This window comes from Streptomyces sp. SP18BB07, assembly GCF_036322545.1.
In the GTDB taxonomy this organism is placed as follows: domain Bacteria; phylum Actinomycetota; class Actinomycetes; order Streptomycetales; family Streptomycetaceae; genus Streptomyces; species Streptomyces deccanensis.
This window is the reverse complement of sequence record NZ_JAQYWT010000280.1, coordinates 55,362-113,032: the sequence shown is the minus strand read 5'-3', so window position 1 is coordinate 113,032 and position 57,671 is coordinate 55,362. Positions and strand designations below refer to the sequence as shown.

Below are 57,671 nucleotides of genomic sequence, written 5' to 3'. Positions count from 1 at the left end.
GAGCGCCGCCGTCGACACGGGATCGCACCAGTGCACGTCGTCCAGCACCAGGACACCACCGGCGGCCCAGCGGGCGGGCCGGCCGCGGAACTCGGCGAACGCTCTGCCCCCACCGCCCGTCGGCCTGGGGAAGCCCCGCCGAGCCTCGAAGGCGTCACGGAACACCTGGAGCGGGGTCGCGCCGCCGCGCACGGCATGGGCCCGGGCGAGCGGGAGCCGCCGGCGTGCCGCCAGGTCCACGAGGGCCGTCGCGAGACGGGTCTTGCCGATGCCCGGCTCGCCGGTGATCTCCACCACCGATCCCCGGCCGTTCCCCAACGCCTCGACGACCTGCGCGAGCCGCGCTAGTTCGGCCTCCCGCGCGACGGGGAGCCCTCCGGTCTCCGGTACGGGCACCGCGCTCATGAGTGCCGTTCCCCCTCCGCGTACGGTCCGGCATTCCCCGGCTCACTCCGGGTTCGGGGAATCCTCGGGGCAACCCTACAGAAGTAAAAGAGGGTGATCCGCTTGTGTGACCGGGGGTGGTGCGGTCAGGGCGAGGCGGGCGGATCCAGGGGACGGACGACGATCGACCACGGTCCGTCGGAGCGGGCGTAGAGGAGGCAGGGGCCGGTGAGCGGGGCTTCGCCGTGCCAGGGGCCCACATGGTTGGCCAACTCGTCGAGGAAGCCGGTGCCGTCGGGTTCGAAGGTGTCGACGAGGAAGTATCCGCCGTCGTCCGCGCGCGGATCGCCCTCGTACCGGAGCGTCGCGATCCCCGGCCCTCCGGTGTGGCGCAGCACGTCCGAGGCGGGACGCCGTGTGTGCCCCTCACAGGGCAGCGCGCTCGACAGCGGGCTCACGTCGACCGTCCAGGGTCCGTCCGCCTGGACGCGGAGCGCCCGCACCGGCCGGTCGTCGGCGTTCACCAGGGCCCGGCAGGAGAAGGGGCCGTCGGTGTAGACGAGTTGACTCTGCGAGTGCAGCCTGCCGTCCAGGGCGTCCACGACGAAGTGCCCGTTCCCCGCGTGCGTGATGTCGAGGATGACCGGCCCCGTCCCGGTGGTCAGCCGGATGACCTCGTCGCCGTCGCCACCGATCCGCTGGAGCGACGGGCCGCCCGCGGTGAGCAGCGGGGGCGCGTGCCGGGGCGGCTCGTCGCTCTTGCCGACGCCGGGGGACGGCACCGGGCCGGAGGGCGGCACCACGGGGGCCTGTCGGCGCGCACGGTCGCGTCGGAACCACTTCATGGAGCCCCCCTGGTGACGTCTGCGCACAGTATTGGGCGTCCGGGACTCCGCGTACACAACGAGGGCCGCACTTCGCCAACCGGCTTCGCGGCGTGGGGGATTGTGGTGTTCATCATTGTTTGCGGGGGAGCGCGGTCCGACCGGCATCGTCCTCGTGCCGACCGGGCATGGTGAGGAGGGCGGAACGTGCCCGGGGCAGGCAGGTGCGCGACGACGGGGTCGTGTGCGTGCCCACGGCGCCGCCCGAGCCGTCCTTGGTGAAGGTTGTCCACGCGTGATGCGCACGGGTGGTGCGTGAAGAGGGGGAGTCATGGTGCCGCCGGTCGTGCCCGAGGACATTCTGTCGCAGCCGATGCTGAGTCCGCTGACGCCCGCCGCCGTCTTCCTGGTCGTCGGCGTCGTCCCCGGCGGCGAGCCGACGGCCCGTGGGGTGCTGGCCGGACTCGCCGGTCTGGAACGGGCGGTGGGCTTCTCCAGCCCCGACGGCGCCCTGGGCTGTGTCGCCGGGATCGGCGCCGACGCCTGGGACCGGCTCTTCGGCACGCCCCGCCCGGCCGCCCTGCACCCCTTCCCGCAGCTGGACGGCCCCCGGCACCGGGCCGTGTCCACCCCGGGCGACCTGCTCTTCCACATCCGGGCGACCCGCGTGGACCTCTGTTTCGCGCTGGCCGCCGAGATCATGCGGCAACTGCGCGGCGCGGTCACCCTGGAGGACGAGGTGCAGGCCTTCGCTTACTTCGACTCCCGCAACCTCCTCGGCTTCGTCGACGGCACGGAGAACCCGGTCGGGCGCGTCGCCGCCGACGCCGCGCTGGTCGGTGACGAGGACCCCGGTTTCCGGGGTGGCAGCTATGTGCTCGTGCAGAAGTACCTGCACGACGTGGAGTCCTGGGAGAAGCTCCCCGTCGAGGCCCAGGAGAAGGTCATCGGCCGGACCAAACTGACCAACCTGGAGCTGGACGTGGAGGGTTCGCACGTCGACGTCAACACCCTCCTCGGCCCGGACGGCACGGAACAGCGCATACTGCGCGCCGCCATGCCGTTCGGCAGGCCCGGGCAGGGCGAGTTCGGCACGTACTTCATCGCCTACGCCCGCGACCCCTCGGTCCCCGAGGCGATGTTGCGGCGGATGTTCCTCGGCGAACCGCCGAACGGTCACGACCCGATCCTGGACTTCTCCCGGGCCGTGACCGGAACCATGTTCTTCGTGCCGTCGGCGGACTTCCTGCGCACCATCCCGGCCCGGCGCCCGCCGGTCTGACCTCAGTACGCGTCCTCGCCCTCGACGAACGTCCGCACCACCTCGATGTCGCCGATCCTGGACACGTCCACCCGGCGCGGGTCGTCCCCCAGCACGACGAGATCGGCCCACCTGCCGGGGGTGAGGCTGCCGGCGTCGCCGTCCCAGTGGCAGGCGCGAGCGGCCTCGACGGTGTACGCGCGCAGCGCCTCCTCGACCGTGATCGCCTCGTCCGGGCCGATGAGACGGCCGGACTCGGAGGCACGCTCCACCATGAACTGGATCGCCCGCAGCGGGGCGCCGTTCGCGACCGGGCGGTCCGAGCTGCCGGCGACCCGGACACCGTGGTCGAGGAAGCCCCTGCCCCGGTACAGCCAGCCGGCCCGCTCCTCGCCCATGATCGTGGCGTAGTCGTCGCCGTAGTAGCGCAGGAAGCTCGGCTGGACGACGACCGTGACGCCGAGCGCGGCCAGCCGGGGCAGTTGGTCGGGGCGGACCAGACCGGCGTGCTCGACCCGGTGGCGTGCCTCCGGGCGGGGGCTCAGCTTCCGGGCCTTCTCCAGCGCGTCCAGGGCGACGTCCAGGGCCCGGTCGCCGATCGCGTGCACGGCGAGCTGCCAGCCCGCGAGGTGCCCCTCGACGATCGTGCTCTCCAGGACCTCGGGCTCGTGCATGAGTTGACCCGAACCGTCGCTGCCCAGGTAGGGGCTGGTGAGGGCCGCCGTACGGGCCATCATGCCGCCGTCGGTGAAGATCTTGAGCGAGCCGAGGGACAGTGCGCCCTCGCCGAAGCCGGTGCGCAGCCCGAGGTCGATCGCCCGGCCCGTGGTGTCCTCGGCGTCCGTGCGCACCGGGCGCAGCGCGTCGGCGGCCACCATCAGCCGTACCCGCAGCGGCAGTCGGCCCGACTCATGGGCGAGCTGGTACGCGGCGCCCTCGATGGGGCTGTGCCCGAACAGCCGGGCCCCGACGCCCGCTTCGGCGCACCCGGTGATGCCCTCGGACCGGCAGACGCGGGCGGCGTGCTCGATCGCCGACGCCAGTTCGGTGAGCGAGTGGGGCGGCCGGGACTGCAGCGCGGCCCCCATGGCGCCCTCGGCGAGGAAACCGTCCGGCCGGGCCACCTCCGCCGGAAGTCCCGCGAGCACCGCCGAGTTGACGAGGCAGGCGTGCCCGGAGAGATGGCCCAGATACACCTTGCGTCCGGCGCTGACGGTGTCCAGGTCGCTCGCCGTGAGCGGGCGGTCGAGGGCGCGCTGGTCGTAGCCGCCGAAGTCCACCCAGCCGCCGGCGGGCGCCTGCGCCACCGCGTCGGCGACCACACGGAGCACGTCGTCCGCGCTGCGGCTCGGCGCCACACTGGGCGCCTTCGCCTTCAAGCCCGCCCACGCCAGGTGCACATGGGCGTCGACGAACCCCGGCAGTACGGTGGCCCCGCCCAGGTCGAGCGTCCGCCGTGCCGGAAGGCCCGCCACGTCCTCGTCCAGGCCGACGATCCGCCCGCCCCAGATGCCGAGTTCCCGGGCGGCCGGGCGGTCCGGATCCATGGTGACGATGTGGGCGTTGGTGATCCTGGTGCTGAGCACGGACAGGTCCTTCCGGTCGGGGCGGGGGCGCCCGGTGCGTTCTCGTATCGGTGAAGTCGCTTGATCCGAGCGTCAGTTGACGGTCGGTTCGGCTAATGTCCCAGCGTTCGGGGGAGGTCGCTCAGGTCTCGAAGACGTCTCAGGGCTGGTCCGGGAAGGCAAATGTAGTTAGCCTTACCTAAGTTTTCTTGTACGTATCCTGTGTTGGCGAAACCGGTCCGGAGTGTTGCGTGAGAAAAGCGGACCCACCGGGACGGAACGTCCTGTGGCGCGCGGTGGGCGGACAGCGTCGGGACGTCGTGCTCGGCGCGGTTCTGGGGATGGGACACCAGACGGGCGAGGCCCTGGTGCCGGTGCTCATCGGACTGGCCATCGAGCGCGGGGTCGTGGACGGTGACATCCCCGGACTGCTGCTGTGGCTGCTCGTCCTGGCCGCCGTGTACGTCGGGCTCTCCTTCAGCTTCCGGTTCAGCGCGCGGGCGGGGGAACGCGCCGCCGTGACCGCCGCGCACCACCTCAGGACCGCGCTCGTCGGCCGTGTCCTCGCACCCGAGGGCGGCGCCGAAGAGGGCAGGCTGCCGGGCGAGTTGACGAACATCGCCACCGAGGACGCCAAGCGGGTCGGCGCCGTCGCCATGGCCCTCATCGTCGCCTTCGCGGCCACCGCCGGGCTCGTCGTCAGCGCGGTCGCCCTGCTGCGGGTCTCGCTCGTCCTCGGCCTGCTCGTCCTCCTGGGCACCCCCCTGCTGCTGTGGCTGGGACACCTGCTGAGCAAGCCCCTGGAACGGCGCAGCGAGACCGAACAGGACCGCGCCGCACAGGCCTCCGGCGTCGCCGCCGACCTGGTGGCCGGGCTGCGCGTCCTCAAGGGCATCGGAGCCGAGCACGCGGCCGTCGCCCGCTACCGCCGCGTCAGCCAGGACTCCCTCGCCGCCACATTGCGCGCCGCCCGCGCCGAAGCCTGGCAGAACGGCGTCGTCACCATCCTCACCGGTGCCTTCATCGCCCTGGTCGCCCTCGTCGGCGGACGCCTCGCCGCCCGGGGCGACATCGGCCTCGGTGAACTCGTCTCTTCCGTGGGGCTCGCCCTGTTCATCGTCGGCCCGCTGTCCGAGTTCGCCTGGATCAACGCCGAACTCGCCCAGGGCCGCGCCTCCGCCGCCCGGATCGCCGAGGTGCTGGACGCCCCCGGCGCCGTGCCCGCGAAGGGTTCCGCCGCAGCCGTCCCGCCCACCGGCGTCCAGGGCCGGCTGACGCTGCGCGCCCTCACCCACGGTCCCCTGCGCGGGGTCGACCTCGACATCGCCCCCGGCGAGACCGTCGGCGTGGCCACCACCGACCCCGCCGACGCCACCGCGCTGCTGCGCTGCCTGGGCCGCCACACCGACCCCGACGACGGCACCGTGGAACTCGACGGCACCGACCTGACCACGCTCGGCCCGGACGACGTCCGCGCGGCGCTGCTCGTCGCCGAGCACGACGCCGACCTCTTCGAGGGCACGGTCCTGGACAACGTCACGGCGGCGATCGGCACGACCGCGATCGGTACGACCGCGCCCACGGGAGCGACATCGGCCGCCGCCGACACGGGGACGGAGGGCACGGCCGTACCGGCGCACGTCACCGCCGCGATGGTCGCCTCCGGAACCGACGAGGTCGCCCGCGCGCTGCCCGACGGCGTCCACACCGCCGTCACCGCCCGCGGCCGTTCGCTCTCCGGCGGCCAACGCCAGCGCGTGGCCCTGGCCCGCGCCCTGGCCGCCGACGCGCCGGTTCTCGTCGTGCACGAACCGGCCACCGCCGTCGACGCCGTCACCGAGACCCGCATCGCCGCCGGCATCCGGGACGTCCGCGGTGGACGCACCACCCTCCTGGTCACCAACAGCCCCGCCCTGCTCGCCGTCACCGACCGCGTCGTCCTCCTGCACGAAGGCCGGATCACCGCGACCGGCGACCACGAACACCTCGTCCACGAACGCGCCGACTACCGGACGGCGGTCCTGACATGACCGAGCACACCGACCCCGGGGTCACCGGGGGAGCCGGAGCCGTCGGGGCCGAGCCCCCGCGCGGCGGTCGCGTCACGCCCGTACTGCTGCCCGTCGCCAGTGCCGCCCGTACGCGGGCCGCGGTCGTCGAACTCCTGCGGCCGCAGCGGCGGTTGGCGGTGTCCGCGTTCGCCGTCATGGTCGGGTCCACCGCCGTCGGGCTGCTCGTGCAGCCCCTGCTCGGCCGGATCGTCGACCTGGCCGCCGGCCGGGGGTCCGCCGACGCCATCACCGCCACCGCGGCGCTCCTGGTGGTCGTCGCCGTCGCGCAGGGCGTCACCGCCGGGTTCGGGCTGTCGCAGATCGCCCGGCTCGGCGAGACCACCCTGGCCCGGCTGCGCGAACGCTTCGTCGAGCGCGCCCTCGCCCTCCCTCTGGACCGCGTGGAGAAGGCCGGCGCCGGCGACCTGACCGCCCGGGTCACCGCCGACGTCTCCCTCATCGCCGACGCCGTACGCAACGCGCTGCCCGCCCTCGGACGGTCGGTGCTCACCATCGTCCTCACCTTCGGCGCCCTCGCCCTCCTCGACTGGCGGTTCCTGCTGGCCGCGCTGCTCGCGGTCCCCGTGCAGGCGGCCACCGCCCGCTGGTACGTCGCCCGCGCCATTCCGCTCTACGCCGAGCAGCGCGTGGCCGCCGGCGCCCAGCAGCAGCAGATGCTCGACACCATCGGCGGCAGCTCCACCGTGCGGGCGTTCCGGCTGGGCCGCGAGCACACCGAGCGGGTCACCGAGCGGTCGTGGTCCGTGGTGGCGCTGACCATGCGGGGCGTTCGACTCGTCCTCGGCTTCTACAGCCGACTGCACATCGCCGAGTACATCGGGCTCGCCGCCGTCCTCGTCACCGGCTACTGGCTGGTCCGCGACGGCTCCGCCAGCATCGGTACGGCGACCGCCGCCGCCCTGTACTTCCACAGCCTGTTCGGCCCCGTCAACGCGGCCCTCGCCCTCCTCGACGACGCCCAGTCCGCCACGGCGGGCCTCGCCCGGCTGGTCGGCGTCACCGACGAACCCGTGGCCCCGCCGCCGACGCGCACCGTCGGCGCCGGCGGTGTCGACGTCACCGTGCGCGGGCTCGGCCACGCCTACCGGCCGGGCCACCCCGTCCTGCACGACATCGACCTGACGATCCGCCACGGCGAACGCGTGGCCCTCGTCGGCGCCAGCGGAGCAGGCAAGACCACCCTGGCCCGACTCGTCGCGGGCATCCAGCCGCCCACCACCGGCGACGTCCTGGTGGGCGGGATCCCGCCCACCGAACTCGGCGCCGCCGCCTCCCGCACGATCGCCCTGATCACCCAGGAGACCCATGTCTTCGCGGGCCCCCTCGCCGACGACCTGCGGCTCGCCAAACCCGACGCCACCGACGACGAACTGCGCGCCGCCCTCGACCGCGTCGACGCCCTCGCCTGGGCCGAGGCCCTGCCCGACGGGCTCGCCACGGTCGTCGGCGACGGCGGCCACCGGCTCAGCGGCGAGCGCACCCAGGCCCTCGCACTGGCCCGGCTGATCCTCGCCGACCCGCCCCTGGTGATCCTCGACGAGGCCACCGCGGAGGCGGGCAGCGCCGGCGCCCGCACCCTGGAGAAGGCGGTCGCCCGCGCCGTCGACGGCCGGACCGCGCTGATCGTCGCCCACCGCCTCAGCCAGGCGGCGACCGCCGACCGCGTCGTCGTCATGGAGGCCGGTCGCGTCGTCGAGAGCGGCACCCACGACGAACTCCACGCCGCGCGAGGCCCCTACGCCGCCCTCTGGTCGGCCTGGTCGGACGCCCGCGACACAGGCCCCCGCGACACAGGCCCCCGCGACACCGGCCCCCGGCCGGCCCTCGAGACCCCCACACGCACCGCTCCGCAGAAACCCGAACCGAAGGACCGCTGATGTTCCGCTCCCGCAGAGCGCCACGGCTCGCCGTCGTGCTCGCCTCCGCCACCCTGCTCCTCGCCACCGCGTGCGGCGGCGGCTCCGACTCCGACGACGCGTCGGGCGCCGGCGCGGAGGCGAGCACCTCCGGTGACTCCGCCTTCCCGGTCTCCGTCGACCACAAGTACGGCAGCACCACGATCAAGGCCGAACCCAAGCGGATCGTCACCGTCGGCCTGACCGACCAGGACTCGGTCCTCGCCCTCGGCAAGGTCCCCGTCGGCACCACCGAGTGGCTCGGCGGCTACAAGGGCGCCATCGGTCCCTGGGCCGCGGACAAGCTCGGCTCCGCCGAGGCGCCGACCGTCCTCAAGGACACCGGCACCGGCCCGCAGGTGGAGAAGATCGCCGCCCTCAAGCCCGACCTGATCCTCGCGGTGTACGGCGGACTCACCAAGGAGCAGTACGAGTCGCTGTCCAAGTTCGCGCCCGTGGTCGCCCAGCCGAAGGCGTACAACGACTACGGCGTCCCGTGGCAGGAGCAGACCGAGACGATCGGCAAGGCGCTCGGCAAGTCCGACGAGGCCGCGAAGGCGGTCGCCGACACCGAGGCGAAGATCAAGGCCGCCGCCGACGACAACCCCGGCTTCAAGGGCGCCACGGCCGTCATGGCGACGCCGTACGAGGGCATGTTCGTCTTCGGCAGCCAGGACCCGCGCTCGCGCCTGCTGACCGGCCTGGGCTTCACCCTGCCCAAGGACCTCGACAAGGTCATCGGCGACCAGTTCGGTGCGAACATCAGCAAGGAGCGCACCGACCTGCTCGACCAGAGCGCCCTCGTCTGGCAGGTTGGCGATGTCACGAAGGACGCCGCCAAGCTGCACAAGGACGCCTCCTACAAGGACCTGAAGGTCGTGAAGGAGGGCCGCGAGGTCTACGTCAACGAGACCAGCGACTACGGCAACGCCCTGTCCATGGGCACCGTCCTCAGCCTGCCGTACGTGATCGAGCGCCTGGCCCCCCAGCTGGCGGCGGCCGTCGACGGCAAGACGGACACCAAGGTGGAGCAGCCCGCGTCCTGACGCGATCAGGGGCGATTCGCCGGGACGACGAGGGGGGCCGGTCACCGACCGGCCCCCCTCGCGTGTCTCTCCCGTGTCAGCCGTCCATCGACTCGGCCAGACTGCGCGGCCGCATGTCTGTCCAGTTGGTCTCGACGTGCTCCAGGCAGGACTGCCGGGAGTCGGGTCCGTGGACCACCCGCCAGCCGGCCGGCACATCCACGAAGTCCGGCCACAGGCTGTGCTGGTTCTCGTCGTTGACCAGCACCAGGTAGGTGCCCTCGGGGTCCTCGAACGGGTTGCTCATGCCACTCCTCTTTCCGACTTCACTCACTGCTTCGGTCACTTGGGGTTCCGCTCGGCCCACGCGACGAGCCCCTTGAGGGCCCCGAACCAGGTCTCGGCGAGATCCTGGACCGTGTCGCGCGGCAGCAGTCCTTCCAGATACGACCAGTGCGCGGCCAGCACCGGCCCGTCCGCCCGGTCCTCGGTCACCACGTTGATCTCCAGCGCGTGGCCCTCCCGCATCGAGTCCTCCGCCCCGATGTCCGCGGCGTCCTCCTCCGGCGCGTACGACCAGTCCGTCTCCTCCGGGATGCCGAACCGGCCCAGGTAGTTGAACTCGACACGCGGCGGCTCGTAGGCCGCCAGCACCTCGCGGGTCCGGGGGTTGAGGTGCCGCAGCATCCCGTATCCGACGCCGTTCGCGGGCAGCGCCGCGAGGTGCTCCCGCACCCGGCGCACGGCCTCGGCCGCCGCCGGGCCCCCGGCGAAGGCCTCCTCGGGGTCGGCCGCACCCACGTCGAGCCGGACCGGGTAGACGCTGGTGAACCAGCCGACCGTACGCGACAGATCGACCCCGTCACCGCCCAACTCCTCCTCGCGGCCGTGGCCTTCGAGGTCGACGAGGACGGAGGTGTCCGCACCGCCGTCCCGTCGCCGCCGGTCCGCGAAGGCGAGCGCGAGCCCGGCCAGCAGGACGTCGTTGACGGCGCCGCCGAACGCGGCCGGCACCGCCGACAGCAGCGGGCCGGTGTGCTCGGCGGGCAGCCGGAGCACGACCTCGCGCCGGGTGGCGCTGGTGTCACGGTCGGGATCCCGGTCCCGCGCGAGCGGCACGGAGGCCGCGCCGCCGGCGAGAATCGCCTCCCACACGGGGAGTTCGGCCTCCCGCTCCGGCCGCTGGGCCAGCTCCGTGAGCAGCCGTGACCAGCGGGCGAACGACGTCTCGACGGGCAGCAGCCCGACAGGCCGCCCGGCGGACACGTCCTGCCACGCCGCCGCGAGGTCCGGCAGCAGCACCCGCCACGACACACCGTCCACGACGAGGTGGTGGCCCATCAGCAGCAGCCGCCCGGGGGCGTCGCCCGCGTCGAACCACACGGCCCTCACCATGACTCCGGCGTCCGGGTCGAGCAACGCCCTTGCCGCGACCGTGCGTTCCCGCACGACCTCGCCCAGCGCGGTCGTGTCCAGGCCGGATATGTCGACCCGCTCGATCCAGCCGGCCGGGTCCACCGTGCCGACGGGCGGCACGTGCAGCGACCACTGTTCGGTGTCCTCGTCGGAGGGCCGGACCAGGGCGGCGCGCAGCAGGTCGTGACGGTCGACGAGCGCCCGCAGCACGGCGGTCAGACCGGGCAGGTCGAGCGCCGCCGGAGTGCGGACCAGCGCCGCCTGGTGGTAGGAGGCGAAGGGGCCGCCCAGTTCGCGCAGCCAGTGCATGACCGGGGTGAGCGGCACCGTGCCGGTGCCGTCGTCCGCCGGGCGCGCCGCCGAGACGTCGGCCGTCTCGGCCACCGTGGCCAGCGCGGCGACCGTACGGTGCCGGAACACCAGCCTCGGGCTGATCCGCAGGCCCGCCGCACGGGCCCGCCCCACGAGCTGCATGGCGACGATGCTGTCACCGCCGAGGGCGAAGAAGTCGTCGTCCACACCGACCCGTTCGAGGCCCAGCACCTCCGCGACGACCGTGCACAGCAGCTCCTCCACGGGAGTCGCCGGTGCCCGTCCCGAGGACAGGGCGGAGAAGTCGGGCGCGGGCAGGGCCGAGCGGTCCAGCTTGCCGTTGGCCAGCTGCGGGAACCGCGCCAGCGCGACCACGGCCGCCGGGACCATGTGGTCGGGGAGCCGGCCGGCGACATGGGCGCGCAGCGCCGCCGGATCGGGCGTGGTGCCGGGGACCGGCACCACGTACGCCACGAGCAGCTTGCGCGGACTGTCCTGATGGACCGTCACCAGCGCCTGGCCGACTCCCGGGTGGGCGGTGAGCGCGGCCTCGATCTCGGCGGGCTCGATGCGGAAACCGCGGATCTTGACCTGGTCGTCGGCGCGGCCGAGGTAGTCGATCCGCCCGTCGGTGGTCCAGCGGGCCAGGTCGCCCGTGCGGTACAGCCGCGATCCGGCCGGACCGAACGGGTCGGCCACGAACCGCTCGGCCGTCAGACCGGGGCTGCCCAGATAGCCGCGGGCGAGACCGCCGCCCGCGAGGTACAGCTCACCGGGGACACCGGGCGGCACCGGCCGCAGCCGGTCGTCGAGGACGTACGCCCGGGTGCCGGCCACCGGCCGCCCCACGAGCGGCCGTTCGCTGTCGCGGACGCGTCCCACGAGGGCGTCGACGGTCGACTCGGTCGGCCCGTACAGGTTGAACGCCTCGGTGCCGGGCAGTTCGGACAGCCGCTTCCACAGGGCGACGGGGACGGCCTCGCCGCCGACGCCGACGACCGCGAGCGGGCAGTCGCCGTCGCGCAGCAGCCCACTGTCGGCCATCTGCGCGAAGAACGACGGCGTGACCTCCAGGAAGTCGAACCGGTGCCGCAGCACGGCGTCGGTCACCAGCTCCGGGTCGCGCCGGACCTCCTCCGACAGCACATGGACGCAGTGTCCGTCCAGCAGCCACAGCTGCGGCTGCCAGGACGCGTCGAAGAAGAACGACCAGGCGTGACCGACCCGCAGATGCCGCCGACCGGCCGCCTCGATCGCCGGTTCGTACAGCGTCTCGCGGTGGCTGTGGAAGAGGTTGCCGAGCGTCTCGTGCGTGATGACCACGCCCTTGGGGCGACCGGTGGAGCCCGAGGTGTAGATGACGTACGCCGGGTGGCGGGGCGTCAGCGGGGCGAGGCGGTCGGCGTCGGTGAGGTCGGCCGGGTCCTGCGCCGCGATCCGGTCCCGGGTGCCCGGGTCGTCCAGTGGCAGGGAGGCGATGCCCGACGGCAGCGTCGCGGCGTACTCCCGGGTGGTCAGGGTGAGGACCGGTCCGGCGTCGGCGAGGACGTCGGCGGTGCGCTCCGCCGGGGCGTCCGGGTCGAGCGGCAGATATGCGGCGCCCGCCTTGTGCACCGCGAGGACGGCCGTGAGGAAGTGCGCGGTGCGCGGCAGCGCGAGCGCGACGTACCTCTCGGGCCCGGCACCGGCCTCCACGAGGAGCCGGGCCAACCGGTTGGCGTCCGCGTTGAGTTCGGCGAAGGTCAGCTCGACCCCGTCGGAGGCTGCGGCGGGCAGCTCGCCGTGCCGGTGCGCCCGCTCCTCGAACAGCGCGGGCACCGTGGTGGGACCACCGGCGACCGGACGGCTGTGCCAGCCGTCGAGCAGCCGGGCCCGCTCGTCCGGGGCGAGGATCTCGACGAGACCGAGCCGGGTGTCCGGATCGGCGGTCACCGCGCGCAGGACGCGCCGCAGTCGGTCCGCGAAGGACTGGGCGGTCGCCGGGTCGAACAGGTCGGCGCTGTACTCCAGGACGCCGTCCACGCCGGTGCCGTCGCCGCGCTCGACGAAGTCGAAGGACAGGTCGAACTTGGCGGTCGTCTGCGCCACCTCGTCCCGCCGGGCGGCCAGACCGGGCAGCCCGGCGTCCTCGCCGTCGGCCGCGAGGTACACCACCATCACCTGGAACAGCGGGTGACGGGCGAGGGAGCGGGCCGGGTTGAGCACCTCCACCAGCCGCTCGAAGGGCACGTCCTGGTGGTCGAACGCGGCGAGGTCGGTCTCCCGGACACGGCCGAGCAGCTCCCGGAACGTGGGGTCCCCGGAGGTGTCGGTGCGCAGCACCAGTGTGTTGAGGAAGAACCCCACCAGGTCGTCCAGCCCGGCGTCGGTGCGCCCGGAGATCGGGCTGCCGATGGGGATGTCGTCGCCCGCGCCGAGCCGGAAGAGGAGTGTGGCCACGGCCGCCTGGAGCACCATGAACACACTGACCCCGTTGTCCCGGGCCAACGTGTCGAGCGCGGCGGCGAGTTCGGCGTCCAGGGAGAGATCGGCGGAGCCGCCCCGGTAGGTGGACTCCAGCGGGCGGGCCCGGTCCACGGGCAGCGCCAGCTCCTCCGGCAGCCCGGCCAGCGCCTGCTTCCAGTACGCGACCTGACGTGCCGCGAGACTGGTCTCGTCCTTCTCGTCGCCGAGGACATCCCGCTGCCACAGCGTGTAGTCGGCGTACTGAACCGGCAGCGGCTCCCACGCGGGCGCGCGTCCGGCCGCACGGGCGGCGTAGGCGAGCGCGAGGTCCCGGTTCAGCGGACCCTGCGACCACTCGTCCCCGGCGATGTGGTGCAGGAGCAGCAGAACCGTCCACTCCTCCTCACCCGTGCGGAACACATGGACCCGCAGCGGGAGTTCACGGTCCAGCGCGAAGCCGTACGCGCCCGCCTCCGCCAACAGCTCGGGCAGCAGTTCGTCGTCCGTGTCGACGACCTCGAACGGGACCCGGACCTCGTCGTGCGCCAGGACCAGCTGATGGGCCCGGCCCTCGTCGTCCGGGAAGACCGTGCGCAGCGTCTCGTGCCGGACGACCAGGTCGTGCACGGCCGCCCGCAGCGCCTCGACATCAAGGGCACCCGTCAGCCGCCAGGCCGACGGGATGTTGTACGTCGCGCTGGGGCCCTCCACCTGGTACAGCACCCACAGGCGCTGCTGCGCGGAGGACAGCGGCAGCCGCTCCGGACGCTCCCTGACCGTCAGGGCCGGGCGGGGCGTGGCCCCCGCGTCCGCGTTGTCGGCCAGCCGTCGCGCGAGCCGGGCCACCGTCGGCGCGTCGAACACCGTGCGCAGCGACACCTCCGACCCGAACGCCGCCCGGACCCCGGCGACCAGCCGCATGGCCAGCAGCGAGTGGCCGCCCAGGGCGAAGAAGTCGTCGTCGACGCCGACCCGGTCCACCCCCAGCACCTCGGCGAACAGACCACGGAGGATCTCCTCGCGCGGACCCGCCGCCCGGCCGCCCGCGCCGCTGCCCACCGTGAAGTCGGGCGCGGGCAGCGCCCGGCGGTCCAGCTTGCCGTTGGACGTCAGCGGCAGCGCGTCGATGGCGACGACGGCCGCGGGCACCATGTGGTCCGGCAGGGCGGCGGCGGTGTGGGCCCGCAAGGCCGCCGGGTCGACGGCACCTCCGGTGGCGGGTACGACGTACGCCACAAGCCGCTGGTCGTGGGCGACGACCACCGTGTGCGCGACGGACTCGTGCCGGGCGAGCACCGCCTCGATCTCGCCGGGCTCGACGCGCACGCCACGGATCTTGACCTGGTGGTCGGTGCGGCCGAGGAAGTCGAGCGTGCCGTCCGGCCGCCAGCGGGCCAGGTCGCCCGTGCGGTACATCCGCGCGCCCGGCCCGCCGTACGGGTCCGCGACGAACCGCTCGGCCGTGAGGCCGGGGCGGTCGAGATAGCCGCGGGCGAGCTGGACGCCCGCCAGGTAGAGCTCTCCGGCCACACCGGGCGGCACCGGCCGCAGCGCCGCGTCGAGGACGTAGGTCCGGGTGTTCCACACGGGACGCCCGATCACCACCCGGTCGGCGCCCGGCGGCACCGGGCCGGCCGTGACGTCGACCGAGGCCTCCGTCGGCCCGTACAGGTTGTGCAGCTCCGCCGGCAGCACCTCGTGGAAGCGTGCCGCCACCGACGACGGCAGCGCCTCACCACTGCACATCACCCGGCGCAGACCCGTGCACCGCGCGGCGGCCGGCTCCTCCAGGAACACCTGGAGCATCGACGGCACGAAGTGCGTGGTCGTGACGGCCTGTTCACGGATCACGCGCGCGAGATACGCCGGGTCGCGGTGACCCTCCGGCCGGGCGACCACCAGCGCGGCGCCGGTGATCAGCGGCCAGAAGAACTCCCACACCGACACGTCGAAGCCGGCCGGGGTCTTCTGCAGCACCCGGTCGTCGGGGCCGAGCCCGTACGCGTCCTGCATCCACAGCAACCGGTTGACGATGCCCTCGTGCGGCACGACGACGCCCTTGGGGCGGCCGGTCGACCCGGACGTGTAGATCACGTAGGCGGGGCTCGCCGGGTCGTACGCGGCGGGCAGCTCCCCTTCCGGTCCCTCCGGCAGGGCGCCCTCGACGACGCACACCGGCCGGGCCTCCTCCAGCATGAGCGCCCGCCGTTCCTGTGGCTGGTCGGCCTCCAACGGCAGATAGGCGCCGCCGGCCCGGTGCACCGCCAGCAGGGCGACCACCAGGTCCACCGAACGCGGCAGCGCCACCGCCACCGTGCGCTCAGGGCCCACGCCCATCCCGGCCAGGACCCGCGCGGTCCGCTCGACCCGTGCGTTCAACTCGGCGTACGTCAGGCGCTGTTCGTCATGGACGAGGGCGAGCGCGTCCGGGGTCCGCGCCACCTGGGTGCGGAACAGTTCCGGCAGAGTGGTCGCGGGCACGTCCTGTGCGGTGTCATTCCACCGGTCGAGCACCGACTCCCGTTCGGCCTCCTCCAGGACGGCCAGTTCCCGCACGGGCGTCTCCGGCGCGTCGGCGACCTGTTCCAGCAGCCGGGCCAGGCGTCCGGCCGTGCGCCGGGCCGTCTCGTCGTCGTACAGGTCGAGCGCGTACTCCAGCAGCAGCGTGAGCCGGTCCTGACCCACCTCGTCCACGAAGGTGAAGTGCAGGTCGAACTTGGCCATGCCGGTGTCCATGTCGAACCACTCGGTCGGCATGCCCAGCACGTCCGGGTCGCCGTCGGGCCGGTAGTGGTAGCCCAGCATGACCTGGAAGAGGGGGTTGCGACCGGCGACCCGGGGCGGGTTCACGGCCTCCACGACCTGGTCGAACGGCAGGTCCTGGTGCTCGAAGGCCTGGAGGGCCGACTCCCGCACCCGTCCCAGCAGTTGGGCGAACGTCAGGTCCGACGGACCGCTCTGCGGGCCCGACAGATCGGTGCGCAGCACCAGCGTGTTCACGAAGAAACCGACCAGGTCGTCGAGCGCGTCGTCCGTGCGCCCCGCGATGGGCGCCCCGAGCGGGATGTCGTCACCGGCGCCCAGCCGGTGCAGCAACGCCGCCGTAGCCGCCTGGAACAGCATGAACATACTGGTGTTCGTGGCGGCGGACAGCTCGCGCAGCGCCCGGCCGGTGGCGGGGGACAGCTCCAGACGCACCTTGCCGCCCCGCCCGGTGGGCGCGTCCGGCCGCGGCCGGTCCTGGGGCAGGGAAAGCTCCTCGGGCAGGTCCCGCAACGCCTTGGTCCAGTGGGCGAGTTGGTCCGCACCGACCTGCCCGAGCAGCGCGTCCTGCCAGAGCGTGTAGTCGGCGTACTGCACCGGCAGCGGTGCCCACGTCGGCGCACGGTCCTCGATCCGGGCCCGGTAGGCGGTGGTGAGATCGGTGAGGAACGGGCGGTCCGACCACTCGTCGGTGGTGATGTGGTGCAGCACCAGCGCCACCACGTGCTCGGTGGTGCCGAGGCGCAACACCTCGGCGCGGACCGGCAGTTCGGTGCTCAGGTCGAAGGGCCGGCGTTGCGCCGCCTCGATCCGTGAGGCCAGGTCGTCCTCGGTGACCTCGACGACCCGGAACGCGGGCTCGGCCTCGCCCGGCGGCACGATCCACTGGTAGGGCTCGCCGTCCTCTTCCAGGAAGCGGGTCCGCAAGGCTTCATGACGGGCCGTCACGTCCAGCAGCGCGGCCCGCAGCGCGTCGAGGTCCAGCTCGCCGCGCAGGCGGAAGACGAGAGGGAAGTTGTAGGCCACCCCGCCGCCGGTGAGCCGCTCCACCAGCCACAGCCGCCGCTGCGCCGCCGACAGCGGGACCCGCGCGGGCCGCTCGGGGACCGTCCGCAGAGCCGGCCGCGTGGGACGCCCGGTGCCCGCCCGCAGCGCCAGCGCCTCGGGAGTGGGCGCCTCGAAGAGGTCACGGATGGCCAGCTCGGCGCCCAGCTCGGTGCGTGCGCGGCTGATCAGCCGGGTCGCGAGCAGCGAATGGCCGCCCAGGTCGAAGAAGTTGTCCTCGGCGCCGGTGCGGGGCAGCCCCAGCACCTCGGCGAAGAGCCGGCACAGCACTTCCTCGACGGGGGTGCGCGGGCCGCGCCCGGCCGACAGGGCGACCGCGGGCTCGGCGTCCGGGAGGGCGCGCACGTCCAGCTTGCCGTTGTCGTTCATCGGCAGCCCGGGCAGCACCACGAACGCGGCGGGCACCATGTAGCCGGGCAGCCGCTGTCCGAGGTCGTCGCGCAGCCGTCGCACGAGCGCGGTGTGGCCGCGGCCGGCCGCCGGGGTGTTGGCGAAGGGGGCGGTGGCGTCGCGGTCGGCGCGCGGCCGGTACAGACCGGTCGTGCGGGAGGTGTCGGTGCCCGGCACGAACACGGCCTCGTAGGCGCCGGGTTCGGCGGACCAGGTGGTGAGCAGCCGGTAGCCGCGTGCCTCGGCGGTCTCCCGCAGGTCCTCCGGTTCCACGCCCGTCGCGGCGACGGGCGAGGGGCGGCCGGTGTCCAGGGCGCGCAGTCCGGCGAGGTCACCGGCCGTGCGGGCGTCCGGGACGCCCCGCACGCGGAGCGGTCCGGTGCCGTCGAGCCGGGCGAGGAGCGCGTCCCGTCCGGTCCAGTCGACGGCCGGGACGCCGTCCAGGGCGAGGCCGGCGTCCCCCTTGTGGAGCACCACGTCGTACCGGTAGCGGGTCAGCTCGTTGTGGTGGCGGCCCGCCTTGGTGCGCAGGTCGACGCCGACGCCGAGGGTCGTGAACCAGTCCGGGTCGACGAGGAGTTCCTTCTCCAGGGCGAGGCCCCGCTCCACGGCCCGGCGCAGGGCCTCGGGCTCGGTGTCGGCGTCGGCGCGAGCGGCCTGGATGCCGGCCTGGAACACCCGGGCCTGACGCAGGTCGCGGACATCGCCGAGGAACAGGGCACCGCCGGGCGCCAGCAGGCCCAGCGCGCCCCGGATCACCTGGTGCAGGTGGTCCAGGCTCGGGAAGTACTGCACGACGGAGTTGATGACGACCGTGTCGAAGAACCCGGTGGGCAGGCCGTCGGTCACCTCGGCCGCCTGGCAGCGGAGTTCGACCTTGTCGGCCAGCGCCGGGTCGCTCCGCACGCCTTCGGTGAGCTTGCGGATCACGGGGGCGGCGAAGTCGGTCGCCCAGTACGCCTCCGCGTCCGGGGCGAGCTTCGACAGCAGCAGACCCGAGCCGACGCCGATCTCCAGGATCCGGCGGGGCCGCAGCTCACGGATGCGCTCCACGGTGGCCTCGCGCCACTCCCGCATGTGTTCCACGGGGATCGGCGTGCCGTCGTAGGAGCTGTCCCAGCCCGCGAAGTCCTCGGTGAACAGGGCGGTGCCGATCTCGGTGTACTCGGCGGAGTAGATCTCCCGCCACTCACCGATCTGCTCCCGCTCGGCCGACTCCCGCGCGTCCTCGTCGAGTTCGGCGGGCACCACATAGCCCACGAGGCGCTTCGTGCCCGGCGCCGAGGTGTCGTCGCGAGCGATCACGGCGGCCTGCGACACCTCCGGGTGCTGGGCGAGCGCGGTCTCGATCTCACCCAGCTCCACCCGGTAGCCCCGGATCTTGACCTGGTCGTCGGTACGGCCGAGGAAGTCCAGGTTGCCGTCGGCACGCCGTCGTACCAGGTCGCCGGTGCGGTACATGCGCTCGCCCGGCTGCCCGAACGGGTCCGCCACGAACCGTTCGGCGGTCAGGCCCGGCCGGTCGAGATAGCCGCGCGCCAGCCCGACGCCGGCGATGTACAGCTCGCCCGCCACGCCGTCCGGCACCGGACGCATCCAGGTGTCGAGGACGCGGGCCCGGGTGGCGCGGATCGGCCTGCCCACGGTCGGGGTCGCGCTGTCCTCCGTGCCGCCGCCGAGCGTGTTGATCGTGTACTCGGTCGGGCCGTACAGGTTGTAGCCGTACGTGCCCTCGGTGTCCCGCAGGGTGTTCCACACCGTCTCGGTGACGGCCTCGCCGCCGAGCAGCACCAGCGGCGGCCGGTGCCCCTCCAACAGGCCCTCCTCGATGAGGAGATGGGCGTAGGTCGGGGTCACGTTGACGACGTCGACACGGTGCTCCTCGCAGTACGCGACCAGCGCGGTCGCGTCCCGCCTGAGCTCCTCGTCGCAGATGTGCACCTCATGCCCCTCGACGAGCCACAGCAGCTCCTCCCAGGACATGTCGAACGCGAACGACACGGTGTGCGCGATCCGCAGCCGCCGCCCGCCCGCCGACGCGATCGCCGGGGCGAAGATCTCCTTCTGGTGGTTGAGCTGCATGTTCGTCAGACCGACGTACGGGGTGACGACGCCCTTGGGGCGGCCTGTGGAGCCCGAGGTGTAGATGACGTAGGCCGGGTGGTCCAGGCTGAAGGTCACCGACACCGGGCCGGCCGGGAAGGCCGCCAGCTCGGCCGTCACCGCCGGGTCGTCGAGCAGGACCCGCGGCGTGTCGCCCGTCAGCGTCCGCGACACGGCCTCCGTCGACAGCAGGAGCAGCGGGCAGGCGTCCGCCAGCATCAGCGAGAGCCGGTCGGCGGGGTGGTCCAGCTCCAGCGGCAGATACGCCGACCCCGTGCGCAGCACCGCGAACAGCGCCACCACCATGTCGATCGAGCGCGGCAGCCCGAGCGCGATCACCTTCTCCGGTCCGGCACCCCGCGCGATCAGCAGCCGGGCCATCCGGTCGCAGCGCGCGTCGAGTTCGGCGTACGTCAGGGTCTGCGCGCCGAAGACCAAGGCGGTCGCGTCCGGGGTGCGGGCGGCCTGCGCGGCCAGCATGTCCGCGACCGTCTCGTGCGGCACGGGCTGCCGCTGCTCGGCCTCCTCGCGGACGAGCGCGGCGGCCTCGGCCGGCAACAGGGAGTCCAGCGAGCCGACGGGCGCGTGCGGGTCGGCCACCAGCCGGTCGACCAGCAGCACGAAACGGTCCAACAGGCTCTGCGCGTGGGCGACTTCCAGCAGGTCGGGGCGGTAGGCCAGAGTCACCCGCACCCGCTCGCCGGGTGTCACCACCAGGTTCGCCGGATAGTGCGTGGCGTCCACGTTGGCCACGGCCGTCGCGCCGTGCCGTTCGCGCAGCTCGACGAGCCGCTCGTCCGTGTCGGCGTTGCGCAGCACGAACAGCGTGTCGAACAGCCGCCGGTGACCCGTATCGGCCTGGAGGACACCGAGGCCCAGGTACTCGTACGGCATGACCTCAAGACGCTCGCTCTGGACGCGGCGCAGCAGGTCCAGGACCGGTTCGCGCGGGTCGAAGGCGATGCGCGCGGGCACCGTGTTGAGGAACATGCCGATGACGTTCTCGACGTCCGGCACCTCACTCGGCCGCCCGGCGACCGTCGTGCCGAAGGCGATGTCCGTGCGGCCGGTCGCGCCGGCCAGGACCAGACCCCAAGCCGCGTTGAGCACGGTGTTGAGGGTCAGACCGTGGGCACGGGCGGTGTCACGCAGGCGCTCGGCGACCGCCGCGTCGAGCACGGCCTTCAGATGTTCCGGGATCACCGGCTCCTGGCCCCGGTCGGAGGCGGCGGGCACCAGCAGCGTCGGCTCCTCGAAACCGGACAGGGCCGCCCGCCACGCGCGGGTCGCCTCGGTGTCGTCCTGCCGCTCCAGCCAGGTCAGATAGTCGCGGTACGAGCCGGGGCGGTCCAGGCCCGCCGGGTCGCCCCCGCTCTCGTACAGCGCGAACAGCTGGTCCAGGAACAGCCAGGCCGACCAGCCGTCCCAGAGGATCAGATGACGGCCGACGATCAGCCGATCGCCGCGCTCCTCGCCGAGCCGCACCAGCAGCATCCGGAACAGCAGCGGGCGGGTGAGGTCGAACCGCTGCGCCCTCGACTCCTCCAGCAACTCCCGCATCCGGACGTCCTGTTCGGCCGCCGGGAGCCCCGCCAGATCCACTTCCCGCAGCGGGACGTCGGCGTCGCGGACGATGAACTGCACCGGCTGGCGCAGCCCCTCACTGGTGAAACCGGCACGCAGGCTGGGGTTGCGGCCCAGCAGCGTCCGCACGGCGTCCGACAGCCGCTCGGCGTCGACGCGTTCGGCGAAGTCGAACGACTCGTGAACCGTGTAGACGTCCAGGGAGCTGTCGTCGAAGTTCGAGTGGAAGAACAGGCCCTCCTGGAGCGGAGCGAGGGGCCACACGTCCTCGATCCGGCCCGGCGCGAGCCCTTCGACCCGCTCCCGCTCCTCCTCGGTCAGCGTGAACGCGGAGGCGACAGGGCTGTCCCCGGCGGTCGGCTCGTCGAGGACCGCCGTCGCCGCGAGCGCCGCCGGGGTGCGGTGCTCGAACACCTCGCGCGGGCCGATCACCAGACCCGCGCGGCGGGCCCGGCTGGAGACGGCGATGGAGGAGATGCTGTCGCCGCCGAGCAGGAAGAAGTCGTCGTCGACGCCGACCTCGTCGAGCCTCAGCACGGCCGCGAAGATCTCGACGAGCACCTGCTCCCGGGGACTGTTCGGGGCCCGGGTGACGGTCGCGCGCACGGCCCGCGGGGCGGGCAGCGCGGCCCGGTCCAGCTTGCCGCTCGGGGTGAGCGGCAGCGCGTCCAGGACGACCCAGGCGCTCGGGACCATGGGGGAGGGGAGGGACCCGGTCAGGGCCTCGCGCAGGTCGCCCACCTCGGTGGCGCCTCCGACGGGCACGACGTACGCGACCAGCGCGTCGTCCCGTACCGTCACGGCGGCCTGGGCGACCTCCGGCAGCCGCGCCAGCGCGGCCTCGATCTCGCCGAGCTCGATCCGGTTGCCGCGCAGCTTGACCTGCCGGTCCGTGCGGCCCAGGTACTCGATCACGCCGTCCGCGCGCCGCCGGACCAGGTCACCGGTGCGGTACATCCGGCTGCCGGGCGGCCCGAACGGGTCGGCGGTGAACCGCTCGGCGGTGAGGCCCGGCCGGGCGTGGTAGCCGCGGGCGAGCTGGACACCGGTCAGGTACAGCTCGCCGGGGACACCGTCCGGGACGGGCCGCAGACAGGTGTCCAGCACACGCAGGCCCGTGTTCCACACCGGGCGCCCGATCGGCACCGACGCGCCGGCCTGCTCCTCCTCGGGGGCGTACGGGTGGTACGTGACGTCGACGGCCGCCTCGGTGGGGCCGTACAGGTTGTGCAGCGGCACGCCCGTCAGCGCGTGCCAGCGGCTCGCGGCGGTGACCGGGAGCGCCTCGCCGCTGCTGAGGACGCGGCGCAACGAAGCCGACCAGGACGGGTCGCCGGTGACGTCCTCGTGCTGGAGGAAGGCCTCCAGCATCGACGGCACGAAGTGCATGGTCGTGACGGCCCGCTCCCGCACGAGTTCCGCCAGGTAGGCGGGGTCACGGTGGCCGTCCGGGCGGGCTAGCACCACGGTCGCGCCTTCGAGGAGCGGCCAGAAGAACTCCCAGACGGACACGTCGAAGCTGGACGGCGTCTTCTGCAGCACCCGGTCGTCGGGGCCGAGTCCGTACTCGCCCTGGGTCCACGCCAGCCTGTTCACGATGGCCCGGTGGGTCACGACGACGCCCTTGGGCAGACCGGTCGAGCCGGAGGTGTAGATCAGGTAGGCGGGATCGTCGGGGCGTGCGGGTGTGGCTGCGGGGCCGGTGGCGGCCTCGGCGGGCAGGGCGTCGGCGGCGTCCAGCAGCAGTACGGAGGGTGCGTTCTCCCCGGCGGACGGGCTCGGCGCGGGCAGTCGGTCGGCCGTCGCGGCGACGGTGACCACGGTCGTGGCGCCCGAGTCGGCCAGCATGTGGGCCACCCGGTCGGCCGGGTAGTCGAGGTCCACCGGCAGATAGGCGGCGCCCGACTTCAGGACGCCGAGCAGCGCCACCATCAGCTCTGCCGAGCGCGGCACGGCGACCGCCACGAACACCCCGGGGCCCGCGCCCCGGCCGCGCAGCCGTACGGCCAACTCCTCGGCGCGGGTGTCCAGTTCGGCATAGGTCAGCCGCTCGTCCTCGAAGACGACGGCCGTCGCGTCGGGCGTCCGGGCGACCTGCGCGGCGAACCCCTCCGCCAGGGTGCTCTCCGGTACGGCGCGCTCCTCGCCGACGGGGCGGGCACGCAGGGCCTCGTCGGGGGAGAGCAGTTCGACGGAGGCGGCCGCACGGTCCGGTGCTTCGGCGACGGCCTCCAGGACGCGGACCAGCCGGTCGCCGAGGGCGCGGACGGTGTCGCCGTCGAGGCGCTCCGCGTGGTGCTTGAGCCGCAGGTCGAGCCGCCGGCCGGGCTTGACGACGAGGGCGAGGGGATAGTGCACGGCGTCGTGGAAGGCGTCGCCGGTGATGCGTACGGTGCCCGAGGCGTCCCGGAGGTCCGACTCGGCGGGGTAGTTCTCGAACACCACGAGAGTGTCGAAGAGTTCGCCGGAGCCCGCGTGCCCGGTGAGCCGCTGGATCTCCGCCAGGCCCAGGTGCTGGTGGTCGAGCAGCCGGGCCTGTTCCTCCTGGAGGCGGACGAGCAGCGCCCCGAGTGACTCGCGCGGTGCCCAACGGAAGCGCGTCGGGAGGGTGTTGATGAACAGGCCCACCATGGACGCGATGCCGTCGACCTCGCCGTCGCGCCCGGAGACCGTGGTGCCGAACACCACGTCGTCCCGGCCGGTCAGCCGGCCCAGCAGCAAACCCCAGGCGCCCTGAACCACGGTGCCGAGGGTGACACCGAGCTCACGGGCCCGCTCGGCGAGCCGCGCGGTGGTGCGCTCGGACAGCTCCACGCGGACGTGCTCGGGCCGTACGGGCGCCCCGTCGGCCGGGGCGCCGACCAGCCGCGTCGGCTCGTCCAGCCCGGCGAGCGCCTCGCGCCAGACTCCGCGTGCCGTGTCCCGGTCCTGCTCGGCGAGGCGGCGCAGGAAGCCGCGGTAGGGGGCGACCTCGGGCAGCGCGGGCGCGTCCGTGCCGTAGTACGCCATCAGTTCGCGGTGCAGCACCGGCAACGACCAGCCGTCGGCGACGATGTGATGGAACGTCAGCACGAGGCGGCTGCGCTCCTCGCCGAGCCGGACCAGGGCGCAGCGCAGCAGCGGGGGCGCGGCCAGGTCGAAGCCCCGGGCCCGCTCGTCCGCGGCCACGGCGTCGCCCAGCGTCTCGCGGACCTCGCCGTCCTGCGACGACAGGTCGACCTCCCGCCAGGGCAGTTCGGCGTCCCGCGTGATGATCTGCACCGGGGTGCCGTCAGGGCGTTGGCGGAACGCGGCCCGCAGCGGCGCGTGCCGGTCCAGCAGGCACTGTGCGGCCCGGCGCAGCAGTGCGGCGTCGACCGGTCCGGCGAGGTCCAGGACCTGCTGGACGACATAGGTGTCCCCGTCGGCGCCGCCGGTGAGGGAGTGGAAGAAGAAGCCCTGCTGGAGCGGGGTGAGCGGCAGCAGTTCGGCGACCGGCAGCGGGTGCGTGCCCTGGATCTCGGCGAGTTCGGCCGGGTCGACCTCGATGAGGGGCTCGTCGGCGGTGTGTTCGGCGACCCGCTCGACGGCCGCCTGGGCCAGTGCCTCGACCGTGCGGTGCCGGAAGACGTCGCGGGTGGTCAGCTTCAGGCCCGACTCCCGGGCCCGGATGAGGAGTTGGATGGCGCTGATGCTGTCGCCGCCGAGCGCGAGGAAGTCGTCCTCGGCCGTCACCGCGTCCAGGCCGAGCACCTCGGCGTACAGCGCGCACAGAAGGTTCTCGCGCGGGGTGCGCGGGGCCCTGCCGGAGCTCATGGTGGCGTAGTCCGGCGCCGGCAGCGCTCTGCCGTCGATCTTGCCGCTGGGAGTGACCGGCAGGGCGTGCAGCGGGACGAACGCCGAGGGGACCATGTGGTCGGGCAGCCACTCGGCGGCGTGCCCGCGCAGGGTCCGCATCAGCGCGCTCACGTCACGGAAGGGAGCGGGCCGGTTGGCGCGCGGATGGACCCCCGTCGTCCGGTACAGCGGGCCGAAGGGTCCGTCGAGGACGAGCACGGCGTCGAACGCGCCGTCGTCGGCGTTCCCGTTCCAGGTGAGCGCCGCCCGGTAGCCGTGCTCGGCCGCCAGCGCGTGCAGGTCCTCGGGGTCGGTCCCGTCGGCCGCCTGCCGGCTGCTGCCGTCCAGCCGCCGGAGATCCGCCAGGTCGTCCGCGAGGCGCGCGTTGGGCACACCGGTGACGCGGAGTCCGTCCGGGCGCCCGGCCAGCAGCTCCGCCAGACCGCCGAGACCACCGACCGCCGACCAGTCGGCCTCCGGCAGTTCCCGGGCGGTCACCGGGGCCCCCGGGCGTAGCACGACGTCGTACCGGTACCGGCTCAGTTCGTTGTGGTGCGCGGCCCGCTTGAGGCGGATCTCCGCGTCGAATCCGTCGAGGGCGGCGAAGAAGTCCGGGTCGAGGAGGAGTTCGCCCTCCCAGCGCACGGACCGCTCGACGGCCGCCCGCAGCGCGCTCTTGTCGTCCTCGTCGCCACCGGCCGCCCGACGGGTCTCCACGGCCGCGCGCAGCGTCCGCAGCAGGCGCAGATTGCGGACGTCGCCGACGAAGATCCGGCCACCGGGGGCGAGCAGTCCCGCCGCCTGGCGCAGCACGTCGGCGAGGTACTCCCCACTGGGGAAGTACTGCGCGACGGAGTTGATGACGACGGTGTCGAAGTACCCCTCGGGCAGGCCCTCGGTGTCGTGGGCGGGCATCGCCCGCAGCTCGACCTTCGCGGCCAGCTCCGGATCGCTGTCGACCTGTGCGCGCAGTGCCGTGACGGCCTGGGCCGACAGGTCGGTGCCCCAGTAGGCCTCGCAGTGGGGCGCGATCTCGGACAGGATCAGACCGCTGCCCACGCCGATCTCCAGCACCCGCCCGGCGGGGCCGAGTTCACGGATCCGGTCGACGGTCGCCGTCCGCCACTCGCGCATCTCCTCGACGGGGATCGGCGTGCCGTCGTACATGCTGTTCCAGCCGGCGAAGTTCTCGCGGAGGCCGGAGCCGTCGGTGTCCGCCGCGCGGGAGTCCTCGGAACCGGCAGCCCCGTAGAGGAGTTCGTGCAGTTCCTTCCACTCCTCGACCCGCGCGTCCGCGTCCGCCTCACGCGGCGCGTCGAGGGCCGGGACGACGTAGGCGGCGAGGCGGCGGTCGCCCGGCCGGTCCTCGCGGACGACGACGGTGACCTGGTCGACGGCCGGATGGCCGCGCAGCACCGACTCGATCTCGCCCGGCTCGATACGGAAGCCGCGGATCTTGACCTGGGCGTCGGCGCGCCCCAGGAACTCCAGTCGCCCGTCCGCCCGCCAGCGCACCAGGTCGCCGGTGCGGTAGAGCCGCTCGCCGGGTTCCCCGAACGGGTCGGCGACGAACCGCTCGGCGGTCAGGTCCGGCCGCCCGAGATAGCCCCGCGCGAGGCCCGCGCCGCCGAGGTACAGCTCGCCGGTGACTCCGGCGGGCACCGGCCGCAGGAACGCGTCCAGGACGTACGCCCGGGTCCCGGGGTCGGGCACACCGATCGGCACGATCGCCCCGGCCGGGATGTCCGGATCGCACAGTCCGAGCGTGGAGTTGGTGGTGGCCTCGGTCGGGCCGTACGCGTTGAACATCATCCGACCGCGCGCGTACCGCCCCACCAGCTCCGGCGAGACCCGCTCGGTGCCCGCCAACAGCGTTGCGCCCGGCGGCAGTTCGACGTCGTCGGGCATGGCCGCCAGCAGCGCGGGCGGCAGGATCATGAAGGTGATGCCGTGCGCGTTCGCGTAGTCGGCGAGCGGCGCCCCGGGCACCCGGCGCTCGGCGGGGACGACGACGAGCCGGCCGCCGGACAGCAGCCCGAGGCACAGGTCCCAGAAGGCGACGTCGAAGCTCGGCGAGGCGAACTGCAGCACCCGGCTGTGCGGGCCGATGCCGAACCGCTCGCTCTGCGTGGCCACCAGCTTCGCCACGCCGCCGTGGGCGAGGACGACGCCCTTGGGACGGCCGGTCGAACCGGAGGTGTAGATGACATAGGCGGCGTTGAGGACGGTGAGGGGCGCCCCGCGGTCCGCCTCGGTGGGGTCGTGGACCGGCCGCCCCGCCAACTCGGCGGTCGTGGCGGGCGAGTCCAGCTCCAGGAGGGTCATGCCCTCGGCCGGGTCGGGGAGGTCGCGCGCGGTCTCGCCGGTGGTCACCATGCAGACGGGCCGAGCGTCGCCGAGCATGTACGCGATGCGGTCCGCCGGGTAGTCGTGGTCGATCGGCAGATAGGCGGCGCCCGACTTCAGGACGGCCACCTCGGCCACGATCAGCTCGGCGGACCGCGGCAGCGCCAGGGCGACGATCCGCTCGGGTCCGGCACCCCGCGCGATCAGCGCGTGCGCCAGGCGGTTGGCGCGTTCGTCCAGCTCGGCGTAGGTGAGTTCCTCGTCCTCGAAGACCAGTGCCACGGCCTCGGGCCGCTGTCGCACCTGCTCGGCGAACATCGCCGGCCAGGTGTCCGACGGCACCGTGTGCGCGGTGTCGTTCCAGTCGAGGACGACCTGCCCGTACTCCTCCCGGGACATCAGGTCCAGCCGGGCCACCGGCGTCCCGGGCCGGGCCACGGCGTCGGCGAGCAGCGTGCGGTAGTGACCGAGCAGCCGCTCGATGGTCGTGCCGTCGAACAGGGCGGGGGAGTACGACGCCCGCGCCGAGTCCCCGTCCACCTCCAGCGACACGTCGACCGGGGCCGGGAGTTCACCGACCGGACGGGCGGCCGTGTCGAACGCCGTGTTGAAGAACAGTCCGCCGCCGCGCGTCGGCCGGGGCCGCAGCTCCTCGACCAGGAGGCCGACGGGCACCCGGTGGGTCTGCGCCTCCTCCCACGCCTGCGTCACCCGTCGTACCAACTCGGCGAATGTCGGCTCGTGTTCGACGGACACCCGCAGCGGGAGCCCGTCATGGCCCACGGTCAGGTCCGTCGCGCCGGTGTAGCGGTGCAACAGGGCGACGAACGCCGCGAGTCGGACGGCGTCGGGCGCGTCCGGGACGTCCGACAGCACCCGCCAGTCCCGCTCGGGCAGCGGCCGTGGCGGATGCGGCCGGTCGGCGGGCAGCGCGATCTCGAGCGGGAGCGGTGTCAGCAACCGCCGCCAATGGGACAGAACTTCCTCGGAACCGCACACAGCCGCGAGCCTCCCCAGCGGGTCGGGGTCCCGGACCTGGGGCCGGGGTCGCCGACATACTAAGGTAAGGGTTACCTAATTCACAGGGTCCGCAAAGAGAGGTACCCGCCGGGACGGGACGGCATTCGACGGAGGACCTACAGTTCACCCCGTGCTCGCCCTACAGTTAAGGCAAGCCTCATCAAAGAAAGTTGAAGACGTGGGGACCTCGACGGTCCGGGCGGCGAAAGGCCCCCGCGCGGTATTGCTGCTGGCGCTCTCGGGCGTCCTCCTGCTCACGCTGTGCGCCCTGTCGATGGCGTTCGGCGCCCTGGGCGTCCCCCTCGACCAGGTGTGGCACACCCTGCTCGGCGACGCCCCCAGCACCCGCATCGACAACGTCATCTGGTCCGTGCGCCTGCCGCGCACCGCCCTCGCTCTCGCCACCGGCGCCGCCCTCGGCCTGTCGGGCTCGCTGATGCAGGCGCTGACGCGCAATCCGCTGGCCGACCCCGGCATCCTCGGGGTGAGCGCCGGCGCGGCCTTCGCCGTGGTCCTGTCGGTCGGGGTGCTGGGCATCGGATCGGTGTACGGGTACATCTGGTTCGCCTTCGGCGGCGCGTTCGCCGCCAGCGTCCTGGTGTACCTCCTCGGCGGACTGGGCCGGTCCGGCTCCACACCGGTCAAACTCGCGCTGGCCGGTGTGGCGGTGACCTCCCTGCTGTTCTCGCTCACCAGCGCCATCGCCCTGACCGACCCGGACGCGCTCAACCGCTACCGCTTCTGGAGCGCCGGCTCCCTCGCCAATCAGGACGAGGCCGTCCTCGTGCGGGTCCTGCCGTTCCTGGCCGTCGGCGCGATCCTCGCCCTCGCCTGCGCCCCCGCCCTCAACAGCCTCGCCCTCGGCGACGACGTCGCGAAGTCGCTCGGGCTCAAGCTCGGCCTGGTCCGCGTCCAGGGCGTCGTCGCCGTCACCCTGCTCACCGGGGGAGCCGTCGCCGTCATCGGACCCGTGGTCTTCGTCGGCCTGGTCGTCCCGCACATCGCCCGCGTCCTCGCCCAACTGGCCGGAATCGGCCCGGACCACCGCTGGCTGCTCCCGCTGTCGGCCGTCCTCGCCCCCTGCCTCCTGCTGACCGCCGACATCGCCGGCCGTCTGCTCGCCCGCCCGACGGAGATCCAGGCCGGCGTCCTCGTCGCCTTCGTCGGCGGCCCCTTCTTCATCGCGCTGGTCCGCCGCCGACGTCTCGCGGAGCTGTGAACCATGACCTCACGACCGGGCGTACGCGGGCCCGTGCGAACCGAATCCGTGGAGCTGTGAGCCGATGACCACCGAACTCGCGCCCGTGCCGCCCCCGAAGGGCGCCGGGGACCCCACGCCGAAGCGGCGCACGGCCGACCGCGTCGCCTTCCGGCTGCCCGCCCCGCCCGTCTCCGGTGTCGTACGGCCCCGGCTGCTGGTGGTGTGTCTGCTCCTCGCGGCCGCCGCGTTCCTGGCGTTCGCGGTGGTGACCTCCGTCGGGGACATCGCCCTCCCGCTCACCGACGTGATGAAGGCTCTGGTGGGCACGGGCGACCCCGGCACCGAGCTGATCGTCCACGAACTGCGGCTGCCGCGGGCGCTCGCCGGGCTGCTCGTCGGCATCGCCTTCGGCGTCTCGGGAGCCCTCCTTCAGACAGTGACGCTGAACCCGCTGGCCAGCCCCGACATGATCGGCATCACCCAGGGCGCCGGCACCGCGGTCGTCGCCGGGATCGTCCTCGGCTGGGACGCGGGTCTGGGCACCCAGGCCCTGGGCCTGCTCGGCGCGACGGTCACCGGCCTGCTGGTCTACGCGCTGGCCTGGAAACGCGGCACCACCGGCTACCGCATCGTCCTCGTCGGCATCGGCGTGGCCTGGATCTGCACCAGCCTCACCGACTACCTCATGGCGCGCGGCCAGCGCTTCCAGGCGCAGGCCGCCCTCGGCTGGCTCGTCGGCAACCTCAACGGCCGGACCTGGGACCAGATCGGCCCGCTCGCCGTCACCATGGCCGTGCTCGTGCCACCGGCGATCCTGCTCGGCCGGCAGATCCGCGTCATGCAACTCGGGGACGACGTCGCGAAGGGCCTCGGCACCCGGGTGCAGCTCGTCCGGGTGGCCGTCCTGCTCATCGCCGTCGGCCTCGTGGCCTTCGGCACGGCCACCGCCGGACCCATCGCCTTCGTGGCGCTCGCCGCGCCCCAGGTCGCCCAGCGCCTGGCCGGCACCCCGTTCCCACCACCCGTCGCCGCCGGGCTCACCGGCGCCGTGATGGTCCTCGTGTCGGACCTCGCCGCCCGCAAGCTCGTCCCGGACACGGAGCTTCCGGTCGGGGTCGTCACCGGGGTGCTCGGCGCCCCCGTACTGCTGTGGCTGCTCATCCGCGCCAACCGCGCCGGTTCAGGAGGCTGAAGACGTGTCATCGAAGGACGAGCCGACGACGAGGCGCGACGCCCGCGCCGACGCCCGCGCCCACGGCCTCGCGGACTCTCGCGACGGCGGTCCCGCCGACGGCCCCGAACTGCGGGCCGAGGGCCTGCGCCTGGCCTACGACGACCGGATCGTCGTCGAGGACCTCGACCTGGTGATCCCGACGGGCCGGGTCACCGCCATCGTCGGCGCCAACGCCTGTGGCAAGTCGACCCTGTTGCGCGCCCTGGCCCGCCTGCTGACTCCCAAGGCGGGCGCCGTCCACCTCGACGGCCGCTCGGTGCACTCCATCCCGACCCGGGTCCTCGCCCAGCGGCTCGGCATCCTCCCGCAGACGCCCGTCGCGCCCGAGGGCCTGACCGTCATCGACCTGGTGGGGCGCGGCCGTTCCCCGCACCAGACCTGGTGGCGGCAGTGGTCCCGCAGCGACGAGGAGGCCGTGCACGAGGCGCTCAGGGCCACCGCCATGACCGACCTCGCCCACCGTCCCGTCGACGAACTCTCCGGCGGACAGCGGCAACGCGCCTGGATCGCCATGGCCGTCGCCCAGGGCACCCCCGTGATGCTGCTGGACGAGCCGACGACCTACCTGGACCTCGCCCACCAGATCGACGTCCTGGACCTGGTCACCGATCTCAACCGGCACCAGGGCCGCACCGTCGTGATGGTCCTGCATGACCTCAACCAGGCATGCCGGTACGCCGACCACATCATCGCCATGAAGGGCGGACGCATCGCCGCCGAGGGCGCCCCGGCCGACGTCATCACCGCCAGGACGGTCGAGGACGTCTTCGGGCTGCGCTGCGTGGTCGGGGAGGACCCCGTCAGCCGTACGCCCCTGGTGATTCCGATGGGCCGTCACCACGATGGCGAGGGCGCGGACGCCGACGCCGACGCGGTGCCCGTGGCGGGCACCGCCGGCTGACGTACGGCCGGCGGTGCCCCGCTGACACGGGGCCCGGGAGAGTCACGGACGGTCCGTCAGATAACCGCCCATCGTGCGGAAGTAGTCCGTCGCCGCGAGTTCCGTGCCGTCCTCCGTCCGCACCCGCTTGACCACCAGCCCCGGCAGCCGCCCGGAGCGCGCCTGCGCACCGGCGACGATCACGACACCGTCCCCCTCCCGGATGAAGATCCGGCCCGGAGTGCCCCCGTAGCGGCCCTCGGAGACGGCGGCGGAGACGATCCGGAGGCGCTGGCCTCGGTGGTGGGTGAAGGCGTTGGGATACGGGTCGGACTGGGCCCGGACGAACCGCTCCAGGTCCTCGGCGGGCCAGGTCCAGTCGATCCGGCTGTCCTCCGGGGACCGCTTGTGGAAGAAGCTCGACCGGGAGCGGTCCTGGGGTGTCCACACGGCCTCGCCGGAGGCGATGAGGTCGAGCGACTCGGTGACGAGCGGGCCGATCAGATCGACCGTGCGGTGGAACAGGTCCGTCGCCGTGTCCTGCGGTCCGACCGGCACGGAACGCTGCAACAGCACGTCGCCCATGTCGAGTTCGGCGTCCATGCGGTGGGCCGTGACACCGACCTCCGGCTCGCCGTTGATGAGCGCCCAGATGAGCGGGGAGAAACCCGCGTAGGTCGGGAGCAGGGAGTCATGGATGTTCAGGGTGCCGTGCGGCGGCAGATCGAAGATCTCCGGCGGCAGCCAGGTGCGCCAGTTGTTCGCCACGATGAGATCGGGCTCGGCCTCCTTGAGCGCCCGCAGCAACTCGTCGTCGTCCGGCCGGTTGCGCAACAGCACCGGTACGTCGTGCTGTTCGGCCAGGTCGGCGACCGAGTCGCTCCAGATCTTCTCGTACGCGTGGTCGCTCTTCGGATGGGTGACCGCCAGCACCACCTCGTGTTCGGAATTCAGCAGTGCCTGCAGCGTCCGGTGTCCCCAGGTCTGGTACCCGAACATGACGACCCGCATATGAGCCCTCCTCAGCCGTTGCTAGGTAAGGCTTACCTTATCTAACATGGCTCTGCTGGGGGAGGCTGTGTTCCGGCTTGGGAAACTCTGTGACCCCTTCTATGAAAGGCAGATGACGCGGTGACGACGCTGCACACCGGGGCGGATTCCATCTACGACGTACTGGGGATCGGCTTCGGCCCATCCAATCTCGCGCTCGCCATCGCACTGCACGAACACTCCGCGGCCTCCGGCACCGAGGACGGACTCCGGGTCGGATTCCTGGAGAGACAACCCCGGTTCGGATGGCACCGGGGCATGCTCATCGACGACGCCACCATGCAAGTGTCCTTCCTGAAGGACCTGGTGACGATGCGTGACCCCACCAGCGACTTCAGCTTCCTGTGCTACCTGCGCGATCGCGGCCGACTCGTCGACTTCCTCAACCTGAAGACCCTCTTCCCGCTGCGCATCGAGTTCCACGACTATTTCGAGTGGGCGGCCGCCCGTGTCGAGCACCTCGTCGAGTACTCCGCCGAAGTCGTCTCCGTACGCCCCGTCACCCGGGACGGCGAGATCCGCTACTTCGACGTCACCAGCCGCACTCCCGGCGACCCGGACAGCCTGACCGTCCGCCGGACCCGCAGCATCTGCGTGGCCACCGGCCTGGAACCCCACCTCCCGCCCGGCGCCGCCCTCTCCGAACGGGTGTGGCACAACAGTCAGTTGCTGCCCCGCGTCGACCAGGTCGTGCGCTCCGGACAGCCGGTGCGCCGCGCGGTCGTCCTCGGCGCGGGCCAGAGCGCGGCGGAGGCCGTGGACTACCTCCACCGCAGCTTCCCCGAGGCCGAGATCTGCTCGGTCTTCGCCAAGTACGGCTACACGCCCGCCGACGACAGCCCCTTCGCCAACAAGATCTTCGACCCCGAGGCCGTCGACCTGTACTACGGCGCGCCCCGCGAGGTGAAGCAGTCGCTGTTCGACTACCACCGCAGCACCAACTACTCCGTCGTGGACATGGACCTGATCGAGTCCCTGTCCCGGGCCATGTACCAGGAGAAGGTCCAGGGCCGGGAGCGGCTGCGGATGATGAACGTCTCCCGGCTGCGCGAGGTCGAGGCCGGCACCGAGGACGTCAAGGTGACCGTGGAGTTCCTGCCGACGGGGGAGCGCGAGATCCTCTCCGCCGACCTCCTCGTCTACGCCACCGGCTACCGGCCCCAGGGCGTCGGCGACAACCTGGGCGAGATCGGCAAACTCTGCCTGCGCGACGACGAGGACGCCCTCATGGTCGGCCGCGACCACCGGGTCACCACCAACCCCAACGTCACCGCCGACATCTATCTGCAGGGCGGCACCGAACACACCCACGGCCTCACCTCGACCCTCCTGTCCACCACCGCCGTACGCGCCGGGGAGATCTGCGCTTCCCTCCTTGCCCGCCGCGCGACAGCCCCGGCAGCGCCGCAGGGCTGACCGACCGGCCGGGGTTCGCCCGCCGGGCCGGGCGTTGCGCATGCAGGGAGACCGTTCGCCGCCGTGTGTGTGGGGGCGGGCGGTCCGGACCCCCGCTACCGGTGGTCGGCGTGCGGGTCGACCGCGCCCCGCCGTCGTACGCCCTTCGCCAGTACCCCGCCCAGGAACCCGGTCACGAGCCCCCACAGCACGGCGAGCCCGAGCGCGGACCACAGATGGGGCCGCAGGTACAGCTCCCCGCCCAGGTCGCCGCCGAGGTCGCCGATGCCGAGGACCGACAGTCCGTAGTGCGCGGAGATCCGGCCCACCAGGCAGATCATCAGGACGGTGAGGGCGAGTGCGGCCGCCATGTGCACACCGTGCTGCCACAGCCGTACCCGGGCGGGGGAACGGGCCGCCATGACGAACGCGGCGACCGTCAGCAGCACGGCGTTCACGACCAGCAGCCACCACACCCGGCCGTCGTACTCGGCGAGGGAGCCCAGGTTCAGCGTCGACACGTCGGGGCCGCGCACGACCTCGTCCAGGACCTTCGGCATCGGCAGCCCGAAGGGCCCCTCGACCTGGCTGTCCCAGGTGACGCCCAGCCCGATCGTGAGGACCAGCCACAGCACGTTCGGCAGCCCCAGCAGGATCACCGCGGCCGTCTCGGCGGCGTGCCCACGGGTCAGCGCCACCACCACCGCGATCACCAGCCCGATACCGACGTACGCCAGCAGCAGGCCCACCATCGCGTACGCGGCGGGCCGCACCGACTCCTGGAACCGCAGCAGCCGCGCCGGGAGCGGCGCGCCGCGCGACACCAGCAGCGCCAGGACGAGCACACCGGCGAGCCACAGCAGCCCGAAGAACACGGTCGGTGCCATGGCCGTCTCGAACCCCACGTCGGCGGAGGCGCCGAAGAAGTCGCCCACGTCGCCGAGCGGGATGTCGAAGCTCTGGCGGGCCGCGAGCGCGAGACCGATCAGCGCCGCGAGCCACAGGACGGCGATCCGGGCGGCCCAGCCCGCGAGTTCGCCCGCTCCCGCTACCGCCCGGTGCCGCAGCGGCCGCAGGAAGCCGGCCGCCGTCACCAGTGCGCCGACGAGGGTCACCGACAGCGGGATCACGGTCAGCCCCGCCTGCGTCTCGGCGAGGGGCCCGGCGTCGCCGGAGAGCTCGATGGTGCCGCCGACCGCCGTCACCACGGTGGCCGCGACGACCCGGGGGAACGCGCCGTCCGGGAGGTCCGTCGCGCCCGCCGCCCAGAGTCCGAGCGAGGCCGTCACGATCATCGCGATCAGCCCGGCCAGCACGGTCGCGAGGGCGTGGAGCCAGCCGTGGCGGGCGGGCGCCCGCCCGGGTGACGTCGTCCGCCGTGGACGCAGGGTCTGGGGACTCACTCTTGCCACGCTAAGCACGGCCGGAGCACTCCGCGCGGCGAGCCCGCGGCCCCGGGGCCGCGGCCTTCGGCTTGCGGGCGGCACGGGACCAGAGCACACAATGGGCCTGTTGTGGAGCAAAACGCCGTCATCGGCGTGAATCGCCGCAGAACCCCTACGGCGGGAGAAGCCCCGTGAGCGCCGACCAACCGTCCTCCGGCCGCCCGACCGGCCCGCCCTCCGGCCCTCTGTCCGGACCGTCGCAGCCCGGCCCCGCACCGCACGACCCGACCCGGCCGAGCGTCGAGCGTCCGCCGGAACCGCCCAGCGGCGCCCCGGGCCAGGGCGGAACAGGCGACTCCGGCAGCGGACCCGGCGGACCCGGTGGGCCTGGCGGACCCGGCGGCCCTGAGGGACCGGGAGGCCCCAGCGGTCCCGAGGGGCCCGGTGGGCCGGGCGGGACCTCGGGCGGCTCGGGGGCGGGTCCCGCGGGCCCCGGTCGTCCGTGGTGGCGGTCCGCTCCGCGCATCGCCCTCATGGTCCTCGCGGCCGTCGTCGCCGTGGTCCTGGTCGTCGTCCTCACCCGCTCCGACGACTCGGGCGGCTCGGCGGACGGCGAGGTCTTCCTCCAGGCCGCGGGCAAGTCGGGCCCCGACCCGTTCACCGAGTCGACCGCGACGGACAGCTCCACCCCGCCCGAGACCCCCACGGCGACACCGACCCGATCGGACCCCGCCAACGTGACCCGCGCCGTGGACGGCGCGGCTGCCGGCCTCTACGGCGGCACCCGCAACGTCGCCAGTTGCGACGTCGAGAAGCAGGTCGAGGTGCTCCGGGCGAACCCCGCCAAGAACGAGGCGTTCGCCGCCGTCGCCGGCGTCGAGCCCTCCGGCGTACCCGCCTATCTGCGCGAGCTCACCCCGGTGCAGCTGCGGATGGACACCCGCGTCACCAACCACGGCTACCGCGACGGCGCCGCCACCAGCTACCAGGCCGTCCTGCAGTCCGGCACCGCCGTCCTCGTAGACGACCGCGGGGTGCCCCGGGTGCGGTGCGCCTGCGGCAACCCGCTGAAGCCGCCGGTCGCCCTGAAGACCACACCGGAGCCGAAGGGCGACTCCTGGCCGTCGTACCGGCCGCAGAACGTGGTGGTGGTCGAGCCGTCGACGGTGATCATCAACGTGTTCGTCCTCTACGACCCTGAGCGCGACGACTGGTTCACCCGCCCCTCCGGCGACACCGGGGGCAAGGACAAGAAGACCACCCCGCCCGTCGACCAGCCCTCCCCGTCGGCGTCCACGTCGTTCTCGGAGGAACCGCCCACCGAGTCGCCCGAACCGTGTCCCTCGACCCCGGCCGGAGCCGCGGACGACGAGACCGCCAGTCCGTGCCCCTCGTCGTCCTCGGTGACGCCCTCCACCTCCGCACCGACGGAGACCCTGACCCCCGCGCCGGAGCCGGAGAGCCCCGAGACCGCCGACTCGCCGCCGGACGACACGACGACGAGCGGGTCGGCGTCCCTCCACGACATCCCGGAGCCGGCCGACCCGAACTCGTGACCGGCCCGCCGGGCGGCCCAGGGGGCTGCCGACCCGTGCCGTCCGGCAGCCCCCGGGCCGTCCGTCTCACTCGTCGATGGCCGACCCGAACAGCGCGTCCACGGAGGGCGCACCGAGCGAGGCGGCGTTGTACGTCCATGACCCCGACGCCGTGATCCCGCCCGCGCCCGCCGAGAGCACCCAGACGTGCCCGTCGACGGTGTTCTCACCCGGCGCGGCGGCCAGCAGCCCGAAGCGGCCGTCGCCGTTCGGGTCGGTCAGCCGGACCTGTGCGCCCCACTTGTCGCCCTTCTCGGCCGCGCCCGGCACGTTCGCCGAGTTCTGGTCCCACGACCTGGCGCCGGCCGAGGTCAGCCCGGAGGCGGAGCCGCGCAGCACCCACACCGCGCCGGCGTCCCGCACCGCGCCGATGTCCTCGCCCGCGGCGCCGATCGCCACGTCCGCGAACCCGTCCCCGTCGGTGTCCGCGACCGACAGGTCCGACCCCCAGCCGTCACCGGCCTCGGCGACACCGGGCACGCCGTCGGAGTCCTGCACCCACCAGTCGGGCTCGGCCGCCGGCCCGTCGGGACCGCCGAGCCGTACGCCGACCAGGCCACCCGTCATGGTCTCGCCGGGCTGGTCGTCCGGGGAGTTGGGCTCACCCGTCACCAGGTCGTCGTACCCGTCACCGTTGATGTCGCCGGACGCCGCCACCGGACCGCCCCGCAGATCACGCTCGTACTTCAGCCCGTCGGCGTTCCCCGACAGATAGGTCGACCAGCCGTGACCGGGTTCGTCCCCGACGCTGAGCCCCGAGACGACGAGGTCGGCGAAGCCGTTCCTGTCGTAGTCGCCGGTGGTCAGGGACTTGGCGGCGATCTGGCGGGCCTCGGCGGACTTCGGGTCGACCCGCCGGGTGGCCTCGTGGCGCATCGAGGCGCGGGCCGCCTCGTCGTACGCGAACAGCTCCACGTCGTACCCGTCGAGGACGGCGAGGAGGTCGCCCTCCGTCTCGGCGGTGAAGCGCGCGGCGGCGAGGCCGAGGCCGAACCGCTCCCCGGCGGCGGGCTCCTGGGTCTCCAGCCAGTCGCTCGCGGAGCCCTTCAGCCCGGCCTTCGAACCCCACAGGATGGCCACGCCGCCCGCGTCCTTCACGGTGCCGAGGTCCTCGCCGGGGATGCCGACCACCGCGTCGTCGAACCCGTCGCCGTCCAGGTCACCGGTCGCCACCGCCCGGCCGAAGCCGTCGCCGGCCTCGGCCGCGCCCGCGACCCCCGACGTCGACTGGCTGAACCGGGCCACGTCGCTCGTGCCGATGCCTCTGGCCGAGCCGTACTGCACGGTCACCAGCCCCGCGCCGCTCTTGCCGCTGACCGTGGCGCCGGGCGCGCCGATCAGCACGTCCTCGTAGCCGTCGCCGTTGAAGTCGGCGTTGCGGTCACTGGCCTGGGTACTGCCGGGCACCCCCGCGTACGCGGACGGCGCGGCGACGACCGCCGCACCCGAGACGAGAAGAAAGGTGGCCGCCGCGAGGGCAGCCGAACGGTTCTTGCGCATGTACGGCTCCAAAGAGTAGGAACGGCCGGGCAGCGCGGGGGTGTCCGGAAAGGGCCCGTTCCTTGTCCGGCGTCCTGTTCGACCGTGGAGAACGGGGAAGGGTTGCACGGCCTGGAGCGACAGCAAGGACCGGCCGGGGGAAAAGAGGTGGCGCTCCCACCCGGTGAGCGCCGATGCTCCTGCGCATGACCGACCTACGCGACACGCGGCCCGACGCACAGCCCCAGCACGAACAGCCCCTGCCCGAGCGGCAGCCCGGGTGGGGTGACCGGTTCGTCGGCCCCGAAGGGGACCCGCGTGCCGAGGGCGGCTTCGAAGGGGAACGGGCCACGCTCGTCGGATACCTCCGCAACCAGCGGCTCACCCTGGAGCTGAAGTGCGCGGGCCTCGACGCCGAGGCGCTGGCCCGCCGCTCGGTGCCGCCGTCGAACATGTCGCTGCTCGGACTCGTGCGCCACCTGGCCGGCGTGGAACAGTACTGGTTCCGCGAGGCGTTGGCGGGCCGGCCGGAGCCTCGCCACTACCGCGCCGGCGAGGACCCCGACGGGGACTTCAACGAGGCCGTGGCCGACCCCGAGGCCGTCGCCGACGCCTGGCGGACCTGGCGCGCCGAGGTCGACTTCGCCGAGCGCTTCGTGGCCGCCGCCCCCGACCTGGCCGTCACCGGACACCACGACGGCGAACCCATCGCCCTGCGCGAGGTGCTGGTCCACCTGATCGAGGAGTACGCCCGCCACAACGGCCACGCCGACTTCCTGCGCGAACGCATCGACGGCCGCATCGGCCAGTGACACCCGGCGCGGACCGGGATTTTTCTCAGGGCGGAACGCCACCCCCTTCCCGTGGCGCGCCGACTTCCTAGGCTGAGGGGGTGAGCCAACACGCCTCGAACGAAGCCCGAGTCATCCCCCTGCGCCCGGCCGCGGCCCCGCCGACCGGCCCACCCGCCAAGGAACCGCTGTGGCGCGACCTCGTCGGCGACGTGCTCCGCCGTGAGCGCCTGGCCCAGGAGCGCACGCTGAAGGACGTCGCCGACGCGGCCCGCATCTCGATGCCGTACCTCTCCGAGGTGGAACGCGGCCGCAAGGAGGCCTCGTCGGAGGTCCTCGCGGCAGCCGCCCAGGCCCTGGGCCTCGGCCTGGGGGACCTGCTCTCCCTGGCCCAGGGCGAACTGACCCGCAGTACGCCCAAGGCCTCCTACAACGGCCTGTGCCTGGCGGCCTGACCGGGATCGGGTGCGGGCCTCACACCCCCACGGGCCGTCGGCTCAACACCTCGTCGGCCAGCCCGTACCCGACCGCCTCCTCCGCCGTGAACACCTTGTCCCGGTCCATGTCGGCGCGCAGTTCGGCCACTTCGCGCCCCGTGTGCCGGGCGAGCACCTTCTCGACCTGTGCCCGGATCCGCACCATCTCCTTGGCCTGCAGGGCGAGATCGGAGACCGTGCCCTGGCGGCCGCCGCTCGCCGGCTGCCCCAGCAGCACCCGCGCGTGCTCCAGCACGAAGCGCCGCCCGGGATCCCCGCCCGCCAGCAGCACCGCCGCCGTCGAGGCCGCCTGCCCCACACAGAGGGTCGAGATCGGCGCGCGGACGTACGACATCGTGTCGTAGATCGCCATCAGCGAAGTGAACGAACCCCCGGGCGAGTTGATGTAGACGGAGATCTCGCGGTCCGGCATCGCCGCCTCCAGATGGAGGAGTTGGGCGATGACGACGTTCGCCACCCCGTCGTCGATCTCCGTGCCGAGGAAGACGATCCGCTCGGACAGCAGCCGGCTGAACACGTCGTAGGAGCGCTCGCCCTGCGCGGTCCGCTCGACCACGTTCGGAATCGTGTACGTCCCCATCACTGCAGTCCCATCCGTCGACGCGAGGAGGACGGGCGGACGTCGTCGAGCGACGCGACGACCCGGTCTACCATCCCGTACTCCCTGGCCTGTTCGGCCGTGAACCAGCGGTCGCGGTCGCCGTCCCGGGAGACCGTCTCCTTGGTCTGCCCGGTGTGCTCCGCCGTGATCCGCTCGATGGCCCGCTTGGTGAACTCCAGGTTCTCCGCCTGGATCTCGATGTCCGCGGTGGTGCCGCCGATGCCCGCCGACGGCTGGTGCATCATGATGCGCGCGTTGGGCAGCGCGAACCGCTTGCCGCGGGCGCCGACGGTCAGCAGGAACTGGCCCATGCTCGCCGCGAAGCCCATCGCCAGCGTGGACACGTCGTTGGGGATCAGCCGCATCGTGTCGTAGATGGCGAGACCGGCCGTCACCGAACCACCGGGGCTGTTGATGTAGAGGCTGATGTCGGTGCGCGAGTCCTCCGCCGACAGCAGCAGCAACTGGGCACAGACCCGGTTCGCGGACACCTCGTCGACCTGGGTGCCGAGGAAGACGATCCGCTGGGCGAGGAGCTGCGCGGCGAGATGGTCGTCGAAGCGCGACGGCGGGGTCTCGCCGTCCTCCGCGCGCGGGGCGAGCAGCGGGGCCCGGCCGGTGATCAGTGGAGCCACGGTTCCTCCCTTTGGGTGAACGCGACCACGGTGGCCGCTGTCTCCACCCTCCCCAAGAACCGGCCCTCACCTGGCCTTTCTCTGCCCACGGCAGATTCGCCGACAGCAGAGCGGCACTGGCCCGCCCCCGCCCGGCGCATCCCGTGCCCGCGCCACCGATGAGTTTCCGGACCAGCATCGGTCGACACAGGAGACGACACACCCCGCCGGAGGAGGCGCACATGTCCAGCGAAGGTTTCACCACCTGCCTGTGGTTCGACGGCCAGGCCGAGGAGGCGGCCGCCCACTACGTCTCGGTCTTCAAGAACTCCCGGCTCGGCCGGGTCACGCACTACGGCGAGGGTGCCCGGCAGCCGGCCGGCTCCGTGCTCACCGTGGAGTTCGTGGCCAACGGCCAGCAGTTCGTGGCGTTGAACGGAGGCCCGGAGTTCAAGTTCACCGAGGCCATCTCCTTCCAGATCCTCTGTGCCGACCAGGACGAGATCGACTACTACTGGAACAGCCTCACGGAGGGCGGCGAGCCCGGCCCCTGCGGCTGGCTGAAGGACCGGTTCGGGGTCTCCTGGCAGGTCGTGCCCGCCGAACTCGTCGACATGATCAGCGACTCCGATCCGCAGAAGGTGGCCCGGGCGACCGCGGCGTTCATGGCGATGGGGAAGTTCGACCTCGCTGCCCTGCGCAAGGCGTACGCGGGCGAGTAGCCGTCCTCGCACCCCCTCCCGCCCTGGTGGGAGGCCTCCGCAATGGGGCCCCACCAGGGCGCACACGAGGATTTCGGCGATTCTTTACCTCGGCCGGGTAGCGGACGCAAAGGACTGCGGTGAGGCTTTCCTGTGCACCAGCTGTTACCCGGAGGAACCTTGAACGTCACCCTGACCACCTGGCTGTTCACCGTCGTCGCCCTGTGCGTGCTGGTGGGGGTCGACTTCTTCATCGGCCGCAAACCCCACGATGTGTCGATCAAGGAGGCCGGCATCTGGTCGGCCGTCTGGATCGCTCTGGCCATCGCGTTCGGCCTGGGCGTGCTCGCCGTCGGCGGGGGCAAACCCGCGGGAGAGTTCTTCGCGGGCTTCATCACCGAGAAGTCGCTGAGCGTCGACAACCTCTTCGTCTTCGTCCTGATCATGGCGAAGTTCGCGGTGCCGTCGCAGTACCAGCAGCGGGTGCTGATGGTCGGCGTCCTCATGGCCCTGGTGCTCCGCGCGATCTTCATCGCTGCGGGCGCGGCGATCATCTCCAGCTTCTCCTGGGTCTTCTACATCTTCGGCGCGTTCCTGATCTACACGGCCTGGAAGCTGGTCGAGGACGCCCGCAAGGGGAGCCACGAGGAGGAGTACGAGGAGAACAAGCTCCTCAAGGCGGTGGAGAAACGATTCGGGGTGGCCGACCGGTACCACGGGACCAAGCTGTGGATCGAGGAGAACGGCAAGCGCGTCATGACGCCGATGCTCGTCGTGATGCTCGCCATCGGCTCCACGGACGTCCTCTTCGCCCTCGACTCCATCCCAGCGATCTACGGCCTCACCCAGGACCCGTACATCGTCTTCACCGCCAACGCGTTCGCCCTGATGGGCCTGCGCCAGCTGTACTTCCTCATCGGCGGCCTGCTGAAGAAGCTCGTCCACCTCTCCTACGGCCTGTCGATCATCCTCGGCTTCATCGGCGTCAAACTCGTCCTGCACGCGCTGCACGAGTCCGGGGTCCACGTCCCGGAGATCTCCATCCCCTTCTCCCTCGGCTTCATCGTCCTGGTCCTCGCGGTGACGACGGTGACGAGCCTGTGGGCCTCGAAGAAGCAGCAGGAGGCGGAGGCTGCCGCCACGCCGGCGGCGGATGCGGCGAACGGCGAGGGCACGGGCGACGACGAGCCCACGTCCCAGCGGGTCTGAGCGGCCGCCCGGAGCGAAATCCCTAGGACCGGTCGGTACGCGCGTCGGCGATGGTCCGGGTGATCTCCCGGGCCATCCGCGTGATCCCCGGGGACCGGACCGGGCACGGCCTGGGCTTGGACGTCGTCGGAGCCAGACAGAAGTGCAGGTAGTCCTTGTCGTGGTGGAGCGCGGTGCGGTCCCGGCCGGGCTGGGTGCAGTAGCCGTCGTGCTCGCGTTCGTAGGCCGTGCACGGCAGGTACTGGGTCCAGGTGTAGCGGTCGGCGGCCGGGCTGACGGCCTTCCCGGCGTCCGCGACCAGATCACCGGAGGCCTCGGCCTGCCGCGCGTACAGGGCGTTCACCCGGCGGACCCGGTCCGGGGTCATCGGGTCCGGCCCCTGGAGCACCCACACGATCGTCGGCCGGTGCTCACCACCCGCGTTCGCGATCTGGTCGGTGAGCTGCTCGGCGGCGGCCGTGTAGCGCCGGAAGTACTCGGCGCGGGCCTCGCCGTAGGTGACGCCGTCCATGCAGGGCGTGTAGTCCCAGGCGTTCCCCCAGAACTGCAGGACCACGTAGTCCGGCCGCAGTCGTCGCACCAGCGCGGCCGCCTTGTCCCGTGGCGGGACGAGCGACCGGTCGGCGGTGCCCTCCAGGTAGTCGCACAGGGTGGTGCCCGAGTAGGGGGCGCTGGTGTAGCGGGCGTCGAGGCCGTCCTTCAACAGGTCGCCGAGCACGTCCTGGTTCTCCATGGCGAGGGAGTCCCCGAGGTAGAGCACCCGGGGCGCGGGCTTCGCCGTGCCGGTACCGGCACCGGTGCCAGTGCCGTCCGTGCCGTCGGCGTCGCCGGGGGGTGCCGTGGCGGCGCGCCGGTGCGTGGTCGACGACGGGTCCGGTGCGGCGACCGACGGCGGCCCCTCGTCCGGTGCGGACTCCGGATCCCCGCACGCGCCGAGCAGCAGCCCGGCGAGCACGGCCCCCGCCACTCCCACGATCCACGGCTTGCGCATACGGCGACTCCCGCCCCGTCCACCGAAACGGCTCCCCAGGCAAGCACACCCCGCCCCGGGGCGGAAGACCCGTGTCGGCCACGAGGGCGTCCCATCCGGCCGGACGCCCTCACTCCGTCAGCTCACGGGGTCATGCCACCCGTGCACGCGGCCCCCGGCTCCGGTGTCTGCTCGCCCTGCACGTACTTGTCGAGGAACTTCCGCACCCGCGGGTCGGACGCCTTGTCCACCTTCAGCTGGTGCTCCCAGGCGCTCAACACGATCGGCGACGACTGGTCCTCGTACGGGCTCATGAAGGTGTACGTCGTCTTCTTCACGAGCTCGGTCAGCGACTCGACGTCCGCCTTGGCCGCCTTGTCGTTGTACGTCACCCAGACGGCGCCGTGCTCCAGCCCGTGCACCGCGTTCTCGTTGGGGACGGCCTTGGTGTACACCTGCTTGTCGCAGTTGACCCACACCTGGTTGTGGTCGCCGCCCACGGGCGGGCTCATCTTGTAGTCGACCTTCTCGGCGACGTGGTTCTGCGTGAGCTTCGACCAGCTCTTCACGCCCTCGACCGGAGCGGCCTTCGCCTCCTCCTTCTCCTGCGCGGCGTCGATCAGGTACCAGCCGCCGCCGACCAGCCCGGCGAGGATCACACCGGTCACACCGAGGGTGAGCAGCCGCATGCGCCGCTCACGGGCCTGCTCCGCCTTGCGTATCTCCTCCACGCGGGCACGCCGCGCCGCCTCTCGGGCCTTCGGGCTGTTGTTCTTGCCCTTCGGTGTGTTGTTCTTGGCCTTGGACTTGGATGAAGCCATGGGGTGTCCTTCTCCCGGCCCTGCCCGCACGGGGCACGGCGGTCCTGCGAGTCGTCTGAGGTGGTGTCTTCACGGCCGGTGGTCGGCCTAGACGCGGAGCAACTGCAGTTGGTGGAGGTCGGGAGGGCGGGCCCGCCCCGGCTCCCGAGCGCCATGCGGCGCCAGCGCGGCCGGAGCCGGCGCGGGCTGCCAGGGCGCGGCGGTGTGGTCGGCGCCCGGCAACGGCATCTGGCCCAGCACCGCGGCGGGGTCGGGGGAGTGGCAGTCGTGCTCACCGGGACTGTGACCGCAGGGGTCGCGCTCCACATGACCCGTCGGCGCGGTGACCGAGCGGCCCGCCGCCGACCGCCCCTCCGGCCGTTCCTGCCCCGGGCCCGCCGAGACCGCCTGCGGGTGCCGCTCGGGCGCCTCACCCGGAGGCGAGCCCGCGCAGAACAACAGGAAGGTGGTCAGGGCCAGCGCGGCCACGAGCAGCAGGCGTGCCGTCCGGCTCCGGGCGCACGGCAGCGCCGTACGTCGGAACGGTCGGCCGGACATGGCGGCACCTCACGAGTCGAGGCGAACGAGAGTGCGAGCGCCGCTGAAATTATCAGACGGCGCACAGCCGCGGCCCCGCCCCACGGAACTCATGCCGGTTTCACGCGGTCCGTCCTGTTCGGCGCGCGACCGGGACCCGTCCTGACTAGCGTGAGACCGGGGAAACCACCTGTCGAACCGAGGAGAGTGCCAGTCATGGCCGCACACCCCGAGGGAGCGCCCTGTTGGGTCGACGCGATGTTCAGCGACGTCGAGGGCGCCAAGAGTTTCTACGGCGAGGTCCTGGGCTGGACCTTCGGCGAGTCGTCCTCCGAGTACGGCAACTACACCCAGGCGTATGCGGACGGCAAGGCGGTGGCCGCGGTCGTCCCGCCGATGCCCGGCCAGGAGGGCCAGTCCGCCTGGTGCCTGTACTTCGCCACGTCCGACGTGAACGCCACCGCCGCGAAGGTCCGAGACAACGGCGGCGACGTGCTGATGGAGCCGATGCGGGTCGGCGAGTTCGGCTCCATGCTGCTGGCCCGCTCCCCGGACGGCGTCGTCTTCGGCGGCTGGCAGGCCGGCGTCCACCAGGGCTTCGAGGCGATGGGCGTGCCCGGCGCCTACGTGTGGGCCGAGATCTTCACCCGGGAGCCGGAGAAGTCCGACGCGTTCTTCCCGGCGGTCTTCTCCTACCGGTCCAAGCAGATGGACGACCCCGACAGCCCGCACATGGACTTCCGCGTCTTCGACCTGGGTCAGAGCCCGCTCCTCGGCCGGATGAAGATGACGCCGGAGGACTTTCCGCCCGAGGTGCCCTCGTACATCAACGTGTACTTCACCGTCCCCGACTGCGACGACGCGGTCGCCAAGGCCACCAAGCTGGGCGGTGTCCTGCGCTTCGGCCCTATGGACACCCCCTTCGGCCGCTTCGCCGCGCTCAGCGACCCGCAGGGCGCGTCGTTCTCGGTCATCGACGTCACCCGCACACACGGCGAGATGCCGGAACTCAAGGACGTCGACTGAGCGGACACAGGAACCGACGGGCACGCGCGGCATGGCATGATCGAGCGCATGTCGGAACGTGTTGTGGCCGCCTGCGACGGAGCCTGCAAGGGAAACCCCGGCCCTGCGGGCTGGGCCTGGGTGGTGGCCGAGGACGATGAGATCCCTGCGCGCTGGGAGGCCGGGCCCTTGGGCAGGGCCACCAACAACGTCGCCGAACTCACCGCGCTGGAGCGGCTGTTGGCGGCCACCGACCCGGCCGTCCCGATCGAGATCCGGATGGACTCGCAGTACGCGATGAAGGCGGTCACCACCTGGCTGCCCGGCTGGAAGCGCAACGGCTGGCGCACGGCCGCCGGCAAGCCGGTCGCCAACCGGGAACTCGTGGTCCGTATCGACGAGTTGCTCGCCGGACGCTCCGTGGAGTTCCGCTACGTCCCCGCCCACCAGGTCGACGGTGACCGCCTCAACGACTTCGCCGACCGCGCGGCGAGCCAGGCGGCCACCGTCCAGGCACCCGCCGGCACCGAGCTGGGCTCGCCGGAGCCGCCGGCCGCACCCGACACGGTCCCGGTCCGCCGCGCACCGGCGAAGAAGTCCGGGAAGCCGGGCAGGACCGGCGGCCGTACCGGCTCGTCCGCGTCCTCGTCCCGCACCATCAAGGCGAAGTTCCCCGGCCGCTGCCTGTGCGGCCGCCCGTACGCCGCGGGTGAGCCCATCGCCAAGAACGACCAGGGCTGGGGCCACCCGGAGTGCCGCACGGCGGCCACGGCCGGGGCCGAGTAGCCCGCCGGGCGGGACGCCACGGGAGGGCGTGCGCGTCGCGTCACACGACGGCGCCGCGCCACTCCCCGGTCTCCCGGCCGCGCTCCTCGATGAACTTCTTGAAGCGCTCCAGGTCGCCCTTGGTCTGCCGCTTCACCACGCCCAGCTTGTCGGCGACCTTCTCGGCGGTGCCCTCCGGCTGGAACTCCATCTGCAGCATCACCTTGGTGCGCCCCTCGGCGAGGTGGTGGAAGGTGACGACGCCGGCCTGCCGGGCCTCACCGGAGACGGTCGTCCACGCGACCCGCTCGTCCGGGATCTGCTCGGTGATCTCCGCGTCGAACTCCCGGTGCACACCGTCCACCTTGGTCACCCAGTGCGTGAGCGTGTCCGACCGCTGCTCGATCCGCTCGACCCCGCTCATGAACTTGGGGAACGTCTCGAACTGCGTCCACTGGTTGTAGGCGGTCCGTACGGGGACCTGGACCTCGACGGACTCCTCGATCTGGGTCATCGGGTGTCTCCCTCACATCGGTTCTCGTTGCGGTCGCGTCCGGGTCGCCCCGGGCGCGTCCGGCGCGAGTACCCAGGTCCCCGGGGGATAACGTCCTCAGGCCGCGTCGAACGTGTAGTGCGGGGTGTGGTCCAGCAGCGCCGCCGGGGTCGTGTCGTCCCACGGCTTCATGGTCTCGTTGAGGTCGACCACGTTCGGCGTCCCGGCGGCCGGCAGATACGCCGAGTTGGGGTGCAGCCGCTGCCAGTCGGCCCACAGTTTGTCGATGAACGCGTGGTGCAGCCAGAACACCGGGTCGTTGGGGGAGACCCCGGTGCCCATCTGGCCCCCCACCCAGACATGCACCCGGTTGTGGAGGTTGACGCCCCGCCACCCCTCCAGGTGATTGCGGAAACCGTCCGAGGCGCTGTTCCAGGGCGCCATGTCGTACGTGGACATGGCGAGCACGGAGTCCACCTCGGCCCGGGTCGGCAACTGCCGCACCGCGCTCCCGAGGGCGCGTCGCAGATAGGTGCGGCCGTCGATGCGCACGTTGATCGGCCAGTTCCCGGTGGACGCCGCGAACGGCCCGTCCATCACCCGCCCGTCGCGGCTGCGCCCGGTGCCGCCCAGGAAGTCCGGCGCCCAGAGGGAGGAGCGGACCGTGCGGTCGGCCGTCCAGTCCCAGTAGGGCAGGGCGACCGTGGAGTCCACGGACTGCAGGGCCCGTTCGAACTCCAGCAGGAATCTGCGGTGCCAGGGCAGGAAGGACGGCGAACGGTGGCCGGTGCGCTCGCCGTTGTCCGTGTCGCCGAGGATGAAGGCGTTGTGCGTCGTGACGAACTCGTCGTAGCGGCCGGAGCGCTTCAGCGCGAGCAGCGCGTCGACGAAGCGCCGCTTCTCCTCGGCGGTCAGGGTCGCCTGGTTCTTGCGTATGGTCATGGGTCTGCGGCTCCTTGCGGTGTTCCGGTGGTGCGTGGTGCGTACTGCGCGCTGTGTGACGTGGGCGCGGGTCAGTTGAAGGGGACGAGTCGGGCGCCCTGGAGCTCGTCGACCGCCGCGCGGGCGGCCGCGCGCGGGGTCGGTACGGGGGAGTAGTGGCTGACGACGCTGATCCAGCTGCCGTCGGCGTTCCGCATCACGTGCAGCTCCGCCCCGTCGACGAACACCGCGTATCCGGCGCCGTGGTGGTGGCCGCCGCCCTCGGTCGCGTGCCCCTGTATCCGGCGGCCCCGGTAGACCTCGTCGAAGGGCTGGAGGCCCTGGTGACTGTCATGGCCGCCGTGGTCCTGGTGGCTGTCGTGGTCGTCCGCGGCCGCCGCGGTGAGCGGCGCTCCGACGGTCGCGGCGAGCGCCGCCGCGGCCCCGAGAGCGTGGCGTCGGGTGATGTCGGGCATGCGAAAACCTCCTGGGAAAAGGGTGATTGATGACCCGTCATACCTATCGACCCGCTGTGGGGCAGGAGAAATCCCAGGAAACCGGTTGGCCGCGATCAGGACAATCACGCACATGTCGTGCAAGGTTGAACAAAGATGATCTTGCTGTGACGGTCTCGCGGGCGAGGGTGGAGGGAGATATTCCGCCCGGTGGCGCGGGCGACGCCGATGATCTTGCGGTACCGGGGTGGGGCGCGTGGTCGGCGTCACGCGCGCAAAGTGGCGTGAATCCGGAGTGCACGCACACTGCTACTCTTCGTGGTCAATTGATCGCTTTGCGCAGCGAAATGGGAGTGTGCGTGAAGATCGCGTGCGTCGGCGGCGGACCCGCAAGCCTGTACTTCTCGATCCTGATGAAGCGGCAGGACCCGTCCCACGACATCACCGTCCATGAACGGAACCCGGCCGGCTCGACCTACGGCTGGGGCGTCACCTACTGGTCCGGACTGCTGGACGTGCTCCGCGCGAAGGACCCCGAGACGGCCCTCGCCATCAGCGAGAACTCCGTCACCTGGAACAGCGGCGTGGCGCACGTCCGCGACCGCAGGACCGTCCAACCCGGCGACGACGGCTTCGGCATCGGTAGACGCCGCCTGCTCGAACTGCTCGCCGACCGGGCCCGCGCCCTCGGTGTCCGGGTGGAGTACGAGAACGAGATCGCGGCCGACGCCCTGCCGGACGCCGACCTGGTGGTCGCCGGCGACGGAGTCAACAGCGCGGTGCGCGAGCGGTACGCCGACCGCTTCGGCAGCGACATCACCCTCGGCCGCAACGCCTACATCTGGCTCGGCACGACCAAGGTCCACGACGCCTTCACGTTCTCCTTCCAGGAGACCGACCACGGCTGGATCTGGGCCTACGCCTATCCGTTCAGCGACGAGCAGAGCACCTGTGTCATCGAGTGCTCACCGAAGACCCTGAGCGGCCTGGGCCTGGACCGCCTGGGCGAGGCCGACGGCCTCGCGCTGCTGGAGAAGCTCTTCGCCGACATCCTGGACGGCCACCCTTTGCTGGGCCGGGACCAGGACGACGGTACCGCCCGATGGCTCACCTTCCGCACCCTGACCAACCGCTCCTGGCACCACGGCAACCTGGTCCTGCTCGGCGACGCCGCCCACACCACGCACTACTCCATCGGCGCGGGCACCACCCTCGCCCTGGAGGACGCCATCTGCCTGGCCGAGGCCCTCGACGCCCACCCGGACTCGGAGGCCGCGCTCACCGCGTACGAGCGTCGGCGCAAGTCCGACCTCCTGCGGCTGCAGAGCGCCGCCCGGTACAGCGCCCAGTGGTACGAGAACATCCAGCGGTACATCGACCTGCCGCCGGAGCAGATGTTCGCGCTCCTCGGCCAGCGGCACTCCCCGCTGCTGCCGTACGTGCCGCCGCAGCTCTACTACCGCCTCGACCGCGCGGCCGGCCGGCTGGAGGCCCTGCGCCGTCTCAAGCGCTGGCTGGGCCCGAAGCTCGCCCGGTCGTCGCAGTCGCGGGCCCTCGCCGGACGGAAGTAGCCGACGGCGGCCGACCCCGGGGCCGGCCGCTAGCGGACGCCGTGCGGCCGGAACTGGATGCTGATGCGCGGCCCCACCGCCCGCGTCGACTTGGGCACCGCGTGGTCCCAGGTGCGCTGGCAGGAGCCGCCCATCACGATCAGATCGCCGTGGCCCTGCGGGAAGCGCAGGGTCTGCCCGCCGCCGTGCGGGCGCAGGGCGAGGTCACGGGGGTCGCCCACGGACAGGATGGCCACCATCGTGTCCTCCCGGGCGCCCCGCCCGATCCGGTCGCCGTGCCAGGCCACACTGTCCCGGCCGTCGCGGTAGAAGCAGAGCCCCGCCGTGGCGAACGGCTCGCCCAGCTCGGCGCCGTAGTGCGCGGACAGCGCGTCCCGGGCCTCGTCCAGGACGGGGTGCGGGAGGGTGTCCTCGGGGCCGTAGTAGGCGAGCAGGCGGGGTACGTCCACGACCTGCTCGTACATCTGCCGTCGCTCCGCCTTCCACGGCACGTCCTCGGCGAGCCGGGTGAACAGCGCGTCGGCGCCCCCGAGCCACCCGGGCAGCACGTCGACCCACGCCCCGGCGCCCAGCTCACGACGGCGGAGCCCGTCGAGGGGGCCGAGGCGGACGTCGTCGGACTGGTCGAAGAGGGAGCCCTGGAGATGCGCGGCCATAGTAGCTCCACCGTACCTCCAGATTCGAAAACCTGTTCGCTCGGGCCGTGCGGGGCGGGAGACCGCGTCGGCACCCCAGGCACCCCGGGCGCCCCGGCTCCCTCTCCTCGTCCGTCGGCTCAGTGCTGCTGGGCCTGCGGAGTCACCTCGCTCGGCCGTACGACCACGAAGCCCTCGCCCTCCAGCTTCAGCTGCACGGCCTCCCCGGAGCCGCCGCGGATCATCGAGCCGAAGGACTGCGAGCGGTGCAGCGAGGTGGAGAGGTGGGCCGTCCAGCCCACCACCGCGTCCGTGTCGACGAACACGGGCAGCTGCGGCGAGACCGGGATGACCAGCGGATTGCCGTCGCAGACGAGACCCAGCTTCCCCTGCCCCGTGAAGACGCTGTTGAACAGACCGCCACCGGTCATGCCGGCGCCCTTCACCGTCTTGATCTCGTACGACAGCGTCGAGTCGAAACAGAGCACGTTGCGGCCGTTGACGGTGAACACGTCGCCCGGCTCGATGTCGACGATGAAACAGTTCTGTGCCTCGTGCGCGAACCAGGCCTCGCCCTGCCCGCGCACCGCCATCAGCGCCAGCCCCTCCCCGGTGACCGCGCGCTTGAGCATGCCGCCCACGCCCTGGCCCTTGCGTTCGAACTGCAGATTGCCCCGGAACGCGATCATCGCGCCCTGCCGGGCGAGCATCTCGCCGTTGACCGCGTACTTGATCGACTTGGCGTTCTGGACGCTCATCCCCGGCGCGTACGCCGGCTGGACCATGTTCTCGTTGGAGAAAAGATCGCTCTTCATACGGGCATGCTGTCCCGGACTGCCCGATTCCGCCAAGCGACGCGCGCGGCAAGCGAATTGAGGAGCCTGACAACATCTCGACCGGAATGGTAGAAGCGGACCCATGACCAACAAGACCGTCGGTGTAGACCTCCCGGACCGCCGGGGCCGCACCGGGCTCGACCGCACCGGCCGCGACCTGACAGGCAACCCGCGCGTCAAGGTGCGGGACGTCCGTCTGCTGTCCAGCCACTGGTACGTGGAGCGCACGACGACCTTCGACTTCCAGCACGCCGACGGCACCTGGAGCACGCAGGAGCGCGAGACGCACGACCGCGGCAACGGCGCCACCGTCCTGCTCTACGACACCGAACGCGAAACCGTGCTGCTCACCCGGCAGTTCCGCTACCCGGTGTACGTCAACGGCCACCCCGACGGCATGCTCGTCGAGACACCGGGCGGCCTGCTCGACGACGAGGACGAACACCCGGAGGTCGCCGTGCGGCGCGAGGTCGTCGAGGAGACCGGCCACACCATCGGCGAGATCCAGCACGTCTTCGACATCTACATGAGCCCCGGCTCGGTCACCGAACGCGTCAGCTTCTACGCCGCCCCGTACGGCCCGTCGACCCGGACCCACGAGGGCGGTGGTCTGGAGGAGGAGGGCGAGGACATCGAACTCGTCGAACTGCCCTTCCGCCGGGCCCTGGAGATGATCCGCAGCGGCGAGATCGCCGACGCCAAGACCATCATGCTGCTCCAGTGGGCGGCGCTGGACGGCCCGTTCGGCGCCGGTCGCGACGACGCCTGAGGACGGCGACCGAGGCGGCGTCCAAGGACGGCGCTCAGGGGTCGAGCGTCTCGGCGGCCTCGGCGGCGACCGCCTCCGCCACCGCCGTCAGCGCGGGGGAGTCGAGCTTCCACTGCTGCCAGAACAACTGGGCGTCCACGAACCCCTCAGGCGCCAGATCGACGAGCCGGCCGCTGTCGAGGAGCCGCCCGGCCTGGGCTGCCGGCACCATGCCCCAGCCCATACCGGCGGCCACGGCGTCGACGAACCCCTCCGAGGTCGGTACGTAGTGCCGGCGGGCACTGGCGGGGCGGCCCCGTGTCAGCCGTCGGACGAAGACGTCCTGGAACTCGTCCCGCCGGTCGAAGAAGACCACCGGCGCGTCGGCGATCAGGTCCTTCAGCGGCGTGCCCGATCCGAAGCCGAGCCACCGCTCGGCGAAGGCGGGCGTGGCACAGGGCCGGTACCTCATCCGGCCGAGCGGCCGGACCGAGCAGCCGGCCACGGCGTCCGGTGCCGAGGTGACCGCCGCCATCACGAGCCCCTCGCGCAGCAGCCGGGCCGTGTGCTGCTCGTCCTCCCGGAGCAGTTCGTAGCAGGGGCGCACCTCCTCCGGCACCCGGGTCAGGGCGGGCAGGAACCAGGTGGCCAGCGAGTCGGCGTTCACCGCGATCGACACCCGCGTGGCCTCCCCGGCGCCCGTCATCCCGAGCGCGGTATGCGCGTCGTGTTCGAGGCGGGCCAGCTGGCGCGCGAACCGGACGATCACCTCGCCGGACTCCGTCGGCCGCACCGGCTTCTCCCTGATCAGCAGGACCCGGCCGACCCGCTGCTCCAGCGCCTTGACCCGCTGGCTGACCGCCGACGGCGTCACATGCAGGGCACCGGCCGCCGCGTCGAACGTGCCCTCGTCCACCACGGCGAGAAGGGTGCGCACCAGATCGAGCGGCAGCTGAGACATCACGATCGCTAATGATACGTAAGAATCTTTAGCTGTACGCATGGCTGTGCGTTTCCTAGCGTCGTGAGTGTGTTCAGCGAAATGACAGCCCTCGCGGCCGGCTTCGGCACCGGCCTCTCCCTCATCGTCGCCATCGGAGCCCAGAACGCCTTCGTCCTCCGCCAAGGCCTGCACCGCGACGCCGTGCTCCCGGTCGTCGCCATCTGCGCCCTCTCCGACGCGGTGCTGATCGCCCTCGGCGTCGCCGGCGTCGGCGCGGTGGTCGTCGCCTGGCCCGGCGCGCTGACGGCGGTCGCCCTGGTCGGCGGCGGCTTCCTCCTGGTCTACGGCGCCCTGGCCGCCCGCCGTGCCCTGCGGCCGGGCGACGACGCGCTGCGCGCGGAGAGCGGGTCGGCCGGCTCACGACGCCGGGCCGTCCTCACCTGTCTGGCGCTGACCTGGCTCAACCCGCACGTCTATCTGGACACCGTGTTCCTGCTCGGCTCCATCGCCTCCGACCGCGGCGCCCTGCGCTGGACCTTCGGCCTCGGCGCCGGCCTCGCCAGCCTCTGCTGGTTCGCCGCCCTCGGCTTCGGCGCCCGGCTGCTCAGCCGCTTCCTGGCCCGCCCGTCGGCCTGGCGGGTCCTCGACGGCCTGGTCGCGGTGACCATGCTCGTCCTCGGCGGGATGCTGATCGCCGGAGCCTGAGCCGCGGCGGACGCGGGCGGCCCACAAGCGTGTGCGGGCGGCCCGAGAGCGTGCGCGGGCCCCGGCGACAGCATGTGAGACGGCGGCGAAATCGCCTGTCCCGGCGGTGGTGATCTCCGCGATAGTGGTGCCCGTATCGAAAGATGTATCGAGCATCAGGATGCCCGTGGACACCACCCAGAGCAGCGCCGGCGACGACACCGCACCGGACGACCCGGTGGCGCCACCCCGCGAGGGCTGGCGCCGCTGGGCGATGGACACCCGCCCGCTGCGCCGCCCGGCCTACCGGCGCCTGTGGACCTCGACCATCGTCACCGCCGTCGGCAGCCAGCTCACCGCCGTCGCCGTCCCCAAACAGATCTACGACATCACCGGCTCCTCCGCCTGGGTCGGCTACGCGAGCCTCGCCGGCCTGCTGCCCCTGGTCGTCTTCGCGCTCTGGGGCGGCGCGGTCGCCGACACCGTCGACCGCCGCACGCTGCTGCTCGTCACCAACACCGGCATCGCCGTCACCTCGGTGCTGTTCTGGGTGCAGGCCGTCACCGGCCTCGAATCCGTGGGGACGCTGATGGCCCTGCTCGCCCTCCAACAGGCGTTCTTCGGCCTCAACTCACCGGCCCGCAACGCCTCCGTGGCCCGGCTCGTCCCCGCCGAGGAACTGCCGGCGGCCGCCGCGCTCGGCTCGACCGTGATGCAACTCGGCCTGGTGGCCGGACCGTTGCTCGCCGGTGCGCTCATCCCGGTGATCGGCCTGGCCGAGCTGTATCTCATCGACGCGCTGGCCCTCTGCGTCACCCTCTGGGCCGTGCACCGGCTGCCCTCCCTGCCGCCCCTGGACGACACCACGAAGGGGCGGGCCGGCCTGCGGGAGGTGCTCGCGGGCTTCCGCTACATCGCCCTGCACAAGGTGCTGCTGCTGTCCTTCCTCGCCGACATCATCGCCATGGTCCTGGGCATGCCCCGCGCCCTCTTCCCCCAGCTGGCCGCCACCACGTACGCGCCGTACGGCGAAGGTCTCGCCCTCGGCCTGCTGTTCGCGGCGATTCCCATCGGGGCCGTCGTCGGCGGCCTGTTGTCGGGCACCTTCTCCCGCTCCCACCGGCACGGACTGATGGTCATCGCGGCCGTCATGGCCTGGGGCGCGGCCATCACGGGCTTCGGGCTGAGCACCAGCCTGTGGTTCGCCGTGGTGTTCCTCGTCGCCGCCGGAGTCGCCGACATGGTCTCGATGGTCTTCCGCGGCGCCATCCTGCTCTCCGCCGCGACCGACGAGATGCGCGGCCGGATGCAGGGCGTGTTCACCGTGGTCGTCGCCGGCGGCCCCCGCCTCGCCGACGTCCTGCACGGCACGGCCGGCGCCGCCTTCGGCACCCGTACGGCCGTCGCCGGCGGCGGTCTGCTGGTCATGGCCGCCGTGCTGCTCCTGGCGACGGTCACACCGGCACTGCGCCGGTACCGAATCTGACCGATCGGCACATCCGTTCTTTCGTACGCTTGTCAGCCCACCCCTCACAGGCAGGAGTTGCAACGATGCAGTACGTGAAGCTCGGCTCGACGGGTCTGGACGTGTCCCGGATCTGTGTGGGATGCATGAGTTTCGGCCTCCCCGACCGAGGCACGCACGAATGGACCCTGGACGAGGAGACGTCACGCCCGCTGATCCGGCAGGCGCTGGACGCGGGGATCAACTTCTTCGACACCGCGAACATCTACTCCGACGGCACCAGCGAGGAGATCGTCGGCCGCGCGCTCGCGGAGTTCGCGCGGCGCGAGGAGGTCGTCGTCGCGACCAAGGTGAACGGCGCCATGCACCAGGGCCCCAACGCCTGGGGCCTCTCCCGCAAGGCGATCATGACGGAGATCGACAACAGCCTGCGGCGCCTCGGCACCGACTACGTGGACCTCTACCAGATCCACCGCTTCGACCCCCACACCCCGGTCGAGGAGACGATGGAGGCCCTGCACGACGTGGTGAAGGCGGGCAAGGCCCGTTATCTCGGGGCGAGTTCGATGTACGCCTGGCAGTTCGCGAAGATGCAGCACACCGCCCGGCTGCACGGCTGGACACGCTTCGTGTCCATGCAGAACCACTACAACCTCCTCTACCGCGAGGAGGAGCGCGAGATGCTCCCGCTGTGCGAGGACCAGAGCGTGGCGACGCTGCCCTGGAGCCCGCTGGCGCGCGGGCGCCTCACCCGGGACTGGGGCTCCGTCACCGCGCGCACCGAGACGGACGACTTCGGCAGGACCCTCTACCAGGAGGGCGACCGGGAGATCGTCGACGCCGTCACCCGGATCGCCGGTGAGCGCGGGGTGCCCCGGGCGCAGGTCGCCCTGGCCTGGCTGCTGAGCCGGCCCACGGTCACCGCCCCCATCGTCGGCGCCACCAAGCCCCACCACCTCGCCGACGCCGTGGCCTCCCTCGACGTCACCCTGACCGAGAAGGAGACCGAGGAACTGGAGCGGCCCTACACCCCCCGCGCGATCAGCGGCCACTGAGCCCGCGCGATCAGCGGCCACTGAGCCCGCGCGCTCAGCGGCCACTGAGCGGCTGTGGGGCTCACAGGCGGGAGTACTCCAGCCGCACCGTGGTGGCGAGACGGGCCAGGGCCTCCTCGGCGCCCTCGCGGTCCGTCTTGTCGAGGAGCGCGAGGGCGTCCGCGGCGGCCAGGCGCACCCGCTGGGGCACCTCGTCGAGGGCGGCCATGCGGTAGGCGATGGTGCGGCGGGCCTCGCGCTCCTCGGCGCTGACGCCGTGTGGCCCGGTGCGGGGGAAGACGGCGGCCTCGTAGGCGGTCACATGGATGAGCACGCCGTGCGCGATGCCCTCCGCGTACCCCCGCTGCCCGGCCTGCCGCTGGGCCATGGCGAAGTGCGCCATGGCCCGCCGCCGCACGATGAGCGAGCCCACCATGCCGACCAGCCCGGCACACACCGCTGCCCCCAGCGCGACGGGCCCGCCGCCGATCAGCGCGCCGATGAGGGCACCGCCCGCCATCAGCAGACAGGTCAGCCCGGTGGTCAGCATCAGCAGGGCGCGCGCGGGAGTGAAGGAGGCCATGACGTGCAGTGTCTCAGCCTCGCCCGGGTGCCCGGGCGGTGGGCCGGTGGGGGAGGCGGTGACGCCGCCCGTGCCGACCGGTCGGTCGCCGCCCGTGGCGGCGGGCGTCCCGCCCCCGGGGCCCCGGGGGCGCGAGGCGCGGCAGCCACCTCCTGAGCACCGTTTCGAGTGACCCGGCCCCGACCGCCGTCGGCGGAGCGGTGGGGCTCGGCCGTCAACTACCCACCCCGGTACGAAGATCAGGTGACTGCATAGGGTGGGGCCCGTGAGAAACAGCGACACCGGTGCGGCAGTCGCGTGTCCGAGCG

Annotated in this window: 40 protein-coding genes (1 of these 40 only partly in view); 20 read left to right on the top strand and 20 right to left on the bottom strand. The window is 72.6% G+C overall.

Going from position 1 to position 57,671, the window contains the following annotated elements; translation table 11 throughout:
* Together PUR53_RS14650 and PUR53_RS14645 are read right to left on the bottom strand one after the other, a co-directional pair.
* On the bottom strand, positions 1-405 hold the 5' portion of the coding sequence (locus tag PUR53_RS14650; RefSeq protein WP_329908513.1) for a helix-turn-helix transcriptional regulator. Its footprint begins 2,439 nt before the window's first position; the window shows 405 of its 2,844 coding nt (coding positions 1-405); it begins with the start codon at positions 403-405; the stop codon falls past the left edge of the window.
* A gap of 125 nt (positions 406-530) precedes the next feature.
* Entirely contained in the window at positions 531-1,229 is a 699-nt protein-coding gene (locus PUR53_RS14645; RefSeq protein WP_329908512.1) for a hypothetical protein, read from the bottom strand.
* Positions 1,230-1,539: 310 nt separating this feature from the next.
* On the opposite strand from PUR53_RS14645, the gene PUR53_RS14640 reads away from it, so the two are divergent.
* Positions 1,540-2,490, top strand: coding sequence for a Dyp-type peroxidase (locus PUR53_RS14640; protein WP_329900915.1), 951 nt, complete (start codon positions 1,540-1,542; stop codon positions 2,488-2,490).
* 2 nt (positions 2,491-2,492) lie between these two features.
* Here the strand turns inward: PUR53_RS14640 and PUR53_RS14635 are convergent, their stop codons facing one another.
* Positions 2,493-4,055 carry an amidohydrolase gene (locus PUR53_RS14635; protein WP_329900914.1) on the bottom strand — a complete coding sequence of 521 codons (1,563 nt, stop codon included), beginning with the start codon at positions 4,053-4,055 and terminating at the stop codon, positions 2,493-2,495.
* Between the two features lie 230 nt (positions 4,056-4,285).
* Between PUR53_RS14635 and PUR53_RS14630 the strand changes: the two genes are divergently transcribed.
* The 3 genes from PUR53_RS14630 to PUR53_RS14620 are packed head-to-tail and all read left to right on the top strand — an operon-like array spanning position 4,286 to position 9,047.
* Positions 4,286-6,064, top strand: coding sequence for an ABC transporter ATP-binding protein (locus PUR53_RS14630; protein ID WP_329908511.1), 1,779 nt, complete (start codon positions 4,286-4,288; stop codon positions 6,062-6,064).
* On the top strand, positions 6,061-7,983 hold the full coding sequence (locus PUR53_RS14625) for an ABC transporter ATP-binding protein (RefSeq protein WP_329908510.1): 1,923 nt from the start codon (positions 6,061-6,063) through the stop codon (positions 7,981-7,983). The genes PUR53_RS14630 and PUR53_RS14625 overlap by 4 nt, the downstream gene beginning before the upstream one ends.
* The gene (locus PUR53_RS14620; RefSeq protein ID WP_329900911.1) at positions 7,983-9,047 is read left to right on the top strand and encodes an iron-siderophore ABC transporter substrate-binding protein; all 1,065 of its coding nucleotides are present in this window, start codon (positions 7,983-7,985) and stop codon (positions 9,045-9,047) included. The genes PUR53_RS14625 and PUR53_RS14620 overlap by 1 nt, the downstream gene beginning before the upstream one ends.
* A gap of 76 nt (positions 9,048-9,123) precedes the next feature.
* Here PUR53_RS14620 and PUR53_RS14615 read toward each other — a convergent pair whose 3' ends face one another.
* Both PUR53_RS14615 and PUR53_RS14610 read right to left on the bottom strand, forming a co-directional pair.
* On the bottom strand, positions 9,124-9,333 hold the full coding sequence (locus PUR53_RS14615) for an MbtH family protein (protein ID WP_329908509.1): 210 nt from the start codon (positions 9,331-9,333) through the stop codon (positions 9,124-9,126).
* 35 nt (positions 9,334-9,368) lie between these two features.
* Positions 9,369-28,265 (bottom strand): non-ribosomal peptide synthetase, encoded by an 18,897-nt coding sequence (locus PUR53_RS14610; RefSeq protein WP_329908508.1) that lies wholly within the window; start codon positions 28,263-28,265, stop codon positions 9,369-9,371.
* A gap of 199 nt (positions 28,266-28,464) precedes the next feature.
* On the opposite strand from PUR53_RS14610, the gene PUR53_RS14605 reads away from it, so the two are divergent.
* The 3 genes from PUR53_RS14605 (at position 28,465) to PUR53_RS14595 (ending at position 31,622) form a co-directional block, all read left to right on the top strand.
* Positions 28,465-29,505, top strand: coding sequence for a FecCD family ABC transporter permease (locus tag PUR53_RS14605; protein WP_329908507.1), 1,041 nt, complete (start codon positions 28,465-28,467; stop codon positions 29,503-29,505).
* A gap of 64 nt (positions 29,506-29,569) precedes the next feature.
* Entirely contained in the window at positions 29,570-30,679 is a 1,110-nt protein-coding gene (locus PUR53_RS14600) for a FecCD family ABC transporter permease (RefSeq protein ID WP_329908506.1), read from the top strand.
* 4 nt (positions 30,680-30,683) lie between these two features.
* Entirely contained in the window at positions 30,684-31,622 is a 939-nt protein-coding gene (locus PUR53_RS14595) for an ABC transporter ATP-binding protein (protein WP_443080304.1), read from the top strand.
* A 42-nt stretch (positions 31,623-31,664) separates the two neighbouring features.
* Here the strand turns inward: PUR53_RS14595 and PUR53_RS14590 are convergent, their stop codons facing one another.
* On the bottom strand, positions 31,665-32,612 hold the full coding sequence (locus tag PUR53_RS14590; protein WP_329908505.1) for a methionyl-tRNA formyltransferase: 948 nt from the start codon (positions 32,610-32,612) through the stop codon (positions 31,665-31,667).
* A 120-nt stretch (positions 32,613-32,732) separates the two neighbouring features.
* On the opposite strand from PUR53_RS14590, the gene PUR53_RS14585 reads away from it, so the two are divergent.
* A complete protein-coding gene (locus tag PUR53_RS14585) occupies positions 32,733-34,067 on the top strand; it encodes a lysine N(6)-hydroxylase/L-ornithine N(5)-oxygenase family protein (protein ID WP_329908504.1) in 1,335 nt (444 codons plus the stop codon).
* 95 nt (positions 34,068-34,162) lie between these two features.
* On the opposite strand, the gene PUR53_RS14580 is transcribed toward PUR53_RS14585, so the two are convergent.
* Positions 34,163-35,449 (bottom strand): streptophobe family protein, encoded by a 1,287-nt coding sequence (locus PUR53_RS14580; RefSeq protein WP_329908503.1) that lies wholly within the window; start codon positions 35,447-35,449, stop codon positions 34,163-34,165.
* Between the two features lie 173 nt (positions 35,450-35,622).
* On the opposite strand from PUR53_RS14580, the gene PUR53_RS14575 reads away from it, so the two are divergent.
* Positions 35,623-36,987, top strand: coding sequence for a DUF6777 domain-containing protein (locus tag PUR53_RS14575; RefSeq protein ID WP_329908502.1), 1,365 nt, complete (start codon positions 35,623-35,625; stop codon positions 36,985-36,987).
* A 66-nt stretch (positions 36,988-37,053) separates the two neighbouring features.
* On the opposite strand, the gene PUR53_RS14570 is transcribed toward PUR53_RS14575, so the two are convergent.
* The gene (locus tag PUR53_RS14570; RefSeq protein WP_329908501.1) at positions 37,054-38,526 is read right to left on the bottom strand and encodes an esterase; all 1,473 of its coding nucleotides are present in this window, start codon (positions 38,524-38,526) and stop codon (positions 37,054-37,056) included.
* A 185-nt stretch (positions 38,527-38,711) separates the two neighbouring features.
* Here PUR53_RS14570 and PUR53_RS14565 point away from each other — a divergent pair, with 185 nt between their 5' ends.
* A complete protein-coding gene (locus tag PUR53_RS14565; protein WP_329900901.1) occupies positions 38,712-39,317 on the top strand; it encodes a DinB family protein in 606 nt (201 codons plus the stop codon).
* An 80-nt stretch (positions 39,318-39,397) separates the two neighbouring features.
* Positions 39,398-39,751 (top strand): helix-turn-helix domain-containing protein, encoded by a 354-nt coding sequence (locus PUR53_RS14560; RefSeq protein WP_329908500.1) that lies wholly within the window; start codon positions 39,398-39,400, stop codon positions 39,749-39,751.
* Positions 39,752-39,770: 19 nt separating this feature from the next.
* Here the strand turns inward: PUR53_RS14560 and PUR53_RS14555 are convergent, their stop codons facing one another.
* The gene (locus PUR53_RS14555; RefSeq protein WP_086799037.1) at positions 39,771-40,373 is read right to left on the bottom strand and encodes a ClpP family protease; all 603 of its coding nucleotides are present in this window, start codon (positions 40,371-40,373) and stop codon (positions 39,771-39,773) included.
* Complete coding sequence (locus tag PUR53_RS14550; protein ID WP_329908499.1) at positions 40,373-41,029, bottom strand: ATP-dependent Clp protease proteolytic subunit; 657 nt, start codon at positions 41,027-41,029, stop codon at positions 40,373-40,375. The genes PUR53_RS14555 and PUR53_RS14550 overlap by 1 nt, the downstream gene beginning before the upstream one ends.
* 221 nt (positions 41,030-41,250) lie before the next feature.
* Here PUR53_RS14550 and PUR53_RS14545 point away from each other — a divergent pair, with 221 nt between their 5' ends.
* Both PUR53_RS14545 and PUR53_RS14540 read left to right on the top strand, forming a co-directional pair.
* A complete protein-coding gene (locus PUR53_RS14545; protein ID WP_239750287.1) occupies positions 41,251-41,730 on the top strand; it encodes a VOC family protein in 480 nt (159 codons plus the stop codon).
* Between the two features lie 159 nt (positions 41,731-41,889).
* Positions 41,890-42,918 carry a TerC family protein gene (locus PUR53_RS14540; protein WP_329900898.1) on the top strand — a complete coding sequence of 343 codons (1,029 nt, stop codon included), beginning with the start codon at positions 41,890-41,892 and terminating at the stop codon, positions 42,916-42,918.
* Positions 42,919-42,940: 22 nt separating this feature from the next.
* Here the strand turns inward: PUR53_RS14540 and PUR53_RS14535 are convergent, their stop codons facing one another.
* The 3 genes from PUR53_RS14535 to PUR53_RS14525 form a co-directional block, all read right to left on the bottom strand.
* Positions 42,941-43,909, bottom strand: coding sequence for an SGNH/GDSL hydrolase family protein (locus PUR53_RS14535; protein ID WP_329908498.1), 969 nt, complete (start codon positions 43,907-43,909; stop codon positions 42,941-42,943).
* Positions 43,910-44,031: 122 nt separating this feature from the next.
* The gene (locus PUR53_RS14530; RefSeq protein ID WP_329908497.1) at positions 44,032-44,709 is read right to left on the bottom strand and encodes a DUF3105 domain-containing protein; all 678 of its coding nucleotides are present in this window, start codon (positions 44,707-44,709) and stop codon (positions 44,032-44,034) included.
* 87 nt (positions 44,710-44,796) lie between these two features.
* On the bottom strand, positions 44,797-45,246 hold the full coding sequence (locus tag PUR53_RS14525; RefSeq protein WP_329908496.1) for a DUF6153 family protein: 450 nt from the start codon (positions 45,244-45,246) through the stop codon (positions 44,797-44,799).
* 195 nt (positions 45,247-45,441) lie between these two features.
* Here PUR53_RS14525 and PUR53_RS14520 point away from each other — a divergent pair, with 195 nt between their 5' ends.
* Together PUR53_RS14520 and PUR53_RS14515 are read left to right on the top strand one after the other, a co-directional pair.
* The gene (locus PUR53_RS14520) at positions 45,442-46,251 is read left to right on the top strand and encodes a VOC family protein (RefSeq protein ID WP_329900894.1); all 810 of its coding nucleotides are present in this window, start codon (positions 45,442-45,444) and stop codon (positions 46,249-46,251) included.
* A 36-nt stretch (positions 46,252-46,287) separates the two neighbouring features.
* Positions 46,288-47,016, top strand: coding sequence for a ribonuclease H family protein (locus tag PUR53_RS14515; protein WP_329900893.1), 729 nt, complete (start codon positions 46,288-46,290; stop codon positions 47,014-47,016).
* A 40-nt stretch (positions 47,017-47,056) separates the two neighbouring features.
* Here PUR53_RS14515 and PUR53_RS14510 read toward each other — a convergent pair whose 3' ends face one another.
* From PUR53_RS14510 to melC1, 3 genes are all read right to left on the bottom strand, one after another.
* Positions 47,057-47,509: an SRPBCC family protein gene (locus tag PUR53_RS14510; RefSeq protein WP_329900892.1), complete on the bottom strand. Its 453-nt coding sequence runs from the start codon at positions 47,507-47,509 to the stop codon at positions 47,057-47,059.
* Between the two features lie 96 nt (positions 47,510-47,605).
* A complete protein-coding gene (gene melC2, locus PUR53_RS14505; RefSeq protein ID WP_329900891.1) occupies positions 47,606-48,430 on the bottom strand; it encodes a tyrosinase MelC2 in 825 nt (274 codons plus the stop codon).
* Between the two features lie 71 nt (positions 48,431-48,501).
* A complete protein-coding gene (melC1, locus tag PUR53_RS14500; RefSeq protein WP_329908495.1) occupies positions 48,502-48,885 on the bottom strand; it encodes an apotyrosinase chaperone MelC1 in 384 nt (127 codons plus the stop codon).
* Between the two features lie 338 nt (positions 48,886-49,223).
* Here melC1 and PUR53_RS14495 point away from each other — a divergent pair, with 338 nt between their 5' ends.
* Entirely contained in the window at positions 49,224-50,435 is a 1,212-nt protein-coding gene (locus PUR53_RS14495) for an FAD-dependent monooxygenase (protein ID WP_329900889.1), read from the top strand.
* Positions 50,436-50,464: 29 nt separating this feature from the next.
* Here the strand turns inward: PUR53_RS14495 and PUR53_RS14490 are convergent, their stop codons facing one another.
* Both PUR53_RS14490 and PUR53_RS14485 read right to left on the bottom strand, forming a co-directional pair.
* Positions 50,465-51,091: an alpha-ketoglutarate-dependent dioxygenase AlkB gene (locus PUR53_RS14490; protein ID WP_329908494.1), complete on the bottom strand. Its 627-nt coding sequence runs from the start codon at positions 51,089-51,091 to the stop codon at positions 50,465-50,467.
* Between the two features lie 119 nt (positions 51,092-51,210).
* Complete coding sequence (locus PUR53_RS14485) at positions 51,211-51,885, bottom strand: AIM24 family protein (protein WP_329900887.1); 675 nt, start codon at positions 51,883-51,885, stop codon at positions 51,211-51,213.
* Positions 51,886-51,988: 103 nt separating this feature from the next.
* On the opposite strand from PUR53_RS14485, the gene PUR53_RS14480 reads away from it, so the two are divergent.
* Entirely contained in the window at positions 51,989-52,675 is a 687-nt protein-coding gene (locus tag PUR53_RS14480) for an NUDIX domain-containing protein (protein ID WP_329900886.1), read from the top strand.
* 34 nt (positions 52,676-52,709) lie between these two features.
* On the opposite strand, the gene PUR53_RS14475 is transcribed toward PUR53_RS14480, so the two are convergent.
* Complete coding sequence (locus PUR53_RS14475; protein ID WP_329900885.1) at positions 52,710-53,618, bottom strand: LysR family transcriptional regulator ArgP; 909 nt, start codon at positions 53,616-53,618, stop codon at positions 52,710-52,712.
* A 78-nt stretch (positions 53,619-53,696) separates the two neighbouring features.
* Here PUR53_RS14475 and PUR53_RS14470 point away from each other — a divergent pair, with 78 nt between their 5' ends.
* The 3 genes from PUR53_RS14470 to PUR53_RS14460 all read left to right on the top strand — a co-directional run bounded on the left by PUR53_RS14470 (position 53,697) and on the right by PUR53_RS14460 (position 56,801).
* Complete coding sequence (locus tag PUR53_RS14470) at positions 53,697-54,302, top strand: LysE/ArgO family amino acid transporter (RefSeq protein ID WP_443080305.1); 606 nt, start codon at positions 53,697-53,699, stop codon at positions 54,300-54,302.
* A gap of 160 nt (positions 54,303-54,462) precedes the next feature.
* A complete protein-coding gene (locus tag PUR53_RS14465) occupies positions 54,463-55,767 on the top strand; it encodes an MFS transporter (RefSeq protein WP_329908493.1) in 1,305 nt (434 codons plus the stop codon).
* Positions 55,768-55,832: 65 nt separating this feature from the next.
* A complete protein-coding gene (locus PUR53_RS14460; protein ID WP_329900883.1) occupies positions 55,833-56,801 on the top strand; it encodes an aldo/keto reductase in 969 nt (322 codons plus the stop codon).
* Between the two features lie 61 nt (positions 56,802-56,862).
* Here PUR53_RS14460 and PUR53_RS14455 read toward each other — a convergent pair whose 3' ends face one another.
* Positions 56,863-57,363, bottom strand: coding sequence for a hypothetical protein (locus tag PUR53_RS14455; RefSeq protein WP_329908492.1), 501 nt, complete (start codon positions 57,361-57,363; stop codon positions 56,863-56,865).
* Between the last annotated feature and the right edge of the window lie 308 nt (positions 57,364-57,671).

Bases quoted from the DNA above. Each gene is read 5' to 3' on its own strand.
- PUR53_RS14645 (WP_329908512.1), bottom strand. From the start codon at position 1,229: ATGAAGTGGTTCCGACGCGACCGTGCGCGCCGACAGGCCCCCGTGGTG.
- PUR53_RS14640 (WP_329900915.1), top strand. From the start codon at position 1,540: ATGGTGCCGCCGGTCGTGCCCGAGGACATTCTGTCGCAGCCGATGCTG.
- PUR53_RS14625 (WP_329908510.1), top strand. From the start codon at position 6,061: ATGACCGAGCACACCGACCCCGGGGTCACCGGGGGAGCCGGAGCCGTC.
- PUR53_RS14620 (WP_329900911.1), top strand. From the start codon at position 7,983: ATGTTCCGCTCCCGCAGAGCGCCACGGCTCGCCGTCGTGCTCGCCTCC.
- PUR53_RS14615 (WP_329908509.1), bottom strand. From the start codon at position 9,333: ATGAGCAACCCGTTCGAGGACCCCGAGGGCACCTACCTGGTGCTGGTC.
- PUR53_RS14600 (WP_329908506.1), top strand. From the start codon at position 29,570: ATGACCACCGAACTCGCGCCCGTGCCGCCCCCGAAGGGCGCCGGGGAC.
- PUR53_RS14590 (WP_329908505.1), bottom strand. From the start codon at position 32,612: ATGCGGGTCGTCATGTTCGGGTACCAGACCTGGGGACACCGGACGCTG.
- PUR53_RS14570 (WP_329908501.1), bottom strand. From the start codon at position 38,526: ATGCGCAAGAACCGTTCGGCTGCCCTCGCGGCGGCCACCTTTCTTCTC.
- PUR53_RS14565 (WP_329900901.1), top strand. From the start codon at position 38,712: ATGACCGACCTACGCGACACGCGGCCCGACGCACAGCCCCAGCACGAA.
- PUR53_RS14555 (WP_086799037.1), bottom strand. From the start codon at position 40,373: ATGGGGACGTACACGATTCCGAACGTGGTCGAGCGGACCGCGCAGGGC.
- PUR53_RS14545 (WP_239750287.1), top strand. From the start codon at position 41,251: ATGTCCAGCGAAGGTTTCACCACCTGCCTGTGGTTCGACGGCCAGGCC.
- PUR53_RS14535 (WP_329908498.1), bottom strand. From the start codon at position 43,909: ATGCGCAAGCCGTGGATCGTGGGAGTGGCGGGGGCCGTGCTCGCCGGG.
- PUR53_RS14530 (WP_329908497.1), bottom strand. From the start codon at position 44,709: ATGGCTTCATCCAAGTCCAAGGCCAAGAACAACACACCGAAGGGCAAG.
- PUR53_RS14525 (WP_329908496.1), bottom strand. From the start codon at position 45,246: ATGTCCGGCCGACCGTTCCGACGTACGGCGCTGCCGTGCGCCCGGAGC.
- PUR53_RS14520 (WP_329900894.1), top strand. From the start codon at position 45,442: ATGGCCGCACACCCCGAGGGAGCGCCCTGTTGGGTCGACGCGATGTTC.
- PUR53_RS14515 (WP_329900893.1), top strand. From the start codon at position 46,288: ATGATCGAGCGCATGTCGGAACGTGTTGTGGCCGCCTGCGACGGAGCC.
- PUR53_RS14510 (WP_329900892.1), bottom strand. From the start codon at position 47,509: ATGACCCAGATCGAGGAGTCCGTCGAGGTCCAGGTCCCCGTACGGACC.
- melC2 (WP_329900891.1), bottom strand. From the start codon at position 48,430: ATGACCATACGCAAGAACCAGGCGACCCTGACCGCCGAGGAGAAGCGG.
- melC1 (WP_329908495.1), bottom strand. From the start codon at position 48,885: ATGCCCGACATCACCCGACGCCACGCTCTCGGGGCCGCGGCGGCGCTC.
- PUR53_RS14490 (WP_329908494.1), bottom strand. From the start codon at position 51,091: ATGGCCGCGCATCTCCAGGGCTCCCTCTTCGACCAGTCCGACGACGTC.
- PUR53_RS14485 (WP_329900887.1), bottom strand. From the start codon at position 51,885: ATGAAGAGCGATCTTTTCTCCAACGAGAACATGGTCCAGCCGGCGTAC.
- PUR53_RS14480 (WP_329900886.1), top strand. From the start codon at position 51,989: ATGACCAACAAGACCGTCGGTGTAGACCTCCCGGACCGCCGGGGCCGC.
- PUR53_RS14470 (WP_443080305.1), top strand. From the start codon at position 53,697: ATGACAGCCCTCGCGGCCGGCTTCGGCACCGGCCTCTCCCTCATCGTC.
- PUR53_RS14465 (WP_329908493.1), top strand. From the start codon at position 54,463: ATGCCCGTGGACACCACCCAGAGCAGCGCCGGCGACGACACCGCACCG.
- PUR53_RS14460 (WP_329900883.1), top strand. From the start codon at position 55,833: ATGCAGTACGTGAAGCTCGGCTCGACGGGTCTGGACGTGTCCCGGATC.
- PUR53_RS14455 (WP_329908492.1), bottom strand. From the start codon at position 57,363: ATGGCCTCCTTCACTCCCGCGCGCGCCCTGCTGATGCTGACCACCGGG.